The sequence below is a fragment of the Enterococcus sp. AZ128 genome, assembly GCF_051714485.1.
GTDB lineage: Bacteria > Bacillota > Bacilli > Lactobacillales > Enterococcaceae > Enterococcus_A.
The window spans coordinates 804,266-861,936 of record NZ_JBIORZ010000002.1; the positions used below are offsets into that span (position 1 = coordinate 804,266).

54 protein-coding genes, 1 tRNA gene and 2 pseudogenes (2 of these 57 running past the window's edge) are annotated in these 57,671 nt (G+C 40.0%); 46 read left to right on the plus strand and 11 right to left on the minus strand.

Going from position 1 to position 57,671, the window contains the following annotated elements:
• The 24 genes and pseudogenes from IGI38_RS15640 to IGI38_RS15755 all read left to right on the plus strand — a co-directional run.
• Nucleotides 1-907, plus strand: a pseudogene (locus IGI38_RS15640) (minor capsid protein) (its annotated part extends 299 nt beyond the left edge of the window); the annotation flags it as partial.
• Nucleotides 902-1,423, plus strand: coding sequence for a polymorphic toxin type 50 domain-containing protein (locus IGI38_RS15645; protein ID WP_438733387.1), 522 nt, complete (start codon nt 902-904; stop codon nt 1,421-1,423). The pseudogene IGI38_RS15640 and the gene IGI38_RS15645, both read left to right, overlap by 6 nt.
• Complete coding sequence (locus tag IGI38_RS15650; protein WP_438732296.1) at nt 1,423-1,611, plus strand: 4-hydroxy-3-methylbut-2-enyl diphosphate reductase; 189 nt, start codon at nt 1,423-1,425, stop codon at nt 1,609-1,611. The genes IGI38_RS15645 and IGI38_RS15650 overlap by 1 nt, the downstream gene beginning before the upstream one ends.
• Nucleotides 1,612-1,815: 204 nt before the next feature.
• Nucleotides 1,816-2,463 (plus strand): DUF4355 domain-containing protein, encoded by a 648-nt coding sequence (locus IGI38_RS15655; protein WP_438732298.1) that lies wholly within the window; start codon nt 1,816-1,818, stop codon nt 2,461-2,463.
• 12 nt (nt 2,464-2,475) lie between these two features.
• On the plus strand, nt 2,476-2,760 hold the full coding sequence (locus IGI38_RS15660) for a hypothetical protein (protein ID WP_438732300.1): 285 nt from the start codon (nt 2,476-2,478) through the stop codon (nt 2,758-2,760).
• A gap of 14 nt (nt 2,761-2,774) precedes the next feature.
• Nucleotides 2,775-3,836: a major capsid protein gene (locus IGI38_RS15665; protein ID WP_438732302.1), complete on the plus strand. Its 1,062-nt coding sequence runs from the start codon at nt 2,775-2,777 to the stop codon at nt 3,834-3,836.
• 13 nt (nt 3,837-3,849) lie between these two features.
• Nucleotides 3,850-4,113, plus strand: coding sequence for a conjugal transfer protein (locus IGI38_RS15670; protein ID WP_438732303.1), 264 nt, complete (start codon nt 3,850-3,852; stop codon nt 4,111-4,113).
• A gap of 13 nt (nt 4,114-4,126) precedes the next feature.
• Complete coding sequence (locus IGI38_RS15675) at nt 4,127-4,459, plus strand: phage head-tail connector protein (protein ID WP_438732305.1); 333 nt, start codon at nt 4,127-4,129, stop codon at nt 4,457-4,459.
• An 8-nt stretch (nt 4,460-4,467) separates the two neighbouring features.
• Complete coding sequence (locus tag IGI38_RS15680) at nt 4,468-4,821, plus strand: hypothetical protein (RefSeq protein WP_438733388.1); 354 nt, start codon at nt 4,468-4,470, stop codon at nt 4,819-4,821.
• The gene (locus tag IGI38_RS15685) at nt 4,811-5,350 is read left to right on the plus strand and encodes an HK97 gp10 family phage protein (RefSeq protein ID WP_438733389.1); all 540 of its coding nucleotides are present in this window, start codon (nt 4,811-4,813) and stop codon (nt 5,348-5,350) included. Before IGI38_RS15680 ends, IGI38_RS15685 begins: the two co-directional genes overlap by 11 nt.
• Nucleotides 5,347-5,712 carry a hypothetical protein gene (locus IGI38_RS15690; RefSeq protein WP_438732307.1) on the plus strand — a complete coding sequence of 122 codons (366 nt, stop codon included), beginning with the start codon at nt 5,347-5,349 and terminating at the stop codon, nt 5,710-5,712. The genes IGI38_RS15685 and IGI38_RS15690 overlap by 4 nt, the downstream gene beginning before the upstream one ends.
• A gap of 15 nt (nt 5,713-5,727) precedes the next feature.
• Nucleotides 5,728-6,165, plus strand: coding sequence for a phage tail tube protein (locus IGI38_RS15695; RefSeq protein ID WP_438732309.1), 438 nt, complete (start codon nt 5,728-5,730; stop codon nt 6,163-6,165).
• A 72-nt stretch (nt 6,166-6,237) separates the two neighbouring features.
• Complete coding sequence (locus IGI38_RS15700) at nt 6,238-6,609, plus strand: DUF6096 family protein (RefSeq protein WP_221676770.1); 372 nt, start codon at nt 6,238-6,240, stop codon at nt 6,607-6,609.
• A 32-nt stretch (nt 6,610-6,641) separates the two neighbouring features.
• Nucleotides 6,642-7,007, plus strand: coding sequence for a hypothetical protein (locus IGI38_RS15705; protein WP_311865566.1), 366 nt, complete (start codon nt 6,642-6,644; stop codon nt 7,005-7,007).
• Nucleotides 6,994-11,415, plus strand: a complete 4,422-nt coding sequence (locus IGI38_RS15710; protein ID WP_438732312.1) for a hypothetical protein — start codon at nt 6,994-6,996, stop codon at nt 11,413-11,415. The genes IGI38_RS15705 and IGI38_RS15710 overlap by 14 nt, the downstream gene beginning before the upstream one ends.
• Nucleotides 11,416-11,427: 12 nt before the next feature.
• On the plus strand, nt 11,428-11,787 hold the full coding sequence (locus IGI38_RS15715; RefSeq protein ID WP_438732314.1) for a DUF6711 family protein: 360 nt from the start codon (nt 11,428-11,430) through the stop codon (nt 11,785-11,787).
• Nucleotides 11,788-11,797: 10 nt separating this feature from the next.
• Nucleotides 11,798-14,419, plus strand: coding sequence for a gp58-like family protein (locus IGI38_RS15720; RefSeq protein WP_438732316.1), 2,622 nt, complete (start codon nt 11,798-11,800; stop codon nt 14,417-14,419).
• Nucleotides 14,420-14,572, plus strand: a complete 153-nt coding sequence (locus IGI38_RS15725; protein ID WP_438732318.1) for a hypothetical protein — start codon at nt 14,420-14,422, stop codon at nt 14,570-14,572.
• Complete coding sequence (locus tag IGI38_RS15730; RefSeq protein ID WP_438732320.1) at nt 14,573-15,898, plus strand: pyocin knob domain-containing protein; 1,326 nt, start codon at nt 14,573-14,575, stop codon at nt 15,896-15,898. It abuts the gene before it with no gap.
• Nucleotides 15,899-15,953: 55 nt separating this feature from the next.
• On the plus strand, nt 15,954-16,184 hold the full coding sequence (locus tag IGI38_RS15735; protein WP_438732322.1) for a hypothetical protein: 231 nt from the start codon (nt 15,954-15,956) through the stop codon (nt 16,182-16,184).
• A complete protein-coding gene (locus IGI38_RS15740) occupies nt 16,174-16,383 on the plus strand; it encodes a phage holin (RefSeq protein ID WP_438732324.1) in 210 nt (69 codons plus the stop codon). The genes IGI38_RS15735 and IGI38_RS15740 overlap by 11 nt, the downstream gene beginning before the upstream one ends.
• A gap of 10 nt (nt 16,384-16,393) precedes the next feature.
• Nucleotides 16,394-17,500 carry a GH25 family lysozyme gene (locus IGI38_RS15745; RefSeq protein WP_438732326.1) on the plus strand — a complete coding sequence of 369 codons (1,107 nt, stop codon included), beginning with the start codon at nt 16,394-16,396 and terminating at the stop codon, nt 17,498-17,500.
• A 241-nt stretch (nt 17,501-17,741) separates the two neighbouring features.
• A complete protein-coding gene (locus IGI38_RS15750) occupies nt 17,742-17,942 on the plus strand; it encodes a cold-shock protein (protein ID WP_090407834.1) in 201 nt (66 codons plus the stop codon).
• 49 nt (nt 17,943-17,991) lie between these two features.
• A tRNA-Ile gene (locus tag IGI38_RS15755) sits at nt 17,992-18,065 on the plus strand.
• Nucleotides 18,066-18,335: 270 nt separating this feature from the next.
• Here IGI38_RS15755 and IGI38_RS15760 read toward each other — a convergent pair.
• From IGI38_RS15760 to IGI38_RS15790, 7 genes and pseudogenes are all read right to left on the minus strand, one after another.
• Nucleotides 18,336-18,911, minus strand: coding sequence for an SHOCT domain-containing protein (locus tag IGI38_RS15760; protein WP_438732329.1), 576 nt, complete (start codon nt 18,909-18,911; stop codon nt 18,336-18,338).
• 134 nt (nt 18,912-19,045) lie between these two features.
• Nucleotides 19,046-19,333 (minus strand): hypothetical protein, encoded by a 288-nt coding sequence (locus IGI38_RS15765; protein ID WP_438732331.1) that lies wholly within the window; start codon nt 19,331-19,333, stop codon nt 19,046-19,048.
• A 27-nt stretch (nt 19,334-19,360) separates the two neighbouring features.
• On the minus strand, nt 19,361-19,573 hold the full coding sequence (locus tag IGI38_RS15770; protein WP_438732333.1) for a hypothetical protein: 213 nt from the start codon (nt 19,571-19,573) through the stop codon (nt 19,361-19,363).
• Between the two features lie 14 nt (nt 19,574-19,587).
• Nucleotides 19,588-20,178 carry an SOS response-associated peptidase gene (locus IGI38_RS15775; RefSeq protein ID WP_438732335.1) on the minus strand — a complete coding sequence of 197 codons (591 nt, stop codon included), beginning with the start codon at nt 20,176-20,178 and terminating at the stop codon, nt 19,588-19,590.
• A 5-nt stretch (nt 20,179-20,183) separates the two neighbouring features.
• On the minus strand, nt 20,184-20,486 hold the full coding sequence (locus tag IGI38_RS15780) for a DUF5960 family protein (RefSeq protein WP_438732337.1): 303 nt from the start codon (nt 20,484-20,486) through the stop codon (nt 20,184-20,186).
• Complete coding sequence (locus tag IGI38_RS15785) at nt 20,483-20,914, minus strand: hypothetical protein (RefSeq protein ID WP_438732339.1); 432 nt, start codon at nt 20,912-20,914, stop codon at nt 20,483-20,485. Before IGI38_RS15785 ends, IGI38_RS15780 begins: the two co-directional genes overlap by 4 nt.
• Nucleotides 20,904-22,255, minus strand: a pseudogene (locus IGI38_RS15790) (Y-family DNA polymerase). Before IGI38_RS15790 ends, IGI38_RS15785 begins: the two are co-directional and overlap by 11 nt.
• A gap of 479 nt (nt 22,256-22,734) precedes the next feature.
• On the opposite strand from IGI38_RS15790, the gene IGI38_RS15795 reads away from it, so the two are divergent.
• The 6 genes from IGI38_RS15795 to IGI38_RS15820 all read left to right on the plus strand — a co-directional run bounded on the left by IGI38_RS15795 (nt 22,735) and on the right by IGI38_RS15820 (nt 30,982).
• Complete coding sequence (locus IGI38_RS15795; RefSeq protein WP_438732341.1) at nt 22,735-23,019, plus strand: DUF1905 domain-containing protein; 285 nt, start codon at nt 22,735-22,737, stop codon at nt 23,017-23,019.
• Between the two features lie 275 nt (nt 23,020-23,294).
• Nucleotides 23,295-24,368, plus strand: coding sequence for a GntR family transcriptional regulator (locus IGI38_RS15800; protein WP_438733390.1), 1,074 nt, complete (start codon nt 23,295-23,297; stop codon nt 24,366-24,368).
• Nucleotides 24,369-24,524: 156 nt separating this feature from the next.
• A complete protein-coding gene (locus IGI38_RS15805) occupies nt 24,525-26,117 on the plus strand; it encodes a xylulokinase (RefSeq protein WP_438733391.1) in 1,593 nt (530 codons plus the stop codon).
• A gap of 14 nt (nt 26,118-26,131) precedes the next feature.
• Entirely contained in the window at nt 26,132-26,830 is a 699-nt protein-coding gene (locus IGI38_RS15810; protein WP_438732343.1) for an L-ribulose-5-phosphate 4-epimerase, read from the plus strand.
• A gap of 182 nt (nt 26,831-27,012) precedes the next feature.
• Nucleotides 27,013-28,437 carry an L-arabinose isomerase gene (gene araA / locus IGI38_RS15815; protein ID WP_438732345.1) on the plus strand — a complete coding sequence of 475 codons (1,425 nt, stop codon included), beginning with the start codon at nt 27,013-27,015 and terminating at the stop codon, nt 28,435-28,437.
• A 160-nt stretch (nt 28,438-28,597) separates the two neighbouring features.
• Nucleotides 28,598-30,982 carry a phosphoketolase family protein gene (locus IGI38_RS15820; RefSeq protein ID WP_438732346.1) on the plus strand — a complete coding sequence of 795 codons (2,385 nt, stop codon included), beginning with the start codon at nt 28,598-28,600 and terminating at the stop codon, nt 30,980-30,982.
• 54 nt (nt 30,983-31,036) lie between these two features.
• Here the strand turns inward: IGI38_RS15820 and IGI38_RS15825 are convergent, their stop codons facing one another.
• The 3 genes from IGI38_RS15825 to IGI38_RS15835 are packed head-to-tail and all read right to left on the minus strand — an operon-like array spanning nt 31,037 to nt 34,986.
• Nucleotides 31,037-32,572: a helix-turn-helix domain-containing protein gene (locus tag IGI38_RS15825; RefSeq protein ID WP_438732348.1), complete on the minus strand. Its 1,536-nt coding sequence runs from the start codon at nt 32,570-32,572 to the stop codon at nt 31,037-31,039.
• Entirely contained in the window at nt 32,565-34,010 is a 1,446-nt protein-coding gene (locus IGI38_RS15830; RefSeq protein ID WP_438732349.1) for a sensor histidine kinase, read from the minus strand. The genes IGI38_RS15825 and IGI38_RS15830 overlap by 8 nt, the downstream gene beginning before the upstream one ends.
• Nucleotides 34,011-34,020: 10 nt before the next feature.
• On the minus strand, nt 34,021-34,986 hold the full coding sequence (locus tag IGI38_RS15835; RefSeq protein WP_438732351.1) for an ABC transporter substrate-binding protein: 966 nt from the start codon (nt 34,984-34,986) through the stop codon (nt 34,021-34,023).
• A gap of 221 nt (nt 34,987-35,207) precedes the next feature.
• Here IGI38_RS15835 and chvE point away from each other — a divergent pair, with 221 nt between their 5' ends.
• From chvE to IGI38_RS15855, 4 genes are all read left to right on the plus strand, one after another.
• Nucleotides 35,208-36,296 carry a multiple monosaccharide ABC transporter substrate-binding protein gene (chvE, locus tag IGI38_RS15840; RefSeq protein WP_438732353.1) on the plus strand — a complete coding sequence of 363 codons (1,089 nt, stop codon included), beginning with the start codon at nt 35,208-35,210 and terminating at the stop codon, nt 36,294-36,296.
• A 62-nt stretch (nt 36,297-36,358) separates the two neighbouring features.
• The gene (mmsA, locus tag IGI38_RS15845; protein ID WP_438732354.1) at nt 36,359-37,891 is read left to right on the plus strand and encodes a multiple monosaccharide ABC transporter ATP-binding protein; all 1,533 of its coding nucleotides are present in this window, start codon (nt 36,359-36,361) and stop codon (nt 37,889-37,891) included.
• Nucleotides 37,891-39,096 (plus strand): multiple monosaccharide ABC transporter permease, encoded by a 1,206-nt coding sequence (gene mmsB, locus IGI38_RS15850; RefSeq protein ID WP_438732356.1) that lies wholly within the window; start codon nt 37,891-37,893, stop codon nt 39,094-39,096. Before mmsA ends, mmsB begins: the two co-directional genes overlap by 1 nt.
• 12 nt (nt 39,097-39,108) lie before the next feature.
• On the plus strand, nt 39,109-39,444 hold the full coding sequence (locus IGI38_RS15855; RefSeq protein WP_438732358.1) for a PTS sugar transporter subunit IIB: 336 nt from the start codon (nt 39,109-39,111) through the stop codon (nt 39,442-39,444).
• Between the two features lie 55 nt (nt 39,445-39,499).
• Here IGI38_RS15855 and IGI38_RS15860 read toward each other — a convergent pair whose 3' ends face one another.
• Nucleotides 39,500-40,399, minus strand: a complete 900-nt coding sequence (locus IGI38_RS15860) for a helix-turn-helix domain-containing protein (protein ID WP_438732360.1) — start codon at nt 40,397-40,399, stop codon at nt 39,500-39,502.
• A gap of 214 nt (nt 40,400-40,613) precedes the next feature.
• Here IGI38_RS15860 and IGI38_RS15865 point away from each other — a divergent pair, with 214 nt between their 5' ends.
• The 12 genes from IGI38_RS15865 to IGI38_RS15920 all read left to right on the plus strand — a co-directional run.
• Entirely contained in the window at nt 40,614-41,879 is a 1,266-nt protein-coding gene (locus tag IGI38_RS15865; protein ID WP_438732361.1) for a dicarboxylate/amino acid:cation symporter, read from the plus strand.
• Nucleotides 41,880-44,096, plus strand: a complete 2,217-nt coding sequence (locus tag IGI38_RS15870; RefSeq protein WP_438732362.1) for a beta-L-arabinofuranosidase domain-containing protein — start codon at nt 41,880-41,882, stop codon at nt 44,094-44,096. It begins immediately after the preceding gene.
• A gap of 326 nt (nt 44,097-44,422) precedes the next feature.
• Nucleotides 44,423-45,565, plus strand: a complete 1,143-nt coding sequence (locus IGI38_RS15875) for a hypothetical protein (RefSeq protein ID WP_438732364.1) — start codon at nt 44,423-44,425, stop codon at nt 45,563-45,565.
• A 544-nt stretch (nt 45,566-46,109) separates the two neighbouring features.
• Nucleotides 46,110-47,633 (plus strand): PTS fructose transporter subunit IIC, encoded by a 1,524-nt coding sequence (locus IGI38_RS15880; protein WP_438732366.1) that lies wholly within the window; start codon nt 46,110-46,112, stop codon nt 47,631-47,633.
• Nucleotides 47,634-47,647: 14 nt separating this feature from the next.
• The gene (locus IGI38_RS15885) at nt 47,648-48,106 is read left to right on the plus strand and encodes a PTS sugar transporter subunit IIA (protein WP_438732368.1); all 459 of its coding nucleotides are present in this window, start codon (nt 47,648-47,650) and stop codon (nt 48,104-48,106) included.
• A gap of 48 nt (nt 48,107-48,154) precedes the next feature.
• The gene (locus IGI38_RS15890) at nt 48,155-50,776 is read left to right on the plus strand and encodes a glycoside hydrolase family 38 C-terminal domain-containing protein (RefSeq protein WP_438732370.1); all 2,622 of its coding nucleotides are present in this window, start codon (nt 48,155-48,157) and stop codon (nt 50,774-50,776) included.
• A 10-nt stretch (nt 50,777-50,786) separates the two neighbouring features.
• Nucleotides 50,787-51,578: a MurR/RpiR family transcriptional regulator gene (locus IGI38_RS15895; protein WP_438732372.1), complete on the plus strand. Its 792-nt coding sequence runs from the start codon at nt 50,787-50,789 to the stop codon at nt 51,576-51,578.
• Between the two features lie 11 nt (nt 51,579-51,589).
• The gene (locus IGI38_RS15900; protein WP_438732373.1) at nt 51,590-52,960 is read left to right on the plus strand and encodes a glycoside hydrolase family 1 protein; all 1,371 of its coding nucleotides are present in this window, start codon (nt 51,590-51,592) and stop codon (nt 52,958-52,960) included.
• Nucleotides 52,961-52,970: 10 nt separating this feature from the next.
• Entirely contained in the window at nt 52,971-53,834 is an 864-nt protein-coding gene (locus tag IGI38_RS15905; protein WP_438732374.1) for an ROK family protein, read from the plus strand.
• Between the two features lie 696 nt (nt 53,835-54,530).
• Nucleotides 54,531-56,981: a sigma 54-interacting transcriptional regulator gene (locus tag IGI38_RS15910; RefSeq protein ID WP_438732376.1), complete on the plus strand. Its 2,451-nt coding sequence runs from the start codon at nt 54,531-54,533 to the stop codon at nt 56,979-56,981.
• A 203-nt stretch (nt 56,982-57,184) separates the two neighbouring features.
• Nucleotides 57,185-57,610 (plus strand): PTS sugar transporter subunit IIA, encoded by a 426-nt coding sequence (locus IGI38_RS15915; protein ID WP_438732378.1) that lies wholly within the window; start codon nt 57,185-57,187, stop codon nt 57,608-57,610.
• Nucleotides 57,610-57,671, plus strand: partial view of a PTS sugar transporter subunit IIB gene (locus tag IGI38_RS15920; RefSeq protein ID WP_438732379.1) — the 5' end (the start) only. It continues 412 nt past the right edge of the window; the window shows 62 of its 474 coding nt (coding positions 1-62); its start codon is at nt 57,610-57,612; the stop codon falls past the right edge of the window. The genes IGI38_RS15915 and IGI38_RS15920 overlap by 1 nt, the downstream gene beginning before the upstream one ends.

Here is a 57,671-nt window from a genome sequence, read left to right on the forward strand (position 1 = left end):
AAGAAAACGATTGAACGGTCTAGCGTTTAAAGAGCGAATAACAAGAGCCGAAGACTTGAAAGCTAAGTCTTTTTTAGTTTCTAAACAAATAGCTGATGTCCAGCTGAGCAAGTCAACCGACTTCTATATTGATGTCATACATGACTCTTACAATGAAGCAACTGCCGAAGCAGTAATTCAACAAATTGAACAAGCTGTGTGGGATGGTCAAAAGTATGACTCGAAAATAGAGACGTTCAAGCAAGCTCAAAAACGTGGCGTGCCAATTGAAGTTTGGAATGATCCGAAGAACCGATCGAATGATTACGAGTTTAAGGAGCTTTCCACAAAATATACGAAAAATATTCTGGATTCACATTGGCACGGATCGAACTATTCAAAAAGGATATGGAAAGATACTGAAGCCTTAGCCAAACGTCTTGAAGAGTTATTCACTGTTGAGTCTATGACAGGGATGTCCGAGTTTGAAATGGCTAAAGCGATAGCCACCGAATTTGACCGCTCAATTGGTGTTGCTCAGCGTTTAATACGTACTGAGGCCAATTACATGGCGAATCAAGCAAAGCTCAAAGCATGGCGCGACAGAGGTGTAAAAGAATATCGTTTGGTTGCTGTTTTAGATTTTAGAACTTCAAAGATTTGTCAGGGGAAAGACGGTAAGATTTATCTTGTTTCCGAAGCTGTGGTTAATGGGGCAGCCGGAACATATCCACCGTTTCATCCTTGGTGTCGAACAATTGCTGTTGCGTATATCGGAAAACGATCACTGACAGGAAAACGAACTGCTAATGATCCGATCAGTGGTAAAACAATGACAATTGAACAACGTGATACTTACGATGATTGGATGAAAATGCTCAAAGAAAACTATTCGGATGAAGAAATAGAAGTTCAAAAGAAAATGATTCAGAATCGGAAAAAAGATAGATCCGATTTAAAGCGACTTAAGGATACATTGGGGGACGAACATAGCCCGAAATCATTGGAAGAGTATCAAGAAACAAAGTATAATGACAGTGAGGCATGGGAGCAGCTCAAGCGAAAGTATTCGTTGCAAAGGTCCATTAACAAAGGAACACTGACAACGAATCTCCATTTAGAGAGCCAGCAACGTCACGAGCTTGGTCATCCACGATACGAAAAGTATGTTGCAAAGAATAAAGCAAAAGGTCGACCAACTCCGAGTTACATTACGGCCGATATGGAGAAGCTACAGAAAATTGTTGACGAGAGTTATTTGTCCGGCGTGATCAATAGAAAGAAACCTAGTCAAGCATTGATCGAAATTGAAATTGATACTGATAAATATGGAGTCGCCTATGACCGCCATGGAAAGAATCCAGCAGCGACGAACCGCTACAAAATTCATATGTCTAAGGCTAAAACACACATTGTTCCTATGCATCCAACAGAAGGGAAGTGATGATTTTGAAATTGTGGGAATATGTAAATGAAACTGTAAAACTTGAGCTATTAAATGGAAAAATCATCAAAGGCCGTGTTCGATTTTGGAACGATGAAGAGGATACCGAGGACGGAGAAGATGAAATTGTAATAGGTCATGAAGTCTATGGTATCTCACAAATCAAGTCAATTGAATTAATTGAGTAGTGACACTTAATCATAAATAGTTGGTTAAGTGTTTTATTATGCCCAATACTTTGAAGGCTTAAAAAGCTAAGTAATTCAAAAATAAACGTATGTGGGTTCACAACTAAATATCAAATGATCGAGCACTGTGTCTGGGCTATAGCGTGGATGGGGTGCTTTTTGTTATGCAGTTTTGAATGTGCATGGGTAAGGAGAGTTCTATTTATGATGAAAAACAAGCAGAAAATGCAAAGGTTTGTTCGGTCTCTTTGCGAAGAACCATTAATCCAAATGAATTTACAATTGTTTTCTGAAGAGGGAGACGGTGATGAGGGAGAAGGATCAGAAGATGATGAAGCCATTTCCTTTAAAAACCAATCAGAACTAGATTCCTGGTTTGACAAAAAAATGTCTAAGTCTTTGGAAACTGCAAAAGCCACATGGGATAAAGACCAGGCTCAACGAATTAAAGACGCAGAGAAAAAAGGAAAGATGACTGCTGAAGAACAGGCGCAATATGAGCTGCAACAAGAACGTGATCAATTAGAAGCAGATCGACTATCACTAAAGTGTGAGAAGGACGAAGCAACAACAATCAAACGGTTAGCAACAGATAAACTGCCCGATTCATTATCTGACACGTTAAAGCCACTTTATGGCGGAGATGAGGATCAACTAGAAGAAGCGTATCAAGCAGTATCCAAATCTTTTAGAGATGCAGTTGAGTCAGCAGTAAATGAACGGTTGGCAAGCAATGCTACACCGCCTGCTGGTCAGAACTCTAAAAACTCTAAAGAATCACTTGGTAGTCGTGCAGCAAAGGCCGCAAATGAACGAACAGCACCAAGAACTGACCTATGGGGTCAAAAATAAGGAGGAAAAAATATGTTTGCAGGAAAGAAAAAAACAGTAGAAGAAATCAACTTTTTAGCGAGTGCTAATTTCCAAAACTTTACGGAACAAGCAGATAAAAGTTATAAGGCTGGAGAGATTTATCCAGCTAATGATAATACTGCAAAAGGTATTGTCTTTAACGATGTGACAGTCACTGCCGAAACTGGGCCACAGCCATGTGCAGTAATGGTTGAAGGGTATGTTTTAGAAGATCGTTTGCCTGTGGCAGTTAATGCAGATGCAAAAACTGCTATGAAAGAAATTAAATTTAGATAATGGAGGGTATAAATATGTTAACTAAGAAAAAAATGAATTTACAATTATTTGCTGGAACACCAATCACTGATTTATTCACTCAAAATGAAGTCTTGAACTATGTTCGAGATCGTGAGTATGCGCCGTTATTAGGTGAAACGCTGTTTCCTGAACGTAAAACACCGTCACTAACCTTTGATCAAATTAATGGCGGTAGCCGAATTCCGATTGCTGCCTCTGTTCATGATTTCGATACTGAAACAGAAATTGGTTCTCGCGAGGGCGGAAAGCAAGAATTGGAACTATCTCTTATCAAGCGCAAATTGCAATTGAAGGAGAAAGATATTATTGCGATTGAAAACCCACGAACTCAAGCTGAACAGGATTATTTGATTGGTCGTGTTTACAACGATATTGATGTTTTAGTGGCTGGGGTACGAGCGCGTATCGAAGCTATGCGGATGGAAATGTTAGCCACTGGAAAAATCACTGTGGCTGAGAATAACTTGAATCTGAATGTGGATTATAACATTCCGTCAGAACATCAAGAGGCCTTAGCAGGCACTGCACTATGGACAGATCCTAGTTCAGACCCATTAAAGGATTTGGAACGTTGGATTGATGCAATGGATGTAACACCTTCGAAAGCTTTAACTTCTCGTAAAGTCTATCGTGCCTTAGCATCTCATCCAAAGATTATTGCTGCAATTTTCGGCAAGGATTCAGGTCGTGTGGTTTCTCAAGGTGACTTAGATGCATTCATGGAAACACACGGATACCCTGTACTTCGCACGTACAATGAAAAATACAAAGTACAAGGAAAAAATGGGAAGTATACTACGAAAAAATATTTCCCTGAAAATCGTTTTGTAATGTTTACTGACGATACTTTGGGTGAAACGTTATATGGACCGACTGCAGAAGAAACTCGTTTGACTCGTGATGCTTCTGTCGACACTAGTGTTATCGGAAATGTTTTAGCATGTGTCTATGATGAAACAAAGGATCCAGTTGGTACTTGGACGAAAGCAGTAGCAACTGCATTGCCATCATTTGCAGCAGCTGATGAAGTATTCCAAGCACAACCAATCGCCTAGGAGGTAGACAACCATGTTAAAAGTAAAAGTTTTAGATATTCCTGTATTTTATGCAGGAAAGAGATATAAAACAGGTTCAGAGTTAACAATCAAAGAGGAGCATCAAAATTCTCAATTAATCGAACTCTTAGAAACTGTAGAAGACAATCCCTTTAAGGGTGTGAAATCCGAAACCATACGTAAGGCATTAGAAAAAGCTGAAGTTGAGATTCCGGAGTCTATTAATGATCGAGAAGAACTGATCCAATTGTTTATTGAAAACGATCTGACCTTGTAAAGGGGTAGTTAGTATGAATGCAACAAATCAAAAAGTGTTGGACCGATTGAAAGAAGAACTTTCAAGAAAATTCTCTATTTCTGGAGAAGCAGAGTTAGCAGTTTTAGCTGACGATCTCAAAGATGCAGTGATTGATGCACTAGATTACTGTAATCGAGATACGCTCATAGGGAATATGTCTTCAGCAGTAAAAGATATTTTCATTTTCCGAAGAAATACAGAAGGGGTAGAAGGAGAGACGTCACGATCTGAAGGTGGCGTCTCTCAATCTTTTGAGGTCGGTATTCCTAGAAAGATTCGGTCCAAATTGAATCGGTACCGTGTCGCGAAAGTGAGGTCGTTCTAATGGTTGCTATGAGATTACGACCGAAAGATCTAAAAACTGTTTATTTAAAAGAACGCCTAATTGGCCAAGACGACGAAGGAAACTTTCAAGAAGGATTCTCGACGCAATCAACTGAACTTCAAATGAATGTTCAATCTGCGGGCGGACAAGTCATGGCTTCTGTATATGGCCAAAGCCTTCCTTACATCAAGTCATGTAAATATCAGGGTGATCAAATCAAAGAAGGGAAAAATGAAAAAGATGGGATTTGTCTTTATGTTAGTAAAGATAAAGAACCAGACTATGAAATTGTAGCTATTCAAACATTTTCCACTCATTGTAACGTGACATTGAAGAAACTAGGTGATGAAGATGGGCGTTGAGTTCAGAGGTGCTGACCGTCTGATGTCAAAAATACGAGCGATTCCTAAAGTGATGGAAGATGCTGTTTTTGAAGCGACATTCGATATTGTAGATGAAACTGTAGCGAGAGCATCAAGTCGTTTGCAATCGTCAATTAAGTACGGATCAGGAGAATTAAGTGGCTCTCCAAAACAGGAAGTCGTGATCGATGGTAAAGGCAAAGTAATTGGTCGTGTGTGGTCAGATAAAATGGAAGCATTGTTTCGTGAACTTGGTACTGGGCCAGTTGGGGCCGAATCGCCAAAAGATTTACCACCAGGTGTGAATCCTGTGTATTCTACCGAACGGTGGTTTATCCCTGCTCACAAAACACCAGTTGATCTTGAAACAGTGTATGGTATCCCGAGAGTAACCATTAAAGGTCAAGATTTCTTTATGACTCGTGGGCAGCCTGCTAGACCTTGGCTATATCCGTCAATGAAAGAAGTGATTGAAATGGCCGACGACATTTATAAAGATCGTGTGCAGGAAGGACTGAGGGAACTATGACAGAGCGTTATAACATAAAGCCTGATATTGTTACTCAGTTGAAAAAGGTTGTCGAGCTGAAGCTCGTATCTGCTGAATATCCCAATACATGGTCGCAAATGCCCGCAGCAATTTATTCGACAAAAGCAAAGCCACACAAGAAAGACATATCTGACAAAGAAGCATTAACTGAATGGACAGTAAAAGTTGATTTGTATGGAAATAAGTCATTATCAGCAATACAGAGTGAAATAATCAAAGTATTGAAAGAGATTGGATTTAAAAACACTGCCAGTGATGATGGCAATCAAGATGCACTAAAACGTTTGATTCTAACATTCAGGGGAGTGGTAGATAATCGAACGCTTTTTGTATACCAATAATTAGGAGGAAATTCCATGAAGAAAACAAAAATCTTGCCGATGAATTTACAATTATTTGCCGGTTTATTAACTAAGGATACAAAGTTGTCCATGAAATCAGGGGCGGAAACTGATTTTAGTGAAATTAAGGGGCTTCAAGCAGTTCCAGAAGTTGATGGAGATCCTGAACAGGTTGATGTGACTACTCTAGAAGATGCGAACAAAAAGTATATTTCTGGTATTCAAGATATGGATTCATTAGAATTCACGTTCTTATATGAAAAAGCAGTCTTTACAAAATTGAAAGCTGTCCAAACGTCTGGAAAAGAAGCTCAGTTTGAATTGGAGTACCCAGACGGAGCTGTTTGCACTTTTACAGGTGGTATAACCGTGAAAATGGGGTCTGGTGAAGTAAACGGAGCCTATCAATTTACCTTAGCTGTAACTGTCTCAGATGGTCCAGATTGGGCGTAAACGATTAGCAAGAACTATTCGGGTTAGAGATTATTCTCTGACCCTATTTAAATTTTAGGAGGACTAGTAAATATGAAACCAATGAAAGTAGATTTTGGAGCAAAAACGTTATCCCTTGTATTAGATGGAAGCGCAACTGTAGACATTGAGAAGAAATTAGGAAAATCATTGTTCGGAATTATGATGACTGGTAACGGTGGAATGAAAATGCCACGTTTAGGAGAAATGCTAACCATTTTGCATTCAGCGAACCAAACAGCAAACATCAAGTCTGCGGATATGACGAAACTTTATGATGAATATATTTCTAAGGGCGGATCAATGATGAAGCTGTTCGAAGTCATCCAAGAATTGATGGAGAAGGCAGGTTTTTTCGAGTCGGAAACGACGGACGAAGAAGACCTAGTTGGGGAAGAGAAAAACGAGGAAGAGAGTCTAGTGTAGGCTTCTCTTCCTTTTCTGATTTGTTACAAGGGATGTATCCCAAAGCAGTAGAGGCGGGAATACCTGCAGAGAAATACTGGTCAATGACCTATGAAGAAATAGTAATACAAGCTGAAGCAAATGTTGCGATTAGAAAGCAGCAGCTAGAAGAAAAAGCCATGATGGATTACAAAGCAGCACAATTGAATGCATATGGTTTTAATGATCCGAAGAAAATGCCTAAACCAGATCAACACTATCCATTCTTAAAAACAGAAGATAAACAGGAACAATCGAATCAACCGCAAGATTGGGAAATTATGAAGGCCCGAATGATTGAACGGACTGAAATGATAAAAGCAACTCGAGAGCGGAAAAATAAACAGGAAAAGGAGGGGATAGATCATGGAACTGGATAGACTTGAAGTTGTCTTTGATGGTGACCTGAGCCCGATTGAGGAAAAAGTCGCTCGATTTGAACAAAAGATGGACTCAATGATGAGTCGAGTCAAAAGTTCATCGGGACAGGGAATGGATGTAGTAGAAAAGAATTTATCTGATTCTAAAGGGTTCGATAAATTTACAAAACAATTCGAGAAAATGAATTCTAATTTTGATTTTATGCTGAAGCGAATGAACCAATCAGCATCAAGTAATGGTGAAGAAGTTGGAAAATCACTTTCTGCCGGTGTATCTAAAGGCGCTGTCAAAATGACAAAGGATGTCCAAACGGCAGTTGATAAAGTGAACACGCAAATGCAGCAAGCGAAAGCAGCACAACAACGAATTTCTAATTTGCAGGCTAATAAAAACGGTGCTCGATTATCTGGTGATACAAAAAGTGAGTCGAGAATAGGCGAACAAATTTCCAAAGTACAAATTCAGATGAACAAGTCTCAACAACAAGCTCAAGCGATTGTTCGAGGGTTAAGATCCGAATATGATGCTATCCCCAACTCCCTTTCAAGTATTTCAGCTAAGATGGAAGGCAACGAACGGCAAATTGAAGCAATGAGATCCAAAGTCAAGGCCCTGAAAAATGAAATGAAGATGCAACAAACAGAAACAGGAAGCTTTTCATCTGGAAAGTGGAAATCTACAGGCGTTCAGGATACTCCACGATCAACCAAGACCGCGGAAGCAATAACCAAACAATCAGCAAAAATGGAGAAATTGATTGCAGACAATGATGCTTTACAACGCTCATATGCTCAGTTGGAAGATCGTTCTGGCGTTCTAAAGACAGCATTGTCTAGTGTAAATACGGAACTTGGCGAGCAACCTGTTAAGGCACGTATGGCAGCAAATGGCATGAGAAATCTTTCGGGGTCTACTAAACAATCCGAAGGACTCTTTTCCCGATTTAAAAACATGATGAGTAATTCCATCGGCAGATTTGGTGGTCTTTTTGATCGACAATCGAAGCAAGTTACTAACGGAACATCTAGAATGGCTCAGGGTATGGGTGGATTTGGCCGATCCATGAAAATGCTATGGTCACAGTTGTTCTTGTTCACTTTCTTATACCAAGGAATCATGACTTTAGCTGGAGGTCTTTTTAAAGCATTACAAACTAATGCTCAGTTTTCAGCAAGTTTAAATCAAATTAAGGTCAATTTACTAACGGCATTTTATCCGATTTACCAAGCAGCTCTACCAGCAATAAATGCTTTAATGTCAGCTTTAGCTAAAGTAACTGGCTATATCGCTGGATTTATATCCACACTTTTCGGAATGAACATCGGTGATGCATTCAACGGTGCACAAGGACTGATGAATAATGTCCAAGCATTAGATGATACGGGTAGTGCTGCATCTGATGCATCAGACGGATACGATGAGATGGCCCAATCCATTAAGGGTTCAAATAAACAACTTAAAGATCAACATGATAGAACAGAGGCAGCTCGGAAAAAGGCTAAAGAGTATAAACGTCTATTAGCGGGATTTGATGAATTAAACATTTTAGACTTTAGTGATGATTACGATGACGAGTCAAATGAGTTTGTTCCTCAAGAAATACCAACAAGGCCAAAGAACCCAAGTGGTTCAGGATCTGATCCTTGGGCTGACTTTGGATCCGCAGCAATTCCTGAAACGCCTAAATGGTTAACGGATTTCGCCAAGAAGTTTAAAGACATCATGTCGAAACTCTTTGATCCAATAAAGAAAGCTTGGGATGCTCAGGGTCAGAAAGTGATTGATGCTTGGAAATATGCGCTTAAGGAAGTAGGAGGCTTGATCCAAGCAATTGGAAAATCGTTCATGGACGTATGGACTAATGGCACAGGTCAAAAATTTGTAGAGAACCTACTTATCTTGTTGGCGGATGTCCTAAATATCATTGGTGATATAGCTGGAGCGTTTAGACGAGCATGGGAAGATAACGGGCGCGGGACCGCGCTAATTCAATCTATTTTCGATATGTTCAATGCTATTTTAGAACTACTACATCAAATTGCAGTATCTTTCCGCAATGCATGGAATGATGGTTTAGGAGAAAAAATTGCAGGACATATACTGGAAATATTTACTAATATAAACAATACTATTAAGAACTTGGCAGATCGTCTTTCTATAGCTTGGCAAACAGGTAATGTTGGTGAATCAATCTTTAAAAGGATTCTTGGCATAATTGAGGGTTTGTTAGGAAATATAAACAATATGACGAAGGCAACAGCCGATTGGGCTAAGACACTTGATTTTACGCCTCTGCTTCGATCAATTGATGGGCTTTTGAAATCGATTCAACCTTTAACAAAAAATATTGGTGATGGACTTGAATGGTTTTATAAAAATGTTTTATTACCATTAGCGGGATTCACAATTGAAAAATTGATACCGGTGTTCTTTGAAGCTTTAGCAGGTGCAATTGATTTAGTTAATGGAATAATTAACGGATGTAAACCGGCTTTTGATTTTTTATGGAATAATATATTGAAGCCTCTTGCTGAGTGGACTGGCGGAGTAATCGTTGATGTATTGAAAAAAATCGGAGACGTTTTATCAGGAATTGGGAACTGGATATCCGAACACTCAGAAGGCTTTTCAACATTTGTAACGATAGTTGCCTCATTTGCCACAGCCCTTGGTTTGGTAAATGGTGCTATTGCTATATGGAACGGAGTAGCGGTAATTGCAACTGGAGTAACTACAGCTCTTAGTGGGGCAATAGCTTTCCTTACTAGTCCAATAGGATTAGCAGTTCTTGCTATTGGAGCCATTATTGCTGTGGGTGTTACGTTGTGGCAAAACTGGGATACTATCAAGGAAAAAGCTGGAGAGCTAGGAGCTTGGCTTTCTGAAAAATGGGAAGGTATAAAGACCGCAACGGCAAATGCTTGGAATAATGTCAAAAACTGGACTTCGGAAAAATGGAATGCTGCGAAAGACGCTGTGACTAGTAAAGCTGGTGAAATTTATAACGCTGCTAAAGATAAATTTACGAATACTGCAAATACAGTTCGCGATAAGGCAGGTCAAGCAAAAGATTGGGTTTCGAGCAAATGGTCTGATTTAAAAAATTCCACTTCAAGTAAATTTGAAGAAATACGTTCAACGGCTGGTTCGAAGATGAACAGCGCAGCCGAAGCGGTTAGGTCTGGTGCAGAGACAGCCAGAAGTAAAGCCGTTTCCGCATTTTCAAGTTTAAAGGATGGAGTCGGCGGGCATTTAAATTCAATAAAAACTATAGCTTCAGAGGTCTTTAAGAAAGTCGGGGGATGGGCCTCAGATTTACCTGGCGATATTGCAAAAGGTTTGTCTAGCGGCCTGAATACGATTAAGCAAGCCATGAATAATATAGCCAATGGATTAGCCTCTGGTATAGGAAAAGGTGTTAATGGCATTATCTCAGGAGTTAACTGGGTGATGAGTAGTCTGGGAGCTGGGTGGCGATTGTCAACATGGCAAGTTCCCTATTTCAGTTATGCTACGGGTACTAATTCACATCCTGGTGGTTTAGCTATGGTAAACGATGGAGACGGCAGTAATTGGCGTGAGATGTACAAATTGCCAAGTGGACAGATTGGTATGTTCCCAAATCAAAAAGATTACATGGTCAATCTTCCTAAAGGGACTCAAGTGTTAAATGGCCAAGACACCAACAACTTTATGAGTAATATTCCTCACTACAAAGGCGGATTAATCGATAGCGTTAAGAATTTCTTTGGCTCAATCAGCCCTAGTGCTTTATTAGATCGTGCATTCGAAAAATTCGTTGATGTAGCAGGAATACCGGAACCCGGAGCTTCAATGGCTTTAGGCGCAGCAAAGAGAATTAAATCTAGCGCATTTCGAGTTGTCAGTGATCGTATCTCTGAACTATTCAGGCTTGATCAAGAAAATGATAGTAAGAAAAAGGGGTTTGCTAATGGAGGTAGAGTAGATCATTTTGGCTGGTACAAAATGTCTGAGGGGAACAACACCGAATGGGTAGTTCCTGTAACTAAACCAGAACTTGCTTTCCAAAGAATCAATGAAGCACTTGATTTCATGGGATATGAAGGAATACCGGATCTAACAATGCCAGAAGTGTTCAGAGATTCATCGGATGGTTATAGCGGTTCAAGTTCTTCTCGAAGAAAGAACAAGGGTCTTTCTATCACTGGCAATGGGATGGAAAACCTATCAGAAAATTTACTATCTAGTCTAGGTAATACGATTGCAAATGCAATTATTAGCGCCCTATCAAACTTGGATTTAAAAGGAAATGATGGTGCATTGGAGGTAGTTTTAGAGGTTGATTCAACAAGACTGGGACAAGTAACTGTTAGAGGCATTAATCAATATCATGAACAAATAGGGAATGTAGAACTAAACTTATAAGGAGATGAGCTAATGGATTTCTTAGTATCAGGATCGAATGTTGCAACACCTAAAGAATTGTCTGTAAGCATCCAAACCTTAGACAGTGGTTCTAGTGGAAGAAATGCAAATGGAGACATGGTTCGAGATATTCTCGGAAGAAAAACTAAATTGGATGTAAAGTGGGGACCTTTGGAAATTTCAGAGGTCTCTTTAATTTTACGATTAATTGATTCGGCATTTTTTACTGTTAGATATCTTGACCCACACGAGGCGGGGCTAATTACGAAAACATTTTACTGTGGAGATCGAACGATTCCGGTTTATTCGTGGAATGAAAAATTTTCAAATATGATGTGGCAAGGCTTGTCCGTATCGTTAATAGAGAAGTAGGTGAAAAGGAATGCTAACGGTTACGAATGAATTTTTTGAAGCCTGCAAAGACAAAGAGCGCGAGGTATTTTCTCGCGTAATTATTAACGATAAAACTACTTATCTAAAGGATAAAATCAAGAAAATAGATTATTCCATGGGAGTACTAGGTGGCGAAAGCTTTCAGCTTGGGTCGACACAATCGGCAACAGTAAAGATTGTATTCTCAGAAATTATCGAAGGTCTAAAGGAATTAGATGAGGTAAAAATAGAAATAGGATTCAAGATCAGAGGAACAGGCTTGCCATCTAATATTAACCATGTATCTAAAGTTGATAGAGCGAAAGTGGGAAGGGCTAGGTTAGTTAGCTATGTTCCCGATAGGTATGAATTTGTTTCTTTAGGAAATTTCTATATCTCTGGTCGAGTCGATCCAGATAGAAATGAAAAAACTACAACTGTTGAAGCCAGAGATGGCTTTATTTTTTTGGAAGAAAACTATGAGTCATTGTTGAAATATCCAGCAAAACTGGCTGATGTGGCACTAGAAATAGCAAACAAAAGTGGATCAGTTATTGATCCTGTATCGTTTAATCATCTGAGCAATTACACAATAAATAAACCGATAGGATACACATACAGGCAAGCAATTGGTTTGATTGGACAATTCGAAGGCGGTTTTGTTTGTTTTGATAGAGAAGGAAAATTATCTATTCGGACATTATCAGATCCAAACTTCAAAATTGATCCTAATGAGTACTTTTTAAAAGGACTTACTAAAAGTGAATTACTTTATCAACCCAGAGGCATATCTTGTAAAGTGATTAATCAAACTGATGAATCTAATAATGAGGCAACAGTTCTTCAGTCCGGTTCAACAAGTGGAGCACAGATTTCTTTGGAAAATAATGTGATGACACAAATCCTATTGGATGATATTTTCCAGAAAATAAGATACATCAATTTTTATCCGATCACTTTGAAGTGGCGCGGAAATCCTGCTCTTGAAGTTGGAGACTGGGTAACCATGACGGATAGAGAAGGAAACCGATTTAAGTCACCAGTTCTTAATTACGCAATGACTTTTGATGGTGGTTTTAGTTCAACTGTTAGTGCTGACACTAAAGCCTATTCAGCTAACGTGTCATCATTCAAAGGACCGCTACAGCAAAAACTTGATGAAATCGATTATAGGATTGATGCTGCTGGCAAGAACAATGTTTATGAAGGAACTGAAGAACCAAAAAATCCCAAAGAGGGAGATATTTGGTTTAAAAAGAACGGACCTGATGATGAAATATGGGTTTATAAACAAACATCACCTGGAGTATTCGAATGGGTAATGACGACCTCCACCGCTTTAGAGGAAAGTATTAAGGAGCAAATTGAGAATTCTACTCCAAAAGACGAAATAGTTAAGACCATTAATCTGAGTGACGAGATGGATGGTAAAGAGTGGCTGAAAATTAAAGGAGCAAAGTTATGGCTAACTAACGAGACGAAGATTGACAAAGCCATAATCACATCGGCAATGATTGGATCAGTTGATGCCGGAACTATTAGCGTCGGTACTCTAGATGCTTCTAAAATAAGAGTCATCAATCTTGATGCTTCGTCCATATCTACGGGAACGCTGAATGCTATAACGATTAAAGGTGCGACTATAACAGGATCAAAAATCACGTCAACAGGTACGGATTACAATATGACTTTAGATAACGGAGCTATTCGGTGGAACAGAAATTCTGATGGAAAAAAAGTATTCGAAATATATAGTGCGATCAGAAATCAAAATGAAGGTGTCATGTACTTCACAGTTGAAGATGGCGGAACCTTCAATTTGAAAAGTAATAAACTGGGTAGGAATTTTATTACTGCATATGGTTCAACTAGTACTATGCAATTAAACTTTGACTTGGATAAATTAAGTCTTTATTCATCAACTGGGAATACGTTAAGTTTCAGTGTTGAACGAACTGGTTTTTCTTATAGTACGAACGACAACGGAACATATAGAAATTTGTATTTACGTAACAATGCGTTCAGAGCTGATATAGGAGGCAATCAGTATCTGTATTTAACGAATACGGGATTTTCTATAAATGCTACGGGCATAATGAGTTTTATTACTAGTAACACAATTCAACTGAGAGGCACAACAACAAGAATGATGAGCGATGCTTCAGTTGACAAATCATTTTATGTATATGGTACAAAAAGCTCCATTGTAAGGACTGAAAATTATGGTGAACGTTTGTTATATGCTTATGAAACACCGGAATATTTATTTGCGACGTATGGTAAGGCGATAACTAACGAAGATGGTTATGCAGAAATAAGTATCGAAAACATGTTTTTGGAAGCAATCAATACTGATTCAAGAAACTATCATGTTTTTGTATCCCCATATGAAAATGCAAATGTTCATGCATGCTATTTAGAGCGTGATCGTTTCATGGTTAAGTCTGACAAACCCAACATAGAATTTAGTTGGCAAATAGTAGCTTATAGAAAAGGATACGAAGAATTTTATTTGGAAACTCCATCCAGCAATAACGAAAAAGCACCAAATTTGCTTCAATATCCAATAAGCATTACTGACATGACAGAGAAAAACTCTAATCAAATATTAAATTACGAGAAGGTGAATTAAATGAATGAGAATGGTTTTGAAGTAAATGCGGAAAGCGTTATTGATCAATTATTAAAAAGACTGTCTCAAGTAGAGCTTGAAAATGCTTCGTTAAAGGTAGCTTTGGAACAAGTTCAAAACAATAAACAAAAAGTTACAAAAGAAGGTGAGTAAATGGCTTACGAAAAACAAATTTGGATTCCTTATGATGACAATAAAACAGAGGAACAAAATATTCAAGACGGTGCAGTAGTTACTGCCGAAAGAATGAATCATTTGGAGACAGGGCTAGATGAACATGAGAGTGACAAAGAGAATCCGCATAAGGTCACAGCAGAGCAAACAGGTGCCTACACACAAACCCAAGCAAATGAAAGATACATGCGCAAGAATGCAACAAATTACGGCTCTGGTGACTGGGACACTTACACAGAAGTTGGAACGTTTGGAGTTACCAATTTCACAGGGGCTAATGCACCAGCTACAGGTCTTGGAACAGGTACTTTACTTGTACAAGCCTTTGGTGGGGGTGGTACGGGAAGAACTCAATTGTTTATGAATAACGCTAGGTTTTACTTTAGACGTTACAACGGTCAAGTTTGGGAAACATGGCAACGTATCTATACTAGTAATGATGTTAACGACAACTTTATGCAAGTATACACTACAGCTATTGTCGCTCAGGATTGGAACACATTAACTAGTTCAGGTACGTACAGCGTAGAGAATTCAACGGGGGCCAACAAACCAACTACAGGTAACGCTTGGGGCCAGTTGTTAGTACAGAACAAAGGTAATGCTACTAATAACACAACTCAGTTATTCATTGGTGATACTGACATTTATTTCAGACGTAAGTCAGGCGCTACTACTTGGGGAGCATGGCAAAAACCAACACCTGTTATAGCTACAAGCGCTGAGGTATCAGCAGGAACGAATAATACTAAGATGATTACACCAAAAGCGTTAGCCGACTCTAATCAAGCTACTACAGATGATGTGGCAAACTTAATCAAAGCTGAACAGTTACGAAAAGGTAGTCAATTTGTGTGGGGAGAAAATAGACAACTGTCAGACCCAAACCCAAACTTAGGCAGTTTTGGTATTTCAGATAACAACCAATATTCGGGTGTTCCTGACGTAGTAGACCCGTATTTTACTATTGATAGTAACGGGCTTGCCGTAATTAAAAAGGCAGGTACGTATAAGGTTACAGCCAACATTAAACGTCAATTTAGAACAGAAACATCCCTATGGCATTATGTAGCGTTAAATCAGCTAAATGCAGACGGTTCAGTTAAGACTAAATGGGACTGGGCGCCGCTTGGTGGTACTATCCGTAATAGGAATAGAACTCCATCCCAGTTGATTATTACACTAGAGGTAGGTCAGAAGTTACAGCCGTGGAGTGAGTCTAGTGTATCCAACTCAGGAGGAACTTCTAGCCCGTTACAATTCTTAAATGTTGACCAATTTGGATTAGAAAGATTAGGTGACTAAATTAATCACTAAGCACACTCGAAAGTGTGCTTTTTATATTGAGAGAGGGTGAAGTATGAATTTCGAGTTATTACTTTCGTTTTTGAGTATTGGCGGCACACTAATCGGTACATTTGCAGGCATAGTCTTTTCCAACAAGTTGACAATTTATCGTATTGACAAATTAGAGGAAAAGGTTGAGAAACATAATAATCTAATTGAGAGAACTTATAAGCTCGAAGGGCGAATGAATGAAGCGGAACATGATATCAGAGACATGAAGGGAGGTGGTGCAGATGCAAAATAAGACATTTGAAATATTGAAATGGGGAGCTTTGATCGTAATACCGGCTTTGGCTACATTTGTTGGCGTAGTTGGCAAAGCGATTAATTGGGAGTACACAGATATCACAGTGATAATCATCACAGCGATCGGAACTTTCTTAGGCACGGTACTTGGCGTATCTAATCGAACATTTAAGATGTTTTCGTCAGATGATGAATAGGAGGAACTATATGAAAAAGAAAATTTTACTTGGAGCCGTTGCGGCTCTTTTTTTGTTGCTGATTTTCCCGGTGAATGTAGATGCTGCCAAGGGTGATTTTGGGACAGATGTCGCCATTTATCAAGGAGCAAACGGTCGGTTTGGTTATGCTCATGATAAATTTACAATTGCACAGATTGGTGGTTATAACGCCGGAGGGTTGTATAATCAGTGGACCTATGAAAGCCAAGTGAATTATGCTTTGAGTCAAGGGAAACGAGCGCATACTTATATTTGGTATGACACATATGGTAGTATGTCAATCGCTAAGACTACGATGGATTATTTTTTGCCAAAAGTGAAAACGCCGCGAGGTTCGATTGTTGCATTGGACTTTGAGCATGGAGCGAGTTCAAATAAACAAGCAAACACTGATACAATCCTATATGGAATGAGGCGGATTCGCGATGCTGGGTACACACCGATGTATTATTCTTACAAACCATTCACGCTGCAGTATGTGAACTATCAGCAAATCTTAGCCGAGTTTCCTGATAGTTTATGGATGGCTGCTTATCCAAACTACAATGTAACTCCAAGTCCTGTATGGTCGGTATTTCCAAGTATGGACGGAGTAGCAATCTATCAGTTCACTAGTACGTATGTTGCCGGAGGATTGGACGGAAATATTGATTTAACAGGAATCACTGACAACGGATATACGACTTTACCTGATCCAAATCCAAGCGAAGTAACGGACATATACAGAGCTGGACAGAATTATTCTGTAATGGAAGTTGCTAATGATAAAGGCCATGTAGATGGATTTGGTGCTGTTAACGGTAAAATTAAGGCTGAAGGTTGGAGCACACGAACTAAAAAGTATCAATACGCATATATTTTAGATCGCACGAATGGAAAAGAATTGAAGCGGATCAAGTTAAAAGACTTGCCGCGCGCTGATGCTGCAAAAGTATATAGCCGGAATGATGTTGCAGGTTTCAATATCGAATTCAATCAGAAGGATGTTTCTGGTCATTCGATCATTATCATGATTCGGAGTACAAACGATCCAGACGGCGATGTAAAGAATGGTTTCAGTGATTTGACTGAAACACGTTGGTATCTAGACGTATAGGCATTATCTCTTATCAGAAGATAATACTAAGGCTGATCCATTCATTTGTGATCAGCCTTCTTTATTAAAATCAATGAGATAAAAATAGTGCTTTTCTCTCCGATAGATGGTATAGTGTTTTAGTAATCGATTTTGAAATGTGATATGGACTGTATGTATTTTAAAGTATTGAACTCCTTTTACTATCAACAATTAATTGCAAAAAAACACGTACTTTGATACGTATCAGGAGGAAACATACATGAATAACGGTACAGTAAAATGGTTTAACGCAGATAAAGGTTTTGGATTTATTACAGGTGAAGATGGCAATGATGTATTTGCTCATTTCTCAGCTATCCAAGGCGACGGCTTCAAAACTTTAGAAGAAGGTCAAGCAGTGACTTTCGATGTTGAAGAAGGCCAACGTGGACCTCAAGCTACAAACATTCAAAAAGCTTAATAAAAATTAGTTGAATTATCTACCGTCTCCTCCTAGGGGCGGTTTTTTTGTACCCTTAGCTCAGTTGGTTAGAGCAGACGGCTCATAACCGTCCGGTCGTAGGTTCGAGTCCTACAGGGTACATAAAAAGACTACCTATTACGGTAGTCTTTGCTTTCATATTATAGAAGCTTTATCAAGATATCAATTAAGAGAATTGTAATTAAGATCCAAAGTGTGATCCTTTTCCATAACGGAGTTTTCCCGCGAAAAATTGTAATGTCTTCATGTATCTTCTTTCGAATCTTCTTAATTTTCCTATCCGTCATGTTAGTCACCTTGATCGCGTTTTCTATATCTTATCAAATAGAGTAACTAGGTTGCAATAGGATGATTGATTAAAAGGTGTAACACTTATTTTAACAACTCTGTTTTCTTCGCTTCAAATTCTTCTTCTGTTAGAATTCCTAGGTCAAAAAGTTCTTTCAACTTTTTTAAATCTTCAAAGTTCGCAAGCGCACTATCTGTAGGTTCAGCTGATTCATTACAACTGATAATATAGTTGAATCCTTCCATAGTAGATTTAGCTAGAAGATTATGTTGGCTATACATAGCGCTAGATTTATCTAGTTTCAAAGCGAGTACAGATATAGTGTGAGTTGCACGCTTATTATTTTTCACTGTAAAAAGAATTTGAATACTAGAACAATAATCTTTGTCTGCTTTTTTAACCTTTGAAAGTCCACCAATGGTAGCTCCAGCATTACCAAAAAACGAACCACCAAGGATCGCTCTTCCAGCATCAATTCCACCTTCAACAACCCTTTGATTATCCTGCACCAGTTCAAAACTAATTAAGTCTTCGAATTTAAAAACTTTTCTAGCTGCCTTAAATAGTTTATTCTCTTCATCGATTTTCATTAATCCAAACTTTGTAGTTGTGCTAAATTCTGCGTTCTCGGAATCCTTATTTTTCGAAAAAAGTCCCATAATATGCCCTCTTTCAATTGATATTTATTATATGATTATTCTAACATCTTAAGAAGTAAAATAAACTGATATTTTCTGAACTCAATCATTTTCAAGATTGTACTTATTTTCTATTCTAAACGTTATTCCAAAAGTTATACTACAATTTTGTTTCCATCCATCCTGAATCCGAAAATATCAATTGAATCGGAACCAATCCATATTTTTAGACTTTTTGATTTATTGTTCATAAGAGCTAAATAAAAATCTTTAATTTTCAAATCTGATTTCTTTGGTTCTCTAAATAGAACTAAGTTGCTTTTATTATCAACACGAATAGTAGTGATAGGCAGTAATTGTTTTTCAAACATTGAGTAAATACCTTCATACTCGTTACTAAAAACGTTAGTAGATAAAGCTGTTAATAGATCACTCGCTCTCATTTTATCAACTTCCTTAAAGGCAAAAATTTAATTGAAAATCCATTTGTCATCGCTTCTAAATTCATTCTTATAATTTCGGATATAGTAATTGTAGTGATGCTTGCTGTTCGATTTATTTAAATAAAAGACAAAACACTTTTCATCAATCTCGTAAATCGCATTTGGACCAAAATCCCAAAGAGATTCTTCTAATTCAGCAAAGGAAATATAACCTTGCTCATACTGCAAAATTAAGTTCATTCTAATCACTCCAATTATGCAGATTTAACTTTCAAGTTTTCAAAATCATTCATATCACGTTTTAAATACTCTCTAGCAAAATCTAGATCAAGAACCCATTTATCTATATCGTATTTTTCAATGATTAAGGGCATACGATCATGAATAGGAGATACGGTAGAATTTGGCTCTGTTGTCATGATAATAGACTCAGCGACATTTTCATGCATGCGATAGAAGCCAGCAACATACATAACTTTTCCGCCATCAGTAAAAAGAAACTTCTCTTTATCGGCGTTCCATTCATAGAATCCCGTCATGGGGAAAACGCAGCGCGATTCTCGAAAAGGTTTGCTGAAGGTTTTCTTTTCATCAACTGATTCGGCACGAGCGTTGATCATTAATTGTCCTTTTCTAAATCCTTCGAATCCCCATTTTGTAACTCCAGGAACAACTTCATTATTTTTATTTACACCTAATGTCAAAACGTTATTAGAAGGAAGTATCTCGCCTGTAGCAATTTCTTGCTGCTTATACTTTTCTTGTTTTTTTGCAACATCAGCTATGATTTGCCAGTATTCATCAATTTCTCCAGTAGTGGGATCAAAGAGATAACGTCCACACATTTTACTCACTCCTTTTTAAAAAGTCCGTGTTTTTCAAGATCGATGCCAATATACCGATAGACCTTGATTCTCGGATTCTCATCTATATGTCTTAAAGTAAAATAAAAAATATGATCTTGGCCATCTACACATTTATACCCAGGGATTTTAAAATACGTCAATTTTCGCCTATTCATTAAATACAAAAATTCATCTTGCAAAGCAAAAAGCGGAACATCAGTAAGTACATAATTCAAAAAGTCTTTTGTGAATCGTTCAGAATTCTCGGTGTGGTAATCAAATTCTAAGTCATCGGTATTGAGAGTCAAGAAAGCCGACTCCATTTTTCAGAACTCGATAGAGAAATATTGTTAATTGAATCTATCGAAACAATCTGAATTCCGGTTTCCACGGAAAGGTAAAGCTTATTTCCGTTATAACCTTCAACCACACCGGTAACATCCTCAAAAGCAAATCCTTCTGAATTGAGTTCACTTAACTGAATGATCACTGAATAGCGATACCTATATGCAGTATCTAGAATTCGTGAAATTTCAATCTCGCTCATTTTCTCTCGTCTATAATATATGGTGTTTCTAATCGTGTTGTCTTTTTCCATTTCGGAAGTATGCTCACTTAAGTAGAACCCCATCCATTTGGCCATCCCACGATCGTCATAGTTTCTGACAAACGGATCAGGATGATATGCCATAAACGCTTCGCCCATTAAAATCATCCTCTCAAATTTATAATCCATCTAAACCGCCAGCACCACCGTTGTGGCCACCTACCAAACCCGCGCGTTTTATGCTGCGACCAGATTCTAGTGTGGAACTTGCACGGACAATACTAACAAACCCATACTTTTCTCTGATCAGGTCCATAGCCTGATCTATTTTAATTCTCTTTTCTTGATCTGTCGGATCTTCAAATAGATTTAGTTGGTCACCACCGTCATATACTAGATCAGAGTAGGTGACACCAATATGACGGATAAAACCTCGTCCATCATAGAATTTATTAAATAGAAATAGAAGATGCTCCGTTAATTGGTTTGTATCATTAGTCGCGGTAACTTTCATCTGACGGCCAAATCCACGTTTCCCTTCATCTTTGCTATAACCAACGAAAATGTGAACGGTAGTAGTTTTCGCACCACGTCGTCGCAATCTGATGGCGACTTGCTCAGCCATTTCACGTATTAGAAGCGGCATTTCAAAACCTGCATAATCGCGTGGTAAGACTTGACTATTACCAATATTCTTCCCTTTTGGAACATAGGGATTTTGAAGTTTGGATCGATCGATACCATTTGCATGATGATAAAGTTGCATACCCATAATTCCGAATTTTTTATGTAGACGTTCAGGTGATGCATTTGCTAATTCTCTAATGGATCTAATATTCATATTTTCTAGGTTTCGTTTCATGCGGCTACCTATTCCCCAGAAGTCATCCATTTCTCCGATAGACCAGACTTTTGACGGAACATCTTCATAGTTCCAAAGTGCCCGCATGTTGTGATTTTTCTTTGCTTCATTATCAAGTGCCAATTTAGCAAGTAGAGGATTACTGTTAGACATTCCTACGGTGCTAAAAATACCAGTTGCTCTTAAAATATCTTGCTGGATATGTTGCGAAACAATATCTAGTTTTTGCGCACGATTTAAGCTTGGATCAGGCACAAAATAATTAAGAGAAGCCGTTAAATCAACAACCCCCTCGTCAATGCTGTACCACATGATATCTTCATCAGCAGCATATTTGCGCACAACATTTTGTATCTTCAAGTTTTCAGCTATGTAGTATCTCATGCGCGGCGGAGCAACGATCAAATCTTTGACGCGAGGGTTTTCCGCTTCGGTAGGGAGATCCCATTTGCGCGCCACGTTACGTACTCCTAGAACTTTCTTTGCCATTGGGCTGCTTGCTAATATTAGACCGCTTGTGTTGTCAGCAGTAGACATCACGATCAAAAGGTCACGGAGCGGATGTAGCCCACGCGATACTAACTCGCAGCTGGCATAAAAGACTTCATGTCGATGAAAGCATAATCGCGTCGAGGTTCAAGGTCGTAGTTGAAATTAATGTCATTCATAGTCAATCACTCCTCTCTTCACATTATACGAACGTTTGTTCGTTTTTGTAAAGCGAACAGTTTATTAAGAATATATACACAATATAAAGAATATTATTATTAAAAGGTCTGCTATAATAAAATTTGAGGTGAAATTAATGGAATCATATGAACAACAAATAACAGATTTGCGTGATCTAAAAAAATAAACCCCAGGTAGGGGTTTAAGCTCATAGTTATTTATCAACACCGGTCCATGATTTTAATGGTACCGATTTTGGTACCGTTAATGCGTAGTATCAATAACGATTAATTCATATTCATATGTGCTGATATCGGCTTTTGATTAGTTAATTTGGCTATTATGGGGCAATAATGGAAATTTGAGATTCCCACACATTCCCGCCAATATAACTTCAATAGCCGATGAACCTTGATTTAGATTTTTTCTAAGCAGGTGCATTGGCTTTTTATTTTAAGAAGAATGGTGGGCTCAAACGATGAAAGAATACAAATTTGACTCGAAAATTTATGCTTCGGACGTTGGTAAAGGTGGCGCCTATATTATTTTTCCATACGATATTCGCGAAGAATTTGGTAAGGGACGTGTCAAAGTTCAAGCGAAGTTTGATGGTGTGGAGTATCAAGGAAGTATCGTAAATATGGGTGTAAAGAATTCGGATGGCAGCATTTGTTATATTTTAGGAATTCGAAAAGATATTCGGAAAGAGATAAAGAAAGATATCGGTGAGATGGTTAGTGTGCGTGTTTACGCTATTGACTAGCCTTAGTGGGTCCGCTCAATGATCTTATTGAGGGCCATTTTTTATACAAGTATAGAAATTTCATATAAATAAATCGCTTAACAGCAGTGTCGTGTCCGGCTTCACGTACTAGCTGTATTACTCAAAAACTGAGCGAGTTCTTAGATGTATATCAAAGAAATCTGTATGGGAAATCAGTCAAACAGAAATATTTGTTCGGACATATATAGTAAGATTTTGCTATTTCTGTTAATCTGTATATAAAGAATAGTTGATAGAAAGGATAATGTATGAATATATCAAAATATCAAATGATCGCGGATGAATTGAAGTCTAAGATTCTTTCTGGTGAATATGAAGCAAATACAACGATCCCTCCGGAATTGCAGCTGCAAAAGGATTATCAGGTCAGCCGCCATACGATCCGTCAGGCGATCGCCTTATTGGCCAACGAAGGTTTTCTTCGGAAAGAAAAGGGCTCTGGGACATACGTGGATGTTAAGTATAAGCGAACAGAGAAGACTCATGCTGGTCTTAAGACAATCGGAGTTGTTACCACCTACTTATCGGATTACATTTTTCCCTCGATTATTCGTGGAATTGAAAAGACTTTGCGGGAACAGGGATATTCGCTTTTATTAGCCAGCACCAACAATGATTTTCAGCAGGAGAAAGAATGCCTTGAAAGTATGATCTCTCAAGGTGTGGCCGGCTTGATCGTCGAACCAACGAAAAGCAATCAATACAATCCGAATCTCGCGTTCTATGTTCGTTTGAGGGAACAGGGAATCCCCATGGTGATGATCAATGCGGTTTATGAAGAAATCAGTGCGCCATTTATTTGTGTAGACGATGTTGAGAGCGGCTTTTTGGCAACAGAGCACTTGATCAAAAAGAATCATCAGAAATTGATGCTGGTAACAAAAATAGATGACTTGCAGGGAAAATATCGAATGAAGGGCTTTATCAAGGCTTGCGAAAAATTCGGAATTCAATTTTCACCTGAGGATATTCTCACTTATGAGACAGAGACTAGAAAACAGATTTTTGATCACGTGATAATGCGTTTAGAGGCAGAACCTCAGCTTACTGGGGTCGTTTGCTATAATGATCAGATTGCCAGTAGTTTGGTGGATCGCTTAAGCGAAGCTGGAATAAAAGTGCCGACTGATATTTCGGTGATCGGAAACGATAATTCTGCTTTGAGTAAGATCGGCAGTGTGAAACTAACCACATTGAATCATCCGAAAGAACGATTAGGTCAGGATTCAGCGAATTGGATCATCGAGGCGATTGAAGAAGGTCGTGAACCAGCTAATATTCTTTATCAGCCGACGTTGATTGAGAGAGATTCAGTAAAACAATTATAGAAGGTGGCGCAGCCCATATGAATGGGCTGTTTTTTTGTGCGTTTAAAATATGTACGAACAAAATCTAGCGTTTACGTTGACATGTACGTACATAAATTGTATGATAGCGGTATCAAATGGAGAATGAAGGAGGAGGTTCCTATCAAAACGAAGGAAATGATCGCAAAAACCAAGCTTGACATCATGGATGGAAAGACTGCGTTAGGAATCGAGTTTGGTTCTACTCGTATCAAATCTGTCTTGATCGGTTCGGATCTGGTCCCGATCGCTGCAGGCAGCTTCGAATGGGAGAACACCTTGGAAAACGGTATTTGGACGTATTCGTTAGAGGATATTTGGAAGGGCTTACGCGTCAGCTATCGCAAAATGGCGACAGAAGTATTTGAAGAATACGGAGAAACTTTGACAACGATTGGTTCGATCGGGTTCAGCGCAATGATGCATGGGTATATGGCTTTTGACCAAAATGATGAGCTGTTGGTTCCTTTTAGAACTTGGCGCAACTCGATCACAGCAGAAGCGGAAGAAAAATTAACAGAAGCTTTCCGCTACAATATTCCACAACGCTGGAGTATAGCACATCTGTATCAAGCGATTTTGAATCACGAGGAGCATGTCAGCAGGATTCATTTTTTAACTACGTTGGCAGGCTATATCCATTGGCAGATGACCGGACAAAAAGTATTAGGTGTTGGGGATGCATCAGGAATGTTCCCAATCGATACAGAGATAAAGGGTTATGATCAGCAAATGCTACAGATTTTTAGTGATTTGACACAAGGGACAGTTTTTAAACAAGAGTTAAGCCAGATTTTACCGAAGGTCTTGCTTGCAGGTGATTCTGCTGGATTATTAACTCAAGAAGGAGCGTATTTATTAGATCCGACGGGGACTTTACAGGCTGGAATTCCACTTTGTCCGCCAGAAGGAGATGCCGGAACAGGGATGGTTGCGACTAACAGTGTCCGACAAAGAACCGGGAATGTTTCTGCTGGAACCTCTGCATTTGCCATGATCGTTTTGGAAGAAAAATTAGCGCATGTTCACCCTGAAATTGATTTAGTGACCACGCCAATGGGGGATTTAGTAGCAATGGTTCATACGAATAATTGTTCCTCCGAGATCAATGCCTGGGTCAATTTATTCAAGGAGTTTTCGGAAGCGTTGGGCTTGGAAGTCAGCAGTGAGAAACTCTATACAACATTGTTTGAAAAGGCGTTGGAGGGAGCGCCGGATTGCGGTGGGATGCTTTCTTACGGCTATTATTCTGGTGAAAATATCACGGGTATGAATGAAGGACGTCCATTATTTGTCCGGACACCTGAAAGTCGGTTTGATTTAGCCAATTTCATGCGGCTGCATCTTTCCAGTGCTTTTGGTGCGATGCGTATCGGAATGGAGATTTTGAAAAAGGAAAATATTCAGATCGATAAATTAGTTGGGCACGGCGGTATTTTTAAAACACCAGAAGTAGGTCAAAGAATTTTAGCCGCTGCGATGGAGGCTCCTGTCACGGTCATGGAAACTGCTGGAGAAGGCGGCGCTTGGGGAATTGCCTTACTAGCGGCTTATCAAGCAGAAAAGGAAACCAACTCATTAGCTGAATTTTTGGAAAAGAAGGTATTTGCAGCAAGTGAAGGCGTGACGCTTGAACCGCTGGAGGAAGACTTGCTGGGATACAGCGAATTTATCAAACGTTATGCAAAAGGATTGCCGATCGAAAAAGAAGCAATTAACGGATTGAAGTAAGGAGCGATTTTTAAATGTTAGAGCACTTAAAAGAAGAGGTTTTTCAAGCGAATTTGGCATTACCAAAACAAGGATTGATCAAATATACCTGGGGAAATGTCAGTGCCTTCGATAAAGAAACAGGTTATTTTGTGATCAAGCCTAGCGGTGTAAGCTATGACGAGATGAAGGCTTCTGACATGGTCGTTGTTGATCTGGATAATCAGGTGATTGAAGGAAAGTTGAAACCTTCTTCAGATACACCGACCCACGCGGTTCTATATAAAGCCTATCCCGAAATTGGCGGCATTTGTCATACACATTCTACTTGGGCAACAATTTGGGCGCAGGCGGGCCTTGATTTACCGGCAATGGGAACTACGCACGCTGATACTTTTTACGGCACAGTTCCATGTGCGAGATTTTTAACGCAAAAGGAAATCGACGATGGGTACGAATATGAAACAGGAAATGTCATCATTGAGACCTTTAAGGAACGCGAAATTGCGGTTATGGAAGTTCCAGGGGTTTTACTGCATGGCCATGGGCCATTTACGTGGGGTAGGGATGCCAACAGCGCGGTCATGAACGCGGTTGTCTTGGATGAAGTAGCGAAGATGAATTTATTTGCGCGGCAGTTGAATAGTTTCGCGGAGGAATTGCCGCAACGAGTTCTGGATAAACACTATTTAAGAAAACATGGAAAAAATGCCTATTATGGGCAAACAAGATAAATACATTATTAAGAAAAAGGATGCCAGTCCAACTTTTGCCAGTTTGTTAAGTGAAAAAGTACCGGACGTATTGAACAGAAATATATGAAAATAAACTAGTTGGATGGTATACGGCTTGAAGATCAAACTTATTTTTCTGTAAGAAAAATAAATACACTATTATGAAAAAGGAGCGGACAGTTATGTTAGAAGTTAGTAAAAAGGAATTTTGGTTTGTTGTTGGATCGCAGCATTTATACGGAGAAGAAGCGTTAAAAAGTGTGAAATCTGATGCGGAAGCAATCGTTAAGGGGCTAAATGACAGCGGGAAAATGAAGTATCCGATCGTACTAAAAGAATTAGCTGTTACTTCAGACACGATTACGAAACTTATGAAAGAGGTCAATTATCGTGATGAAGTTGCGGGTGTTATTACTTGGATGCATACCTTCTCACCAGCCAAAATGTGGATTCGCGGAACCAAATTATTGCAAAAACCGTTGCTTCATCTAGCAACGCAATTCAACGAAAGTATTCCGTGGGAAACAATTGATATGGACTTCATGAATTTGAATCAATCGGCTCATGGAGATCGTGAATATGGCTTTATCAATGCTCGTTTGAAAAAGCAAAATCAGATCGTAGTCGGCTTTTGGCAAGCTGAAAGAGTACAAAAGCAAATTGCTGACTGGATGGATGTTGCAGCAGCCTACAATGAAAGCTTCGAGATCAAGGTAGCACGTTTTGGTGATAATATGCGTAATGTTGCAGTAACTGAAGGCGATAAAGTCGAAGCGCAGATTCAATTTGGCTGGGTGGTTGATTACTTTGGCATTGGCGATTTAGTGCAATATGTGGATGCTGTCAAAGATGAAGAGGTCGATACTCTGTTTGCTGAATACAAAGAATTGTATGATTTCGATTATGGGGATTACGATCACGAGACTTGGGAAGCACGGGTCAAAGTTCAGGTGAAACAAGAGATTGGGATTCGTCGTTTCTTAGAGGCGGGCAACTACACTGCCTTCACGTCAAATTTTGAAGATCTATATGGCATGCAGCAGTTGCCTGGATTAGCTGTTCAACGCTTGATGGCGGAAGGCTATGGCTTTGCTGGAGAAGGGGACTGGAAAACAGCGGCATTGGATCGTTTGATGAAAGTGATGGCTCACAATCAAAATACTGGCTTTATGGAGGACTACACTTATGAACTGGCTCCAGGAAAAGAAGCGATCCTGCAGTCGCATATGATGGAAGTCGATCCAACGTTGGCAGTGAATAAACCTAGAATCGTTGTCTCACCACTATCAATGGGCGACCGTGAAGATCCAGCTCGTTTAGTGTTTGATGGTAAAGCAGGAGACGGAGTTGTTGTCTCTATGGCAGACTTTGGAACGCATTATAAACTATTGATCAACGAAGTCGAAGCGTTTGAACCAACTGAGAAGGCACCAAAATTACCCGTTGCACGTGTGCTTTGGAAAGTAAAACCGAATTTCCATGAAGGCGTGGGCAAATGGATCGAAATTGGTGGCGGACATCATACGGTGGTGTCATTGAATCTAACAACGGAACAAATCATCACTTGGGCAAAACTCGTGGATTTAGAGTATGTAACGATCAAATAGAACAGAAGATATTGGTTTGGAATTTCCAGACCAATATTTTTTTAAATGAATAAAAGTAAAAATCACTATTAATTTTCAAAAAGGTATTTACTTCTGAAAGAATTAAAGGTATATTGTACTAAAATAATAAAAGTAAAAAAGACTAAAAGGAGTTTTACGAATGGCAACCAATTTTGATTCAAAAGAGTACCTAGGTAAAGTCGATGCTTGGTGGCGTGCAGCCAACTATATCTCAGTCGCACAAATGTATTTAAAAGACAATCCTCTATTAAGAAAACCTCTTGAAAAAGAAGATGTGAAGACACATCCAATCGGCCATTGGGGCACGATTGCAGGTCAAAATTTCCTATACGCGCATTTAAATCGTGTAATCAATAAATATGATTTGAATATGTTTTACATTGAAGGACCAGGCCATGGTGGCCAAGTAATGGTTTCAAATTCATACATCGACGGAAGCTACACGGAGATTTATCCTGAAATCACAGAAGATGAAGACGGATTGAAAAAATTATGCAAAATGTTCTCATTCCCAGGCGGAATCGCTTCTCATGCGGCACCAGAAACACCTGGTTCGATTCATGAAGGCGGCGAACTAGGCTATGCGTTGTCACATGCTACAGGCGCGATTTTAGATAATCCGGAAGTGATTGCTGCGACCGTTGTCGGCGACGGCGAAGCAGAAACTGGCCCGCTTGCTGGCGGCTGGTTCTCAAACGTGTTTATTAATCCAGTAAATGATGGGGCGGTATTGCCAATCGTTTATCTAAACGGCGGTAAAATTTCTAACCCAACAATTCTTTCTCGTAAGAGTGATGAAGATTTGCAAAAATACTTTGAAGGATTGGGTTGGAAACCTTATTTTGTAGAAGGAAATGACCCAGAAAAAGTACATTCAGCAATGGCTGAAACACTAGACAGTGTTATTACAGAAATCAAAACGATCCAAGCTGAAGCACGTAAAGGCAAGGCTGAAGATGCTGCAATGCCGCAATGGCCAGTGATTTTATATCGTACACCAAAAGGCTGGACAGGTCCGCAAACATGGGACGGCGAACAATTAGAAGGGACATTCCGTGCACACCAAGTGCCAATTCCAGTTGGTTCAGAAGATATGGAACATGCGGATAAATTAGTGGACTGGTTGAAATCCTACCGTCCAGAAGAATTATTCGATGAAAACGGAAAAATCGTTGATGAATTGAAAGAAATCTCACCAAAAGGCGATCGCCGTATGGCCATGAACCCGATCACAAATGGCGGGATCGATCCAAAACCGATGAAAATGCCAAACTGGAAAGAGTATGCGATTGATACGACAACTCCAGGTGCTGTAATGGCACAAGACATGATCGTGTTTGGTCAGCAAGCCCGTGACATGGTGACAGAAAATCCAACAAACTTCCGTATTTTTGGTCCTGATGAAACAAAATCAAACCGCTTGAACAAGGTGTTTGAAGTAACGGATCGTCAGTGGATGGAACCAAAAAACAGTACAGACGAATGGCAATCTTCTGCCGGTCGTGTGATCGACGGACAATTATCTGAGCATCAAGCTGAAGGATTTTTAGAAGGGTATGTATTGACTGGTCGTCATGGTTTCTTTGCCAGCTACGAATCTTTCTTGCGTGTCGTTGATTCTATGCTTACTCAACATTTCAAATGGATGCGTAAAGCGAGTGCTCATGCATGGCATAAGGAATATCCAGCATTGAACTTGATTGCGACGTCAACGGTATTCCAACAAGACCATAATGGCTATACCCATCAAGATCCAGGTGTATTAACGCATTTGGCAGAAAAAAAACCTGAATTTATTCGTGAATATCTACCAGCAGATGCGAATAGCTTAATGGCGGTAATGGACAAAGCGATGCAAGACAAGCAAGTAATCAACTTAATCGTTTCGAGTAAACACCCACGTCCGCAATTCTATTCGGCGGATGAAGCCGAAGAATTAGTTGAAAAAGGCTTGAAAGTCATCGACTGGGCAAGTACCGATAACGGAGAAGAACCTGACTTAGTGATCGCGGCAGCAGGAACAGAGCCGAACTTGGAAGCATTAGCAGCGGTATCGATCTTAAATGATCAATTTCCTGATTTGAAGATTCGCTTTGTTAATGTGGTCGATATTTTGAAACTGCGTCATCCGGATATCGATCCTCGTGGTTTAACAGATGAAGAATTCGATGCGATCTTTACTGCTGACAAACCAATCGTCTTTGCTTTCCATGGTTATGAAGGTATGGTTCGTGATATCTTCTTCGATCGTCACAATCATAACCTGCATATTCACGGCTATCGTGAAAACGGCGATATCACGACACCATTCGATATGCGTGTCTTCAGCGAATTGGATCGCTTCCACTTGGCACAAGACGCAGCAAATGCGGTTTATGCGAAAGAAGCGGAAGAATTCTCAGCTGAAATGGATCAAACCCTAGCGAAACACCATGACTTTATTCGGACAGAAGGACGAGATATTCCAGAAGTTGAAAATTGGAAATGGGAAGAATTAAAACGCAAAGAATATCACTTTAGTTAAGATAGGAAACCTGCAAACAGTCCGATACTTCGGGAGTGTTTGCAGGTTTTTTAGTTACAGCGATTTTGTTTTCCGATAGTCCTTTGGCGAAACGCCTTCCTTTCTTTTGAAGAGGTAGCTAAAGTAGTTTGGGTCATTGTAGCCGATTTCTGACGCGATATTCGAAAGCTTCCAATCAGTGTCTTTTAATAATTGCTTGGCTTTCTTTAGCCGTTGTTCGGTGAGGTATTCGATAAAGGTTTTTCCGAGAGCTTGTGAAAAGATCGTACTGAAATGCGAACTGCTGAGATTGATATGCTTGGCAACGCTGCCCAATGATAAGTCCGTATCAGAATAATTCTGCTTGATATAGAGGGTTGCTTGATCCAAGAGATCGCGATATTGCCCCATGCTCTCATCGATGATGCTCTTTTTCAAAAAGTTCAGGATTTGATTTAAATAATTTCGAAATAACAGCGGCTCTGAGAGAATAGCCGATATTTTTGTTGGCGATGCTGTAGTGAAGGTTTCTTGGATTTGCGTATTTTTTTCCTCAGCTAGTTGATTTAATTCATTGAGTAAAATCAGGCGAAACAGTAACGGATTTTCTTCTTTATCGGTTTTTTCACACAGTTCTTCAACCAGTACATGGATATTTTGGTTGCTGATTTGATCGATTTTTTGTTTTAACTGGATTGCTCCCTTGTACTTGTTCATTTTTTGATCCACATCTTGATAGTGGAGAATGGGATGTTTTGTCTGGATCAGCGAATAGTCCAATAGATTTTTGGCCGTCTCATAACTTTTTTGTATTTCACTGATTCGACCGACAGGATTCCCGATAGCCACGACCAGTTTGGCATCAGTGGTATTCAATTCGGTATAGAGTGTTAACGCGGTCTGGTCGACTTTTCGCAAAAGCGCTTCTTCATCTGTATGGATTAGCAGAATTTTGATGAAGCGAGATGAGAGACAGGAAAAAAGCGAGTTGTCATCTTCTTCAAATAACCCCGCCATTTTTTCTCTGAACCGCTCATAGTCAGCGAAATTTTTATTGATATGATTGGCGACTAATAGCACGATGAACTTTTTCCCGGCGATTTGTCTGTTTAGCCGCCGTGCTTCTTCGATCGCTTCTGCTAATGTTGATTGATTTCCAAACAGGGTATTTAAAAATAGATTTTTTTGTACATCGAAAGAGTAGGTATCGACTATGGCGGGCTGATCCCTTTGCTCCAAATGGGAGATAACTTTTTTCAGGCTGTCTGTTAATTCTTCAAGCTTGATCGGTTTCAGCAGATATTCAGCTACTTGCAGGTGAATCGCAGCCTTGGCATAGGTAAATTCATCAAAGCCGCTGATAAAAATGATCTGAATATCCGGTAATAGTTGTCTGACTTCCTGTGAAAGTTCGATACCATTCATGAAAGGCATCCGAATATCTGTTAGCAGGATATCTGGTTGGACCTCTAGGATCTTAGCAAGCGCTACTTCGCCATCTGCGGCTTCCCCCGCCAACTCGATCGGTAATTTTTCAGAAAGCTGTATTAGATTTCGTTTTAACGATTCACGAATGAGATGTTCATCTTCAGCAATAAAGACTTTATACATTTTTTGAGACTCCTTTTTGCATAGTCGGGATAATCACGTGTACCGTCGTACCTATGTCTATGATACTAGTAATGTCGATCTTTGCTTGTTTTCCGTAATAGAGTAATAGCCGTTTGTTGACATTAAACAACCCGTAGCCTTCTTTGAAATCGGTATCGAGACCGTTCCTTAATTCGAGATTGATTTCTCTCAGTTTTTCCGGCGGAATCCCTTTTCCGTTATCAATAATATAGAAATGGATGTAATCCCGTTCATCTAAAAAGGCTTGTACGATGATTTTTCCGGTTCGTCTTACCAGTTTCGTTCCATGATAGACCGCATTTTCGATCAAGGGCTGCAAAATCATTTTCAGCATGGAGTAATTTTTAATTTTTTCTTCGATCTCGATAGAGTAGGTCAAGGCGTCACCGTACCGTATTTGTAAAATAATCAGATAATCGCTGATGTGCTTGATTTCCTTTTCGACGGGGATCCAATCCTGTCCTTGGCTTAAGGAAATTCTAAAAAAGTCGGAGAGGGCATAGGTCATTTCTTTGACCTTCTCAATCTCGCCCATTTCCGCTAAAACTAAAATGGCATCCAAACTATTATAGATGAAATGCGGCGTGATCTGGGCTTGCAAGACTCGGACTTCGCTCTGAGCTAGGTTATATTGCTTTAGTGCATTTTCTTCCAAAAGAACGACTAAATTATCTGCCATATCGTTCATGCTGGTGCTCAATTTTTGCAGCTCGTTGCCGGGAAGTGTGTGGATTCGATAATTGAGCTTGCCATCTGACAGAGCATCCGCCATTTTGATCATTTCGTCCATCGGCTGCTGGATCTGTTTGATCAAGCGCATGTTCGTAGTTCTGGTAAAAAGAATGATGGTGAGGATGATCGCTCCTTCGATCACGGATAAGATGATGATTGAATGCCGGACTTGCTGACTATGACTGGCGGCCAGCTTGATCTCGACGTTGACAAAGTCTTGGAGAATATCATGGACCAAATTGGTCGCAGATTCGACATGAACCATCAGTTCTTGATTTTCTTCAAAAGGCTCATCTGTTTCAATATTATGAAGGATTTTCTCCAGATAATTGTTTACATTGTCTAGGGACCGGTTCACGATGTTCAAGGTCGCTCGTTCTTGCGTACTCTGGGTATTTTTCTTAATTTGACCAATTTCTTTTTTTATTCGGTTGACACTGTTGCTCTTCTTGAATTCTGTTGGGGTGAGTTGGCCATAGGTAAGACTCCAGGCTTCCTCCATGATTTTTTCTTCCACTTCATTTGCGATGCGATTCGCTTCCGAAATGTTCCCGACACTGCGTTCGTAGGTGAACAGGTAGCGAGTATAGATCACAACACTAATGATCAACGGAACGATCGATAGGGTCAGCATCAGCCAGCTGATACGCTGCAGGAGTGATTTGATAGTCGTTTGTTTTTTCATCAGCCGCCTCCTAATAATTTCTCGGCGGGATCGTTGACAGCGAATTTTGATCTGAAAAAACCGTATCGGAAACATAAATATCTGCTGAAACGGTTTCATCAGAAAAATATCGACGCACTGTATTTGCGACAAGCTCTCCCATGAAAGGGTTGCATTCTACGACACAATTAACCTCACGCTGTTTTAAAAGATCGATCATTTCCTTTTGGGCATCAATACTGACGATGACGAATTTATTTTCGATTTGGTGCGCATGTAACGCATCAAGAGCGCCTAAAGTCATTTCATCATTATGCGAGTAGATGACATCGATCGCTTCAAGCTTTCCTGCCTCAATCGCTTCAGAGAACTCTTCCTTGGCCTTTAGTCGAATAAAATCACCAGTAATTGCTTGGGTTGTTTGAATCCGGGGATCACGTCCAACAGTCTCCGCGAAACCATCGTGACGAAGTCGAGTAGGGGAAGTGTTTTCTGTGCCCTTGATCTCAAAAACATTGATGGTTTCTTTTTCTATTTTCTGGAAATGATTCGTCACATATAAACCGGCTCGACCACCTTGAGCTTTGAAGCTGGAGCCGATGTGAGTCAAAAAGAGATCTGATTTGTTTGTAGCGATATTTCGATCAACGATGATTACCGGGATTTTTGCCTTTTTTGCTTCTTCTAAGATGGGCTCCCACCCAATCTCTTGAATAGGGGAAAGGATGATTAGGTCTACTTGGTAGGCGATGAAAGTCATCACATCTTGGAACTGCTGCTTTGGGTCAGAGAAACTGTTACGATACATCACTTGATAATCCTGTTTCTCAAGTTCATCTTTAATGGATTTATTTTGGACCTTTCGCCAGTTGCTCTCTGTCCCGGCTTGTGCGAATCCGATCGTGATCTCTTTTGGTCTTTCAGCGGACTCTTCTTTTTGACAGCCAGTAAGTAACAGACAAAAGATAAGCAAAAGAATCATTTTGACTTTTTTCACTCGATCCCTCCTTTTTCTCTATTATATAGCGCTTCCAACCTTTATTCTAACATGCGTGTTGATTCCAAAAGAAAGTCAAGAATCAACAAAAGAAATTCAAGAAAATAGCTGTTCAAAAAGAAATCCCCGTATTTTTTCAAGAATGTAAAAAAGAATATCAATGAAAGCGTTTGCCTTAGAGCGTAAACTAAATCTATCAAATATGTTTTGGAGGGAAAGATATGAAACGAGGGTTCAAAAAAATGTTAGTTGCCGCAATTTCTTTAGTGGCACTATCAACATTAGCTGCATGTGGAAAAGGAGATGCCTCTGGAGGGGATAAGGGCTATGTCGGAGTCTCTATGCCGACAAAATCCGCTGAACGGTGGATCGCAGATGGGAACAATATCGTGAAGCAGCTGAAAAAGAAAGGTTACAAAACAGACTTGCAGTATGGAGAAGACAAGGTCGAAAATCAAGTTGCGCAAATTGAAAATATGATCACTAAAGGCGTGGATACCTTGGTCATTGCATCTATTGATGGATCGGCTTTAACAGATGTACTAGAAAAAGCGCATCAATCGGATATCAAAGTCATCGCGTATGATCGTTTATTGATGAATTCTAAATATGTCGATTATTACGCTACCTTTGATAATTTTGGCGTGGGAGTCCTGCAAGCGTCATATATTGAAGATAAATTAGGATTGAAGGATGGCGAAGGCCCTTACAATATCGAATTATTTGGCGGATCACCTGATGATAACAATGCACTAATCAATTATAACGGCGTCATGTCCGTCTTCAAGCCCTACTTTGACAGCAAACAATTAACGGTACCTTCTGGTCAAACAAAGTTCAATCAAATTGCGACGCTGCGCTGGGATGGCTCCACAGCACAATCACGGATGGATAATCTATTGAGTGCCAATTATACAGATAAGAAGTTGGATGCTGTTTTGTCACCGTATGACCCGATTAGTTTAGGAATCATTTCTTCTCTTAAAGGTGTCGGCTATAGCTCAGGAGACAAACCATTGCCTGTTATCACTGGCCAAGATGCGACGATCGCTGGTGTGAAATCGATCATTGCAGGTGATCAAACTGAAACAATCTTCAAAGACACTCGAATTTTGGCGGATAACACTGTAGAAATGATCGAAGCAATCCACGACGATAAAAAAGTGCCGGTCAATGACAAAGAAACCTACGACAATGGTGAAAAAATCGTTCCAACATATCTGGCAAAACCTGTGTCTGTGGACAAAGAAAACTACAAGCAAGAGCTGATCGATACGAAATATTATAAAGAAAAAGATTTGAGTGAATAAAACAGGGACGAGAAAAGTACGATCCGTGCTTTTCTTGATCCTCTTAATAAGGAAGTGGAGAAATGGCCGATTACATTTTGGAAATGAAGAACATCATTAAGGAGTTCTCCGGTGTTCGTGCGTTAGATGACGTCAATCTGAACATTAAACGAGGAGAGATCCATGCATTGTGCGGGGAAAATGGCGCAGGCAAATCCACGTTGATGAATGTTCTTAGCGGATTATATGCTTATGGCAATTATTCAGGAGACATTATTTATGACGGGGAGACCTGTCAGTTTAAAGGTCTGCGGGACAGCGAGGATAAGGGGATCGTTATTATTCACCAGGAGTTGGCCTTGAGCCCATACTTGTCCATCAAAGAAAATATTTTTTTAGGAAATGAACAAACCAAGCACGGCATTATTGACTGGAACCTAACCGAACGAAAGACAGAAAATTTATTAAAGACCGTCGGATTGAAAATCAATCCCAATACGTTAGTTTCTCAGATCGGGGTAGGGCATCAGCAGCTTGTTGAGATCGCGAAGGCTTTTTCCAAAAATGTTCGATTGCTTATTTTAGATGAACCGACCGCGGCGTTAAATGAAGAGGAAAGCGCGAATCTGCTTGAATTGATCAAGGAATTTCGCAATCAAGGGGTTACCTCGATCATCATTTCCCACAAATTGAATGAAATCGTGGATGTGGCCGACCGAATCACCATTTTACGTGATGGTCAAACCATTGAAACGTTGGAAAACGAAGATATTAATGAAGAACGGATCATCAAGGGGATGGTTGGACGAGACCTTACCAATCGTTACCCAGATCGGCATCCGAATATCGGTGAAGTTTTCTTTGAAGTAAAGGATTGGACGGTTCATCATCCCATCGATACAACACGAGTAATGAACAACCAGATCAATTTTACTATTCGTCGGGGAGAAATCGTAGGTATCGCAGGGTTGATGGGAGCAGGTCGAACGGAGTTTGCTATGAGTGTCTTCGGCAATTCATACGGCAGCAACATCAGCGGGAAAATTTATAAGAACGGCAAAGAAGTCAAAATCAAGGACGTTTCACAAGCCATACATAATGGTCTAGCCTATGTTTCTGAAGATCGAAAGGCTCTAGGGTTGAATTTATTGATGGATATTCGTGAAAATACAACGATTGCCAGCCTTGGGAAAATAAGCAAGAGTGGTGTTTTGGATAAAGAAAAGGAAGTTACCGAAGCAGAAGAATACCGAAAGAAAATGCGAACGAAGGCCAATAATGTATTCCAAAATGTTGGCAGTCTAAGCGGCGGAAATCAGCAAAAAGTCGTGCTGGCAAAATGGCTGATGACCGAGCCCGATGTTCTTTTCTTAGATGAACCGACCCGTGGAATCGATGTGGGTGCGAAGTATGAGATTTATACCATTATTGAAGAAATGGCGGCCCAAGGAAAATGTGTTTGTATCATTTCATCAGAACTGTCGGAAATCATCGGAATGTGTGATCGTATCTATACGATGAATGAAGGAACGATGACCGGCGAAGTCATGCGGGCTGAGGCGGATCAGGAGACATTGATGAATTTGATGACGATGGAAGAGGAGGCAGTATTGTAATGGAGAATGCAACGAAGGAAAGTAAAGAAAGAAGTACCCTTAATCTAAAAGAAAAGCTATTGGATATTTTTAGCAAGTATAGTATGGTCATCATCTTGATCGCGTTATTGATCGCTTTTCAATTGATGACCGGAGGTATTTTCCTGCGGCCGTTAAATATCACAAATATCGTATTGCAAAACAGCCATATTTTAGTTTTAGCCGCGGGCATGCTGTTAGTAGTTCTATTAGGTTTTGTTGATTTGTCTGTCGGATCGGTCATGGCCTTTGTCGGAGCAATTGCTGGGATGATGATGGTCAATAACCACATAAGTCCATGGATTGCTGTGCCGGTTTGTCTGGCTATCGGTGCGTTGATCGGTGCATGGCAAGGCTTCTGGGTGGCGTATGTTGGAATTCCAGCCTTCATCGTTACTTTGGCAGGATTATTGATGTTTCGAGGTCTGACACAAGTAGTGCTCGGCGGCCAATCCTTAGCACCGTTTCCTAGAGCCTTTCAAAAAATCTCAACCGGTTATCTGCCTGAGATCATGGTCTCTTCTTCCGGACTGCACTTTTTGACTCTTCTCTTGGGTTTAGTGTTAGCGGTTGGTCTGGTCTTCTTTCAATGGAAGGCGCGGGAAAAACGCAAAAAGAATTTATTCGAAGTGCCTTCAATGAACGCTTTTATACTCAAATCTATTTTGACTATCGGTATTGTTTTGGGGATGAGTTACATCTTTGCGGCGTATCAAGGATTTCCGATTATTTTGATCATCTTAGGTGTGATCGTGGGCGTCTATGGCTTCTTGACGAATAGTACCGTTGCCGGTCGTCAAATCTATGCGACTGGGGGAAATCTAAAAGCGGCACAGCTCTCAGGGATCAAAACGAAGAAAATCACCTTCTGGGTCTTTGTAAATATGGGAATGATGGCGGCGTTAGCAGGGTTGATTCTAGCAGCTCGGTTAAATGCAGCGACACCGCAAGCTGGAACCTCATTAGAGTTAGATGCGATGGCTTCTGTTTACTTCGGTGGAGCATCTACATCCGGCGGTATCGGTACGATTACTGGAGCGATCGTCGGAGGTCTAGTAATGGGCGTCTTGAACAATGGGATGTCGATCTTAGGTGTCGGTGTCGACTGGCAGCAGGCAATCAAAGGTCTGATCTTGCTCCTTGCAGTTGTGTTGGATATTTATAATAAGAAACGGAAAATCTCTTAAGGAGTAGACAGAATGACGGATGAAAAAGAAAAACGCATTTTACTGATTTGTACTGCCGGGATCACTTCAGGTCTGCTAGTAAAAAACATTCAAACAGCAGCGGATGAGCAGAATATTCCCCTTCGTGTGTACTCCGCTCCCGCGATTATCGCGGAACAAGCGATTCAAAGTCAACCGATCGATGGCCTTATGATCGGTCCTCAATCGGAATATGAAGTCAATCGTTTGAAAGATTTTTTGAACTATAAAGCAGTCACCTATAAAATGATCAAGAAGGAAGACTATGAAACATTGGATGGAGAGGCAGTGCTAAAGGACATCCTTTCAACATTTGGTAACGAAACATAAAGTGAAAAAGAAAAACGCGATAGTTAAGCAGCTTTCATGCGCAACTATCGCGTTTCTATTTTTTTTGATGTGAGATCAAGAAATTTTTACGGTAAGCATTCGGAGAAGAGAGGTATTCTTTTTTAAACAGCTTGCTGAAATAAGCCGCATCGTAAAAGCTCAGCTCTTCTGAGATTGCTTGGATACTCATCGTTGTGTTCAGCAACAAATTCCGCGCTTTTTCTAAACGAAATTTATTGTGAAGTTGAGCTGGCGTTGTATCAAAGTGCTTTTTAATCAATTGAATGATATAGGATTTATGGTAAGCGAACTTATCCGCGAGGTTGTCTAATGAGAAAGGCTGACTAGAATGTGATTCAATATAAGAATAGATCTGCGAAGCAACATCATAATCTGTCGCTAAATACTCCTGGGTTCTAATTCCATCTAAGATGGATAAAAACAGGCGTTGCGCCTCAAATTCATCCACTTTCGGCGTAAAAAAGACTTTTTCATGGGCCGGATTATCAATTTTTACTTCCTCTAAACGATCGACAATCGCTAAAATGAGGCTGGTTTGTTGAGCGTTCAAATGGCCTTGACTGTTGATGAAAAAGGAGAATTCGTCTTTCTTATAGTATTTTCTGCGATTCATCCGTTTCCGTTTTTGCTGTTTACTGGAATATTCTAGATGATAAGGTCCCGTGGCCGAAAAATGAATCCAAACAAAACGCGTCTCCTCGTAACAAGGACGAAAACCGCGATGTTTCTTATTTGGTACTAAAATTAAATAGTCTCCGGCGTTAAGGGTGTATTGATAGTCGTCTTCCTCCATATAAAGCGTTCCCTTTTCAATCAGAATCAAATCAAAGATATCCGTAAGAACCCGCCGTTCGTGGATATCTCCCGCTCTAAAAATGGAACGGCCTGCGACAATTGAATGAGGCATTGGCGGACAAATAAATTCTAAATACATACAAACCCACCTTTCGAATAAAATCATATTCCAGTTCTGGGTGAAAACATGATTTTATTGATATTTGAAGTTTTTCTATTTTTTAATAAATGATCATATATTTATATTATACAAAAATAGTGTCTAATAATATACAATTTATTCAGAGTTTATTGCATTCATTCAGTGAAATGTATGCGTTACCATAAAGGCATCAAATCAAGGAGGCGTTCTGATGAAAAAAGTATTAAGCAATTATCGATTTTCTATTATTTTACTTTTAGGAGTAATTATAGGAGCAGTAGGAGGACTTTTGCTAGGGGAGCAAGCTACCGTTGTGAAACCCATCGCGGATGTGTTTCTTAATTTGGTCTTCTGTCTGATCGTTCCGATTGTCTTTTTCTCTATTTCCAGTTCCATCGCGAACATGGAAAATGTCGGCAAGCTGAAGAAAATATTGTTGATTTTCTTAGCCGTCGTGATCGTTTCAGGGATCATTACTTGTTTACTAGCATTATTGACCACGACGATTTTTCCAACGACGAATGGGCAGCCAATTAAATTACCCGGCAGCTCGGAGGATTTAAAGGCCGAGCTGAACCTAGTTAACATGTTTACGGTATCTGATTTCTCTATGCTGCTGTCTAAAGACAACATGCTGGCGCTGATCATTTTCTCGATTATGTTTGGCATTGGCACGAGTCTATTGAATGAAAAAGGCGCAATGATCAAAAATTTCTTAAATGGAATGACGGATGTATTTAGCGGTATGGTAGCGATGGTCATGAAACTAGCGCCAATCGGAATTGCCTGCTATTTTGCTTCGATGATCGGTCAAATGGGTGGCCAGGTTGTTTCGTCGATTGCCCGTCTGTCAGTCATCTATGTTGTATTTTGTATTCTGTTCTTCATTATTACCTCCTCCGCTTATTCTTATTGGGGTGGCGGAAAAGAAGGGTTAAAGGCTTACTGGAAAAATATTACATTACCTATGACGACTGCGATGGGGACCTGCAGCTCCACTGCCTGTATTCCAGTAAATCTGATTGCTAGTGAAAAGATGGGGATTCCACGGGATATTTGCGATATCGTTATTCCTCTAGGCGGCAGTACCCATAAAAATGGTGTCGTAAGTGTACAAATCATGAAAATCGCTTTTTTATTCGCGATATATCAACGACATTTTGGAATTCAAGAGATGGGAATGGCGATCTTTGTTGGTGTGATCAGTGGAATTATCGTAGGAACGATCCCAAGTGGCGGTTTTATCGGTGAATTATTTATTTGTACCGCCTTTGGATTTCCAACGGAAGCAGTGCCGTTGATCGTGATTATGGGAACTCTGACAGATCCATTTTGCACGATGATCAATGTAACCTCCGACCCAGCGATCTCAATGGTTATCGCTCGGTTAGTAGAAGGGAAAAATTGGATAACAGAAAAACGCCTTGAAAAAAAGGATTTTGATATTGTAGAAAGCCAAGTGGAGGAGAGCGTATAAATGACAGCAAATGCAACGGCAAATAAAGCATTAGAGGCAGACCTAAAGGAAATTTATTTAGGCAATTTGGGAACCGTCGATTGTGACTTGGAGCTACCTAAGAAAGGCAAACGCGGAACCGTTTTTTCCTGGTCATCTAATGAGATTCTTTTTATTTCCCATAGTGGAAAAGTGACTCGACCAACCTTTGGCGTGGGAAATCGCGAAGTAGAGCTGACGGTCACAGCGAAGCTGAATAACGATACCCAACAAAAATCATATGTCGCGACTGTTCTGGAAGAAGTTCCCGAAACAAAGATTATTAAAACAGAAAACCTGAGTTTAGAGCTGAAGGATGCAAAGAAACATTTGCCAACCGTTTGTGCCGTTCTTTTAGACAATGGCAGCTACACGACCGCTGAGGTCTCTTGGTTAGACGAGCTAGATGGTTCAAAAGAAGAACAGGTTCTACGAGGGCAAGTAAAAGAAAACGGTCAAACGGTCCTTTTAAAGATTATCGATACTCACGAACCATCTGCAGCTCCTGAAAAAATCACGAAGTCATTGCCGACGCTCCTGACCGAAGAGTCGATTCTTAAAGAAGCTACACAAAAGAAGCTTGATCATTTGAAAGGACTTTCGTTAGATCAATTATTGTATAGCTTTCGTGAGGCGGCACAGCTTTCGACAGAAGGTGCGGAACCAATGACTGGTTGGGACGCACCCGAATGCAATTTAAAAGGGCACACGACAGGACACTATTTATCTGCCTTGGCATTAGCAGCTTATGCTACTCAAGAAGAAATCTTCTTTAGACAGATCGATTATTTGGTTTCAAGTCTATCCGAATGTCAAAATGCTTTAGAAAGATCAGGAATGAACAGGGGCTTCTTAAGTGCCTATTCAGAAGAACAGTTCGACCTGTTGGAAATATATACAACGTATCCTGCCATTTGGGCACCCTACTATACCTTAGATAAACTGTTCCAGGGATGCTTAGACTGTTATGAGTTCGCGGAATCAGAGCAAGCACTGGAAATCGCGAAAAAATTAGGGGATTGGACGTATGAACGTCTATCGAAACTCGATTCAAACCAATTAAATCGAATGTGGTCCATCTACATCGCGGGTGAATTTGGAGGAATGATCTCTGCTCTGATGCGGCTTTATCATCTTACTGAAGATAGCAGATATTTAGATGCTGCCTTGTTGTTTGAAAATGACAAGTTGTTCGTGCCGATGAAGGAAAACTTTGATACCCTTGATGGCGTCCATGCCAATCAACATATTCCTCAAATTATTGGGGCTTTAGATATCTATGAAGAGACTGGAGATAAGCGATATTTAGAAATCGCACAAAATTTCTGGAAGCTGGCTACCCGCCGCCACGCTTATTCCATCGGTGGTGTTGGTGAAACAGAAATGTTTAAAGCTTCGGATGCAATCGCCAATTTTTTGACCACGAAATCAGCGGAAAGCTGTGCAAGCTATAACCTTTTGAAGCTAACTAGAAAGCTTTACGATTTATCGCCTGAAGCGAAATACTTCGATTACTATGAAAATGTCTTGCATAATCATTTGCTGGCGGCAGAAAGCCATGAGTGTGATGGCGGAACGACGTATTTCATGCCAACCGCTCCTGGTGCGCAAAAACAGTTTGATACCGAAGAAAATACTTGTTGTCACGGAACAGGCTTAGAAAGCCTATTGCGGTTTCAAAAAGATATTTACGCTTTTTCTGAGGACGCTATGTATGTAAATCTCTTTTATCCAAGTAAAGTAAATTGGGCAGAAAAGGAGACGATGTTTTCTCAAACAATCTCAGAAAACGAAATCGCACTAAAATGGAAAAGCCGCCACGCCTTCAAATTAAATATTCGTATCCCAGAATGGGCAGTGTTTGATTCCATTACGGTTAACGGGCAACAAGCGTCACCTGCGATAACGACTGGCTATCTCGAATTTGAGCTAACTGAACAAGACGAAGAAATTCGGATTACTTATCAGCCGAAAATTAGACTAATCGTTGCTAATGATGATCCAAATTTAGCATCAATCTCTTATGGTAAAGATATTTTAGCAATTAAATCAACAGAAAAAGCATTTATCTCTGTGGATTCGGCTGAACTAGAAGAATTAACTAAGACGACAGAAGGCTATCAATTAAAAAAATATCAGCTATTGCCGATAAATCAAATCAATCGTGAGCACTATCATTTGTACGTGAAGTTACGTTAGGACGAAAAGAAGAAGCCGAGTGCTTCTTCTTTTTTTATATTGAAGGAGTTATAAATTAGTGGTGTCCAAAAGTTGATGTAATCAGCCTTTTTAACAGGTTCATTTGGTTTTACTCCCATTAAAATGATTAGACAAAACCAGGCAGGGCGCGGGCTGAGGCGAGCTACTTGTTCATTTAGATTCTTTTTTAAACAAATAATATAAAGTTTTGAGTTTTGTTTTTTACGACAAATGATTAATTTTTAATTGTGTTTAGCGTATATTGATTTTAGAGAAGCATTTAGGAAAGAATGATAATCATTTAAAATTAGTGAGGAGCAGATCGCATGTCAGTTGAAAAATTAACGAGTCGTCAAATTTTTGGAATGAAAAGAACTTCAGTAGAAAAAAGAATTGGACAATACTATGAAGAAACTAAGGATGCGGCATCGGTGCTGCAATATGTGTTTGCGCTGTTGTTGCGGAACGCGTTGTCAGTAAACGATTTTTCGGGCATGTTGGAAGCGATCGTTCAGGAGATTTTGTTACAGTCTGAACCGGATGATACGATGCGCAGCCTAGCTCCTTTCTTTAAAAACTACTTTAACAGCGGTGACTGGAACACAGTAATTGCGCGTGTCTATAAACGTAAGAAGGACTATCTTGCCTTCGATGAAGCCCTTTATCATTATAAAAAGTTCATATTAGAGAAGACAACACCCATCGAGGAACTAGAAACTAAGCAATACAAATTTGTATCCGTTTTCTTAAAAGAAGATGGAAAAACCCATACATGGAGTCTGCGTGATGCCGATCCGAATATTTCTAACGAGAAGTGGCAGGCTGTTTTAGAGCTGATCACCACCTTGACGGTTTTTGAAAAGGAGGGGACCGGTCTTTTTGTCGAGCTAGTAAACTCAGACCTAATGGATTGTACTCGCCGCTCACTTTTTGAGAAGAAAAGATCAACGAAAAAAGCGACACAGAAGGATGAAAAGAACGCTACAGCACCAAAAGAAAAGGATATCGTGCAGTCTGCAGCCAACGAGGATAAACAAGCAATGGAAATTACTTTGCCTTCAGATGCAGAATTGGAAAAGCTGAGCAGAGAAGAGCTGCGAAAGATTGTTGAGGAACAGTTGCCGGAAGGGGCGATGTTGACAGACCTCCAACTGCTTCAAGAGGACGACTCTGGGCAGGAGCTAGAACAAGATATAGGCCAGCCGCCCATAGTGGAGACTCTCAATCAGAAGCTGAATCAGGCAGTCTCATCAGTGGCTTCTGTCACTAAAGAACCACCTAAACAAGGGAAGAAGTCCGTTGTCCGCTCCTTATTTTCAGAGGAGTCCGAGAACCGTCAGCTGAAAAGTGGAAAGCGTCTTGAAAATGAGAAAAGGAAAGATCCGAAGAATAAGAAGAACCGGAAAAAGGATCGAAAAAAAGATAAGAGGAAAATGAATACTACGAATAAGAAGAAAAAGAAGAAATAGATTCTTGTGTGAATCCTAAAGTAATTCTTGGCAGTATTTTTAAGAGGGCCTCCGACAGGTTTTAATGACTGGAGGAAGAGCTTTTATTAAGACGCGTCAGTATGTTTCATCCAATAATAGTTTGATAGGTAATCAAAGCCTGGCAGTAGCACACTGCCAGGCTATTTGTCGTGGATTTAAGAAAATAGATAGAAAATGAAAAGGATCAAATTGTTTTTCTCCTGTTAATAGGCAATTGCCCTTAATCATGATTATCGAAAAGAATTCCATGAAGCAGTTGTTTTAGGGCTTCGTTGCCCAATTGTTTGGGTAGAGGAGATATCGGATCCATCATACTGGTTTAGATTGGTATGGGAGTTTTCTTCGCGATACTGTGAAGGAGTCATACTGTTTTTTTTGTTTTAACGAAGGAATAATTATATGAAATAAATCTCAATAATAATCTGAATACTGGTACTAGTACCCAAACGGTCGAAAACGCTTTAATTGTAATTAATAATCAGTTAATCTTCATATTGAAAATAAATAGATGGGGGTTCATCGAATGGAAAGAAAAATTGTTGCTGTGACAGCTTGTGCAGCGGGGATCGCGCATACTTATATGGCTGCGGAGTCACTTGAGCAGGCGGCTAAAAGAATGGAGTATGGGATTAAGGTCGAGACGAATGGTGCGATTGGTGCCGAGAATGTGTTGACGGCGGAGGACATTGAACAAGCTGATGTAGTTATTGTTGCATCTGATATCAAAATCGATCCAATCCGTTTTACCGGTAAGCGGCTTTTTGTAACGAAATCGATTCCAGCGATCGAAGATTCAGAAGCATTGATCAATCAAGCGTTTGAGGAAGCACAGGTTTTCGGAAAAAAGGGATCGAAGGTTGGAAAGATTCAAATAGGAAATGATAAAGAGAAGGTCAATTTCTTCACCCATATCATGAGCGGGATTTCTTACATGGTTCCAATGGTTATTGCGGCGGGTTTGATTTTAACGATTGCCAATTTGTATGCGTTTCAAAAAGACGATCTAGGTCGAATCGTTAATTGGGGCTTTGATAATAAAACCCAAATGGGCTTCTTGATGTCTAAACTGTTTTACGTTGGCCAAATCGGTTTCAAATTGATGATTCCATTGTTCGCTGGTTTTGTAGCGAACTCGATTGCTGACAAACCAGCGATTGCTCCAGCGATGATCGGTGCGTATCTCGTAAATGATCCGGAGTTTCTTAATACAGAAGCTGGCGGTGGTTTTATCGGTGCGATTATCGTCGCCTTCATCGTTGGTTACCTTGTTAAGGGTTTGAAGAAAATAAAATGGCCAAGACTATTGGTTCCGATTGTACCGATCATGATTATTCCATTTATCGCGACAGCAATTATCACGTTGATCGTTCTTTATATTATTGGAAATCCGATCGCTATTGGGATGGACGCGATGTATCAAGGGTTAACGAACCTGAACAATAACTATGCAGGAGCACCGATTTTGATCGGAGCAATCTGTGGAGCGATGATCGGATTTGATTTGGGCGGACCGATCAATAAAACAGCGCTGGTTTTTGGGACGGCGATTTTTACTGATACATTGACCAAATATGGCATTGATGGTGCGAATTTCGTTCCTGGAACTGCTACGCAAGCGGCAATCTCAGTTGCACCATTAGGTGTTTGGCTGGCGACGATCTTGTTCAAAAAGAAATTCTCTAAGAATGAGAAAATCGCAGCCAGTGCAGCTTTTGGGATGGGAATCGTAGGAGTAACTGAAGGCGCCATTCCTTTTGTAGCGGCGGACCCGATCAGAATGATTTTTTCTAACGTAGTTGGCTCAGCTGTTGCAGGTGGATTAGCGGCCGCAACAGGGTGTAAATTTTATGGTGGAATCGGTTCGCCATTAGGAACCTTTATTGGCTATATTGAACAGCCGATCCCTTTTATTACCTGGATTTTATGTGTAAGTGCGGGGATTTTGACAACAGCTCTGTTAATCGGATTTACTCGAAAACAAGCAGTGGAGGAGCTCGCTGTTGAACAAGAAGAGCAAGAACATTTGATGGAAACAGTAAACGAATAGGCAGGTAGAGAAAAATGAATAAAGAAGTATTTAATCGAGACCATATATTATTTGATGAAACAGCGGCAACTCAAGAAGAAGCGTTCAAAAGTATCGCAAAATTTGCTTGCGATTCAGGCTTTGTGTCTGACGAACAAGCTTATTTTGAAGGGCTGAAAGCCCGGGAACAGGAAGCGACAACAGGATTTAAGGATCATATCGCAATCCCTCATTGCAAAAGCAACGTAAATAAGAAACCGGGATTGTTTTTGATCAAGTTTAAGCAGGAGATCCCATGGAATGCACTAGATCAGAAGCCGGTAAAAGTGGCCTTTGGTTTGACTATTCCAGAAGAAGGAGCAACAGAACATTTAAAGCTACTGAGTTTGATTGCACGAAAATTGATCGATAAGGACTTTAGAGAGGGTGTTCTGGAGCAGGACGATCCAGAATTGTTGACTGAGATCATTGATGAAATCGAGTTTAATGGTTGATTCAGAGAATTGCACGGGAAACTATAATTTACAGGTAGGATGGCATTTATGCAAAGAAAAGTTCATGTAATACATCACACGCATTGGGATTTTGAATGGTATTTCACTACAAATGAATCCTTTGTTCAACTGGCTTATCATTTGGATGAAGTCATGCAGGCATTGGAGGAACATCAAATTGATTATTATCTGCTGGATGGCCAGATGAGTATTTTGGATGATTATTTAACTAGCTTTCCAGAGCAGAAAGCGCGTTTAACGCACTTAGTCAAAGGCGGGAAACTCGCTATCGGACCTTGGTATACGCAAACAGATGAGTTGATCATTCGCGGGGAGTCCATCGTCAGAAATCTGAATCTAGGTATGGAATTAGCGGAATCATTGGGAGGCTATATGAATATCGGCTACTTACCGGATTCTTTTGGGCAAAGCAAGGATATGCCGAAAATCTACAATGGATTTGGCATTCAGCAGGCTGTTTTTTGGCGTGGTGTCCCAAATGAAGTGACGACGGAACGTGAATTTTATTGGAATGCGGAGGACGGTTCAAGTGTTCTAACTTCCAATATAAAAGATGGCTATTTTGTGGGCGTCGGATTGATTTATTCGGATGATGCACACGCATTAGTCAATACGATTTCTGATGGAGCCACCGGCGATGACCTCGTTTTGCCAGTTGGCGGAGATCAACGGTACATTGATTTCAATTTACGTAAACGTATGGCGCTGTATAACCAAGCACTGCCAGATACAGAGCTGGTAGAAAGCAATTATGAGCTGTTTTTTGAAGCGATCAAGGGAAATGAGCTTCCAACGGTAGCTGGAGAATTTATCTCCAGCTCTGTTTCAAAGATCCATCGCTCCATTTATTCTTCTCGCTACGACCATAAATACTTAAATGATAAAGTGGAACGTCGGATGATTTATCAAGTGGAGCCATTAATGGTGATGGCAGAAAAATGCGGGATACCTTATAAAAAGGGATTACTCGATCGGATCTGGAAGCTGCTGAATAAAAATCATACACATGATTCCGCCGGCGGATGCAATAGTGACAAAACAAATCAGATTATTACAGATCGTTTTGTCGAGGCGGATCAGCTGTCCTATTCATTGGTTGATTATCTGACTAGAAAAATTTCTGAATCACGAATGAATCTATCTGAAGGTGAACTGACAATTTTTAATACACTGCCGTGGAAGAACAAAAAAGTAATGAAATGTGAAGTGTCTACACCTTTTGCGGCTATTTCACTTGAAAAGGATGGGCTCACGATTCCTTTTGAACGAGTGAGCACTCGAAAGGAGTTTTCCGGATCGATTCGTCGAGAAAAGGCGGATGAAGATCCGGCCAGTTTCTATTTCGTCCATGAATTATTAGTTGAAGTAGAAATTCCTGCTCTTAACTTCGTGACATATCAAGTAGTTGAAGAAAGCCAAGCAATCACTGACGAACCGTTAACTGAAACATCTGTCTTTTCAATTGAAAATAATTATTATCAAATTACGTTTGAAGCAGGAGAATTGTCTTTAACCGATCGCAAAGAAGGGACGGTCTACAAGAACTTTTTAGCATTTGAAGATAGCGGTGATGAAGGGGACACTTATGATTATTCGCCTCCGTATAAGGATCACAAGTATCGGTTGAACTTAGACGGAGCAACTTGTACCATGACCCATAACACGTTAATGGCCAATTTTATGTTTACCGGAAAGTGGAAAATCGCCAAAGATATCAAAGAACGTGAGGCGGAAAAAAGAACACAAGCAATCCCGTATGAACTGACGATTGGTCTATTGAAGGGAAGTCGTCAGATCCAATTTCATTTGAAGGTCGATAATCAGGCCTGTGATCATCGGATGAGGATGCTGATTGCTACGCCCAATAACAATGCGTTTTCTTATACAGATACTCCTTTCGGTACGATAAAAAGAGCCGTCGAGGATCGCCACATTGATGATTGGAAAGAATTGGGCTGGCGCGAAGAACCCACTGCGATCTTCCCAATGCTGACATATGTTAACAGCCATGATTCGGGATCCAGCTGGACGGTTTTCAGTAAAGGGATCAAAGAATATCAATTTGTCGGAGAAAAATTCCAAACGATCGCTTTGACTCTGTTTCGCTCGGTAGGTTATCTTGGCCGTCCGGATTTGCTTAGACGTCCGGGAGTGGCTTCAGGAAATGAATTCAAGTATATTCCGACGCCGGATAGTCAATTACAGAAAGAAATGACCTTCAAATTTTCACTTCAGTTAGATAAAGATTTTGAGCCGGCGCAGCTAGCCAAGGACTACTTGGATTATGCAATCAGCAGCCCATACTATCAGATCCAAGAAATGAATCGCTTTACGACAACGCTTAAATATTTTGTATCGAATCCATTAAAGGACAAAGTGACCACACAAGAAGGGATAACCTTTAACAGCAGTACGTTGGTCTTCAGTTCATTAGTAAAAACCAAAGACGAATCAGGTTTTGATATTCGCGTATATAATCCGGATTTCTGTCAAAAAGTCGATGGTGGAACGATTAAGGGAGCGTGTGACATGAGCTATACATTTGTCGATCTCAAGGGTAATGCTGTTTCTTCAACAGAAAAAAATGATACTATTCCTCTAGGAACCTTTAAACCAGGAGAAATAAAAACGATCCATATCGTTGATTGAGGAGAAACGTATGCAAGAAGATATTTTCATTTTAATTGAATCCTGTCGGTTGAACTTTACCTCTGTTGAACAGGTGATCGCGGACTATCATTTAAGCAAGCAGCCGGCTATGACGATTGATAAATTATCGGAGCACCTAGCCGTATCAAAATCTTCTATTACAAGGTTTTGTAAAAAAATCGGACTGAGCAACTACAAAGAACTGATTTTTCTATATAAGCTTTCTTTAGATAATGAAACCGCGAATTTATCGGTGTCATCAAAGATAACCGCGGCCTACCATTCGCTTGCGACACGCAGCGACAGCAATTATTCACAAGAGGTAGTAGATGCCTTTTGTGAACTGCTCCATCAGCATAAAATTATTCATTTTTTTGGCAAAGGCTTCAATTCCTATGCAGGGGCAGATTTTCAGTTCAAGTTTTCCAGAGTCGGTAAATATGTTCGAGTGATCGCTGACGAAAACTCTATTTTGATGTCAGCCAATTTTGCCAATCGGGATGAATTGATCGTGGTTTCAAGTTTACGGGGAGATGATGAAGAACTGCTGGAGGCGATGAAGATCGCTAAGCAAAGAAATGTCTCGATTTTATTGATTACGTCTAATCGGTATTCACAGCTGATAACTCATGCAGATGTTGTTTTGATTGCCGCCAGTTTTACAAGAGAAGAAGCTTTAGGGAATATCTCTCCACAAATTCCGATCCTTATTCAGCTGGATATGGTTTACGAGAGGTATATCCATCTATATTCTGACGCCATCTCTCAGTGGCTGGAGTCGGAACAAATATTGCACAAGTAAGAGGAGGAAACATGAAAATTTTTCCTAAGAACTTTTTGTGGGGGGCCGCCATGTCTGCACCGCAAACAGAAGGACAAAGTTTAAATTTTGGAAAAACAGAGACTACTTGGGATCATTGGTTTCAAGAGACACCTGAAAAATTTCATCAAAACCAAGGACCGGAAATTACATCTGATGTGTATGATCACTATTTAGAAGATTGCCAACGAATGCAGGATATTGGCTTAAATTCTCTTAGGACGTCTATAGCGTGGGCGCGTCTGTTGCCTGATGGAAAGGCAGTCAATTTAGAGGCAGTGGCGTTTTACCGGCAGTACTTTTCAGCGATGCTTGATCATGGTGTTGAGCCGATTATTAATCTCTTTCATTTTGACATGCCGATGTGGTTGATGATGCGTGGCGGATGGGAGAGTCGGGATTCAATTAATGCTTTTGCTTTTTATGCGCGTACGGCATTTAAGTTGTTCGGTGATCTCGTCAACAAATGGACGACTTTCAATGAACCGATCGTCCATGTTGAGTGCGGGTATCTTTATCAGTATCATTACCCAGCAGTCGTTGATTTCAAAAGGGCGATTCAAGTTGCTTATCATACCTTGCTTGCTCATAAGGCAGCGGTCGAGGCTTTTAGGCAAGAGAGCCAAATGGGAGAGATCGGGATTATCTTGAATATTTCGCCTACATATCCAAAAAGCGAAGCAAAAGGGGATTTGTTGGCTGGATTTCGTTCGGATCTATTGAATACTCGCAGCTTCTTAGATCCTGCAGTTCTAGGAACCTTTCCTGATGAATTAATTGCACTGTTAAAAGAGCACGAGCTTTTTCCGGAAGTAGAAACTGGAGATCGTCAGTTGATTAAAGAAAATATAGTGGATTTTATTGGATTAAATTATTACCAGCCGCGACGCGTTCAAGCACCGAAAACAGTGAAAAAGCCTGCGCAAATGCCCTCAGATTTTTATGTGCCATATGATTGGCCGGATAAAAAAATAAACCCTTATCGTGGCTGGGAAATCTATCCTGAGGCTCTTTATGATGTAGCGATCATGATGAAGGAAGAGTACAACAACATCCCTTGGTATGTGAGTGAAAATGGGATGGGGGTTGCTGAGGAAGACCGCTTCATGAACGACTGTGGAGAGATCGAAGACGATTATCGAATCGAGTTTATGAAAGAGCATCTAAGCTATCTGCACCAAGGAATTCTCGAAGGCAGCAACTGTTTTGGGTATCATGCCTGGACATTTGTGGACTGCTGGTCTTGGTTGAACGGGTACAGAAATCGTTATGGCTTTTATCGAATGGATTTAGCTACACGTGAACGGTCAGTGAAGAAGAGCGGCCGCTGGATGAAGACAGTAAGTGAAAAGAATGGATTTTAGGTGATTATAAATGAGTCTTGTCGTATTTGATATTGGCGGAACGACAGTTAAGCATGGAATTTGGGAGAATCAACGATTAAGTGAAATTTCCGCCTTTCCAACTCCTGAAACATTTGACGGATTATTGGACAATTTTAAACAGATAGTGAATGACTACGAGCGACCTGTCGCAGGTATTGCGATCAGCGCGCCCGGGGCTGTTGATCAAGAACAGAGAAGAATACTAGGCATCAGTGCAGTGAATTATATCCATCAACGGCCGATATTCGATGAACTCGAACAGTCCTTTGGTCTTCCTGTTACGATAGAAAATGATGCAAACTGTGCAGGAATCGCTGAAGTAGAGCTAGGCGTCGGTAAGGATGCTCAAAACATCGCCTTCGTTGTCTTAGGGACAGGGGTAGGCGGAGCGCTTTTTGTTAGACGTGAATTATACAAAGGGAGCCATCTATTTGGCGGTGAAGTAGGTCTGTTGAAAAGTCAAAACACCCAAACTTTCAGCCAAAAGGGGACTCTAGTCAAAGCCGCCAACAATTATTCTGAACAAACCCATACTCTTATTGAGGGTAAAGAACTCTATGCGTTAAAAGAAAACGGTGATCTGCTTGCTGCGGAGCTTTTAGACGAGATGTATCAAATCATGGCGAAGAATCTTTACAATATTCAAGTAATGTTTGATCCAGAATTGATCGTTTTAGGCGGAGGGATTTCTAAACGTCCAGAGTTAGCAGATGAGCTTTCCAAACGAGTATTTGAGCAGTTAAAAAAAGAGGGCGTTGAAGAAATTATGCCTTCAATCAAATGCTGCAGCTTTCATAATGATGCGAACTTAATCGGCGCTGCGTTGAATTTCCAGAAAAAAATAGTTATCTGATCAGCTATAGGAGTTAAACTATCAAATAGCACCTGCGAAGTCTAAAATCGCAGGTGCATTTTCGTCTTTAAAATATGATTTCGTATTTCGAATAGAGCATTTTTTGGCTATTATTTCCGCCCGATGACTTAACGATAAAGTACAAAAAGAATCGCCCAAATTACCTTTAGGGGGCAAAAGTGTAGCTGTTTTTAGCAACATTTTTACCAAAATGTTGGTTTCATAGGTTTTAGTAAAATAGTGAGACAATTAAACCTACAATATTGAGAGGTAAAATGTAATTTTGCTGATTTGACAACTAAAGTTTTTTTGCTTAAAAAACGCTTATAAGTCAATGTTTCTAGCGGGAAAGGGCAAAGATTGGGCTAAAAATAACTTTGCATTTACTAATGGACGCAACTTTTTCCTAATAATCTGGAAGGGAGAGCGGTCGTTTTTTGATTGTTGACGTTTAGCAATCCTTGGGTCTTGTTAGAGAACATTAGAGGAAAAAGCTGATGAGGATTGGATTTATGTATCCAAAAAATGATGGAAATTCACTAAGTATTTTCTATGACTTATTCTAAGTGATAGACTCAAAAGAGATGAAGTTAATCTATTCAATCAAAAGCCAACACTTATTTTCAGGTTTGACTTCCGTTCTAATTGAAATATAATCTGACGTAGAATACATTTTCTTTGGAAGGGCGTGGATATATGAGTAGGAAAGATGAGATACTAGCTTTTGTTCGATCAAGGAGGGCGTCAAACTCTGCAGATCGGTCTGATTTTGAAGTCACGACATTCGATGTCAGTGAACATCTGGCTCTCAGTCGAACGGCAGCGAGTCGTGAGTTGAATGCTTTGGTACGAGAAGAAAGACTCGGAAAAGTGAAGGGGAAGCCGGTTAAGTATTATTATCTTGGTGAACATATTGAAATTGAACAAATACCAAGTCAAACGAAACAAGTTGATCGGGCATTTGAAAAAAACAAAGAAAAAAGCATATTTTCCGACTTTATCGGAGCTAAAGGGAGTATGGAAGTCCATACCAATCTCGCAAAAGCTGCCATTATGTATCCGCCAAATGGCTTGCACACGATTATTCTTGGTTCCACTGGTGTTGGAAAAACAACTTTTGCAAAAATCATGTTTCAGTATGGTCAAGAAATCGGTCGATTCAATACTAAGAGTCCATTTCTTCATTTCAATTGTTCCGACTATTCCAATAATCCGCAATTATTATTATCCGTTCTTTTTGGTTATGTAAAAGGAGCGTTCACCGGTGCAGATTCTGACAAAGCGGGAATGATCGAACAAGCGAATCATGGTGTTCTCTTTTTAGATGAGATTCATCGACTGCCGCCGGAAGGACAGGAGATGCTCTTTACGATCATCGATACACGGAAATATCGCAGACTTGGGGAAACTGAAAGTGTCGCACGGGATGTAGACGTGCTGATAATTTGTGCGACTACTGAAAATATCGAGAGTTCGCTTCTTCAAACGTTCAAACGACGCTTTCCTATGGTTCTGACTCTGCCGGATTTGAAGGAGCGCAGCATACAGGAACGCCTATTGCTGATTGATTACTTCTTTTGCTTGGAATCGAAAAAAATAGATCTGGAGATTTTAGTCAAAGCCAATGTACTAGAATATCTATCGACGTATCATTGTCCGGGAAATATTGGGCAGTTGAAGAATGACATCCAAATCTTTTGTGCCAAAGAGTTTGCCCAAGCGATGATTAAGAAGCAGGAACGAATCGAAATCTCTGGTGAAGAGATCGAAATCACGCGCGAGCTACAAGAAAATGAAAAAAAGCTATTTAGGGATAGTATCTATTATCAAGGCAAGAAAAAACAAGAAAGTCAGCAGCTGCAGATAAATTACGCAGTTGATACCGGCAATGAAAGTTCTTTCTATAAACTGATTTTAGAAAAATATTCTACGCTCTTAAGGGAAGGCCGTTCAATCAAGGAGATCCAACAAAAGATCACTTATTTTTTGGATGATTTCTTTGCTGTGGATTTGAAGCCTGAGATTATCGAAAGACCTCGGAATAAAGGAATCGAAAAACTGGTTTCCAAAGACGTATTAGAAATCGTAGACAAAGTTATTCAAGAAATATCTAATGAACTAGAAGTTGAATGTGATCCCCATATTACTTATAACTTAGCTCTGCACATTGAAGCGTTGGTATTGAAGCTGCAAACGAGTACAATCTCTTATCGAACAGCTAAGGTCGTTGAGAAGGTCTCTGGTTCTCCACTAAGAAAATACGCCGATAAACTGATTGCCGAAGTGAACAAGCAGATGAATGTTGCAATTCCAGCGGAGGAGCAAGATATTATCGAACTATTTTTAGATACGATCTACAAGGATGTACGAAAGAATCCGATCGGAATCTTGATTTTGATGCATGGTATTGGTGTCGCGACGAATTTAGCTAAAATGGTGAACGATTTATTAGGAATAAACCATGCGGTGGGAGTGGATATGCCGTTAGATGATTCGGTTGAAAATGTGTATCAAAAAGCGGTAGCTGTAATTAAAACTCTAGACCAAGGGTCCGGTGTTCTCTTGTTAGCCGATATGGGTTCGCTAGCAACTTTCCCCGCCAAGCTAATTAAAGATACAGGTATTGACACAATGATAATCGATAATGTTACGTCACCGATCATTATTGAAGCGACAAGAAAAGCCTTATTCGCGAATATGGGGCTAAAACAGCTAGTCAATGAGCTTCTGGAGGAAGCCAATTATTATACCGCCAATCGAAAAAATACGAATATCTTTGATTACTCTAGTCGCAGACTGATAAAAAACAAAGACCATTTGTTTTATCATTCATTGGAAAAGAGTGTCATTTTTCTAAATGTGTACGGCGCGACAGAAATTTTAGATGAAATCCTTATTTCACTTTCCAAACAAATCAAATTCGAGATCATTGATACCTTAGTCATCAAATTCTATTTTCATTGTTTGGGAATGATTGAACGGGCGATCCGAAAAGAAGGACTCCAATTTGAAGTAGAGGAACAGGAGAAGGATGAGCTGTATCAGCTTGTTGCGGAGGAGCTGAATGTATTAGAAAGAACCTATGGCGCCAAGCTCTCAGCCAGCGAGATCCTATATGTAACAAAAATTATGCGTACCTTTATCTAATATCTGTCACACATCATGTGTGACAGATATTTTTTTATAACGCACACATGCGAAAAGAAATGATGTGTGACAAAAACTGTCACACATTACATACAAACGAACTGAAAACGCTTGCTGTAGCTAAGAAAGATGTGTGCATAAAAACTTGGCACGTCTCTTGCTTTAATAAAGGTGTAAGAAGAATTTCGTAAAGAGGTGAGGATATGATAGGGATTTTAGTGTTAAGTCACGGGAACCTTTCTCAAGGAGTCGTTGAAAGCGGAAAGATGATCGTTGGAACAAATGAGAAAGTGGATTACCTGGGATTGTATGGGGGCGACAATATTGATGAATTTTATGATCGAACTGCGGAAAAGATCAAAGCATTAGACGATGGTGACGGAGTACTAGTTTTTTCTGATTTATACGGTGCAAGTCCGTTTAAGGCGACTGCTTACTGCGTGAAGAAGCTGCCAGATACACTGTATCGTTCAATTTCAGGTGTTAATTTTTCAATGTTTATTGAAAGCGTCTTGCTTAGGGAAACAATGGAACTAGAAGATTTAAGCCAGCATGTAATGAATACAGGAAAACAAGGAATCAAAGAATTATTTACAGAAGCGAAGACATTAACCAAGGAGGAAACGTAATGAGAAATATTGTATTTACACGAATCGATGATCGTTTGATTCACGGGCAGGTAATGACAGC

Coding starts and splice junctions, on each gene's coding strand:
- IGI38_RS15645 (WP_438733387.1), top strand. CDS start 902: ATGATTCAGAATCGGAAAAAAGATAGATCCGATTTAAAGCGACTTAAG.
- IGI38_RS15650 (WP_438732296.1), top strand. CDS start 1,423: ATGATTTTGAAATTGTGGGAATATGTAAATGAAACTGTAAAACTTGAG.
- IGI38_RS15655 (WP_438732298.1), top strand. CDS start 1,816: ATGATGAAAAACAAGCAGAAAATGCAAAGGTTTGTTCGGTCTCTTTGC.
- IGI38_RS15660 (WP_438732300.1), top strand. CDS start 2,476: ATGTTTGCAGGAAAGAAAAAAACAGTAGAAGAAATCAACTTTTTAGCG.
- IGI38_RS15665 (WP_438732302.1), top strand. CDS start 2,775: ATGTTAACTAAGAAAAAAATGAATTTACAATTATTTGCTGGAACACCA.
- IGI38_RS15670 (WP_438732303.1), top strand. CDS start 3,850: ATGTTAAAAGTAAAAGTTTTAGATATTCCTGTATTTTATGCAGGAAAG.
- IGI38_RS15675 (WP_438732305.1), top strand. CDS start 4,127: ATGAATGCAACAAATCAAAAAGTGTTGGACCGATTGAAAGAAGAACTT.
- IGI38_RS15680 (WP_438733388.1), top strand. CDS start 4,468: ATGAGATTACGACCGAAAGATCTAAAAACTGTTTATTTAAAAGAACGC.
- IGI38_RS15685 (WP_438733389.1), top strand. CDS start 4,811: ATGGGCGTTGAGTTCAGAGGTGCTGACCGTCTGATGTCAAAAATACGA.
- IGI38_RS15690 (WP_438732307.1), top strand. CDS start 5,347: ATGACAGAGCGTTATAACATAAAGCCTGATATTGTTACTCAGTTGAAA.
- IGI38_RS15695 (WP_438732309.1), top strand. CDS start 5,728: ATGAAGAAAACAAAAATCTTGCCGATGAATTTACAATTATTTGCCGGT.
- IGI38_RS15700 (WP_221676770.1), top strand. CDS start 6,238: ATGAAACCAATGAAAGTAGATTTTGGAGCAAAAACGTTATCCCTTGTA.
- IGI38_RS15705 (WP_311865566.1), top strand. CDS start 6,642: ATGTATCCCAAAGCAGTAGAGGCGGGAATACCTGCAGAGAAATACTGG.
- IGI38_RS15710 (WP_438732312.1), top strand. CDS start 6,994: ATGGAACTGGATAGACTTGAAGTTGTCTTTGATGGTGACCTGAGCCCG.
- IGI38_RS15715 (WP_438732314.1), top strand. CDS start 11,428: ATGGATTTCTTAGTATCAGGATCGAATGTTGCAACACCTAAAGAATTG.
- IGI38_RS15720 (WP_438732316.1), top strand. CDS start 11,798: ATGCTAACGGTTACGAATGAATTTTTTGAAGCCTGCAAAGACAAAGAG.
- IGI38_RS15725 (WP_438732318.1), top strand. CDS start 14,420: ATGAATGAGAATGGTTTTGAAGTAAATGCGGAAAGCGTTATTGATCAA.
- IGI38_RS15730 (WP_438732320.1), top strand. CDS start 14,573: ATGGCTTACGAAAAACAAATTTGGATTCCTTATGATGACAATAAAACA.
- IGI38_RS15735 (WP_438732322.1), top strand. CDS start 15,954: ATGAATTTCGAGTTATTACTTTCGTTTTTGAGTATTGGCGGCACACTA.
- IGI38_RS15740 (WP_438732324.1), top strand. CDS start 16,174: ATGCAAAATAAGACATTTGAAATATTGAAATGGGGAGCTTTGATCGTA.
- IGI38_RS15745 (WP_438732326.1), top strand. CDS start 16,394: ATGAAAAAGAAAATTTTACTTGGAGCCGTTGCGGCTCTTTTTTTGTTG.
- IGI38_RS15750 (WP_090407834.1), top strand. CDS start 17,742: ATGAATAACGGTACAGTAAAATGGTTTAACGCAGATAAAGGTTTTGGA.
- IGI38_RS15760 (WP_438732329.1), bottom strand. CDS start 18,911: ATGGGACTTTTTTCGAAAAATAAGGATTCCGAGAACGCAGAATTTAGC.
- IGI38_RS15765 (WP_438732331.1), bottom strand. CDS start 19,333: ATGAGAGCGAGTGATCTATTAACAGCTTTATCTACTAACGTTTTTAGT.
- IGI38_RS15770 (WP_438732333.1), bottom strand. CDS start 19,573: ATGAACTTAATTTTGCAGTATGAGCAAGGTTATATTTCCTTTGCTGAA.
- IGI38_RS15775 (WP_438732335.1), bottom strand. CDS start 20,178: ATGTGTGGACGTTATCTCTTTGATCCCACTACTGGAGAAATTGATGAA.
- IGI38_RS15785 (WP_438732339.1), bottom strand. CDS start 20,914: ATGGATTATAAATTTGAGAGGATGATTTTAATGGGCGAAGCGTTTATG.
- IGI38_RS15795 (WP_438732341.1), top strand. CDS start 22,735: ATGAAAGAATACAAATTTGACTCGAAAATTTATGCTTCGGACGTTGGT.
- IGI38_RS15805 (WP_438733391.1), top strand. CDS start 24,525: ATGATCGCAAAAACCAAGCTTGACATCATGGATGGAAAGACTGCGTTA.
- IGI38_RS15810 (WP_438732343.1), top strand. CDS start 26,132: ATGTTAGAGCACTTAAAAGAAGAGGTTTTTCAAGCGAATTTGGCATTA.
- araA (WP_438732345.1), top strand. CDS start 27,013: ATGTTAGAAGTTAGTAAAAAGGAATTTTGGTTTGTTGTTGGATCGCAG.
- IGI38_RS15820 (WP_438732346.1), top strand. CDS start 28,598: ATGGCAACCAATTTTGATTCAAAAGAGTACCTAGGTAAAGTCGATGCT.
- IGI38_RS15825 (WP_438732348.1), bottom strand. CDS start 32,572: ATGTATAAAGTCTTTATTGCTGAAGATGAACATCTCATTCGTGAATCG.
- IGI38_RS15830 (WP_438732349.1), bottom strand. CDS start 34,010: ATGAAAAAACAAACGACTATCAAATCACTCCTGCAGCGTATCAGCTGG.
- chvE (WP_438732353.1), top strand. CDS start 35,208: ATGAAACGAGGGTTCAAAAAAATGTTAGTTGCCGCAATTTCTTTAGTG.
- mmsA (WP_438732354.1), top strand. CDS start 36,359: ATGGCCGATTACATTTTGGAAATGAAGAACATCATTAAGGAGTTCTCC.
- mmsB (WP_438732356.1), top strand. CDS start 37,891: ATGGAGAATGCAACGAAGGAAAGTAAAGAAAGAAGTACCCTTAATCTA.
- IGI38_RS15855 (WP_438732358.1), top strand. CDS start 39,109: ATGACGGATGAAAAAGAAAAACGCATTTTACTGATTTGTACTGCCGGG.
- IGI38_RS15860 (WP_438732360.1), bottom strand. CDS start 40,399: ATGTATTTAGAATTTATTTGTCCGCCAATGCCTCATTCAATTGTCGCA.
- IGI38_RS15865 (WP_438732361.1), top strand. CDS start 40,614: ATGAAAAAAGTATTAAGCAATTATCGATTTTCTATTATTTTACTTTTA.
- IGI38_RS15870 (WP_438732362.1), top strand. CDS start 41,880: ATGACAGCAAATGCAACGGCAAATAAAGCATTAGAGGCAGACCTAAAG.
- IGI38_RS15875 (WP_438732364.1), top strand. CDS start 44,423: ATGTCAGTTGAAAAATTAACGAGTCGTCAAATTTTTGGAATGAAAAGA.
- IGI38_RS15880 (WP_438732366.1), top strand. CDS start 46,110: ATGGAAAGAAAAATTGTTGCTGTGACAGCTTGTGCAGCGGGGATCGCG.
- IGI38_RS15885 (WP_438732368.1), top strand. CDS start 47,648: ATGAATAAAGAAGTATTTAATCGAGACCATATATTATTTGATGAAACA.
- IGI38_RS15890 (WP_438732370.1), top strand. CDS start 48,155: ATGCAAAGAAAAGTTCATGTAATACATCACACGCATTGGGATTTTGAA.
- IGI38_RS15895 (WP_438732372.1), top strand. CDS start 50,787: ATGCAAGAAGATATTTTCATTTTAATTGAATCCTGTCGGTTGAACTTT.
- IGI38_RS15900 (WP_438732373.1), top strand. CDS start 51,590: ATGAAAATTTTTCCTAAGAACTTTTTGTGGGGGGCCGCCATGTCTGCA.
- IGI38_RS15905 (WP_438732374.1), top strand. CDS start 52,971: ATGAGTCTTGTCGTATTTGATATTGGCGGAACGACAGTTAAGCATGGA.
- IGI38_RS15910 (WP_438732376.1), top strand. CDS start 54,531: ATGAGTAGGAAAGATGAGATACTAGCTTTTGTTCGATCAAGGAGGGCG.
- IGI38_RS15915 (WP_438732378.1), top strand. CDS start 57,185: ATGATAGGGATTTTAGTGTTAAGTCACGGGAACCTTTCTCAAGGAGTC.